This is a genomic window from Achromobacter sp. 1011811831 (assembly GCF_059760905.1).
The window spans coordinates 1-42,385 of the sequence record NZ_JCBANG010000053.1; the positions used below are offsets into that span (position 1 = coordinate 1).

The 42,385-nt window shown below is 69.0% G+C and carries 37 protein-coding genes and 1 pseudogene; 22 read left to right on the plus strand and 16 right to left on the minus strand.

All coding sequences use genetic code 11. From position 1 onward, the window contains the following. Together AC6LJ9_RS19120 and AC6LJ9_RS19125 are read left to right on the plus strand one after the other, a co-directional pair. Positions 1-413, plus strand: a pseudogene (locus AC6LJ9_RS19120) (hypothetical protein); the annotation flags it as partial. Between the two features lie 557 nt (positions 414-970). Next, entirely contained in the window at positions 971-1,669 is a 699-nt protein-coding gene (locus AC6LJ9_RS19125; RefSeq protein WP_498148784.1) for a class I SAM-dependent methyltransferase, read from the plus strand. Between the two features lie 110 nt (positions 1,670-1,779). Here AC6LJ9_RS19125 and AC6LJ9_RS19130 read toward each other — a convergent pair whose 3' ends face one another. Then, positions 1,780-2,955, minus strand: coding sequence for a TGL-type protein-glutamine gamma-glutamyltransferase (locus AC6LJ9_RS19130; protein WP_498148785.1), 1,176 nt, complete (start codon positions 2,953-2,955; stop codon positions 1,780-1,782). Positions 2,956-3,385: 430 nt separating this feature from the next. Here AC6LJ9_RS19130 and AC6LJ9_RS19135 point away from each other — a divergent pair, with 430 nt between their 5' ends. The 4 genes from AC6LJ9_RS19135 to hcaB all read left to right on the plus strand — a co-directional run bounded on the left by AC6LJ9_RS19135 (position 3,386) and on the right by hcaB (position 8,504). Continuing rightward, positions 3,386-5,485, plus strand: coding sequence for a TonB-dependent siderophore receptor (locus tag AC6LJ9_RS19135; protein WP_498148786.1), 2,100 nt, complete (start codon positions 3,386-3,388; stop codon positions 5,483-5,485). A 150-nt stretch (positions 5,486-5,635) separates the two neighbouring features. Continuing rightward, entirely contained in the window at positions 5,636-6,448 is an 813-nt protein-coding gene (locus tag AC6LJ9_RS19140; protein ID WP_498148787.1) for a 2-keto-4-pentenoate hydratase, read from the plus strand. 145 nt (positions 6,449-6,593) lie between these two features. After that, positions 6,594-7,508: a LysR family transcriptional regulator gene (locus AC6LJ9_RS19145; RefSeq protein ID WP_498148788.1), complete on the plus strand. Its 915-nt coding sequence runs from the start codon at positions 6,594-6,596 to the stop codon at positions 7,506-7,508. 171 nt (positions 7,509-7,679) lie between these two features. After that, positions 7,680-8,504, plus strand: a complete 825-nt coding sequence (gene hcaB, locus AC6LJ9_RS19150) for a 3-(cis-5,6-dihydroxycyclohexa-1,3-dien-1-yl)propanoate dehydrogenase (protein WP_498148789.1) — start codon at positions 7,680-7,682, stop codon at positions 8,502-8,504. A 57-nt stretch (positions 8,505-8,561) separates the two neighbouring features. Here the strand turns inward: hcaB and AC6LJ9_RS19155 are convergent, their stop codons facing one another. The 3 genes from AC6LJ9_RS19155 to AC6LJ9_RS19165 are packed head-to-tail and all read right to left on the minus strand — an operon-like array spanning position 8,562 to position 11,455. Then, the gene (locus AC6LJ9_RS19155; RefSeq protein WP_498148790.1) at positions 8,562-9,557 is read right to left on the minus strand and encodes a VOC family protein; all 996 of its coding nucleotides are present in this window, start codon (positions 9,555-9,557) and stop codon (positions 8,562-8,564) included. Positions 9,558-9,571: 14 nt separating this feature from the next. Then, positions 9,572-10,462, minus strand: coding sequence for an alpha/beta fold hydrolase (locus tag AC6LJ9_RS19160; protein ID WP_498148791.1), 891 nt, complete (start codon positions 10,460-10,462; stop codon positions 9,572-9,574). Between the two features lie 39 nt (positions 10,463-10,501). Further along, positions 10,502-11,455: a PDR/VanB family oxidoreductase gene (locus AC6LJ9_RS19165; RefSeq protein WP_498148792.1), complete on the minus strand. Its 954-nt coding sequence runs from the start codon at positions 11,453-11,455 to the stop codon at positions 10,502-10,504. A 324-nt stretch (positions 11,456-11,779) separates the two neighbouring features. On the opposite strand from AC6LJ9_RS19165, the gene AC6LJ9_RS19170 reads away from it, so the two are divergent. From AC6LJ9_RS19170 to AC6LJ9_RS19205, 8 genes are all read left to right on the plus strand, one after another. Beyond that, the gene (locus AC6LJ9_RS19170) at positions 11,780-13,123 is read left to right on the plus strand and encodes an aromatic ring-hydroxylating oxygenase subunit alpha (protein ID WP_498148793.1); all 1,344 of its coding nucleotides are present in this window, start codon (positions 11,780-11,782) and stop codon (positions 13,121-13,123) included. After that, the gene (locus AC6LJ9_RS19175) at positions 13,108-13,671 is read left to right on the plus strand and encodes an aromatic-ring-hydroxylating dioxygenase subunit beta (RefSeq protein ID WP_498148794.1); all 564 of its coding nucleotides are present in this window, start codon (positions 13,108-13,110) and stop codon (positions 13,669-13,671) included. Before AC6LJ9_RS19170 ends, AC6LJ9_RS19175 begins: the two co-directional genes overlap by 16 nt. A gap of 93 nt (positions 13,672-13,764) precedes the next feature. Continuing rightward, positions 13,765-15,093 carry an MFS transporter gene (locus AC6LJ9_RS19180; RefSeq protein WP_498148795.1) on the plus strand — a complete coding sequence of 443 codons (1,329 nt, stop codon included), beginning with the start codon at positions 13,765-13,767 and terminating at the stop codon, positions 15,091-15,093. Between the two features lie 114 nt (positions 15,094-15,207). Then, positions 15,208-16,203, plus strand: coding sequence for a substrate-binding domain-containing protein (locus tag AC6LJ9_RS19185; protein ID WP_498148796.1), 996 nt, complete (start codon positions 15,208-15,210; stop codon positions 16,201-16,203). A 6-nt stretch (positions 16,204-16,209) separates the two neighbouring features. Beyond that, positions 16,210-17,091, plus strand: a complete 882-nt coding sequence (locus AC6LJ9_RS19190) for an FAD binding domain-containing protein (RefSeq protein WP_498148797.1) — start codon at positions 16,210-16,212, stop codon at positions 17,089-17,091. Further along, entirely contained in the window at positions 17,088-17,591 is a 504-nt protein-coding gene (locus tag AC6LJ9_RS19195) for a (2Fe-2S)-binding protein (RefSeq protein ID WP_392409289.1), read from the plus strand. The genes AC6LJ9_RS19190 and AC6LJ9_RS19195 overlap by 4 nt, the downstream gene beginning before the upstream one ends. Then, positions 17,588-19,957, plus strand: coding sequence for a xanthine dehydrogenase family protein molybdopterin-binding subunit (locus tag AC6LJ9_RS19200; RefSeq protein WP_498148798.1), 2,370 nt, complete (start codon positions 17,588-17,590; stop codon positions 19,955-19,957). The genes AC6LJ9_RS19195 and AC6LJ9_RS19200 overlap by 4 nt, the downstream gene beginning before the upstream one ends. After that, entirely contained in the window at positions 19,957-20,745 is a 789-nt protein-coding gene (locus AC6LJ9_RS19205; protein WP_498148799.1) for an SRPBCC family protein, read from the plus strand. The genes AC6LJ9_RS19200 and AC6LJ9_RS19205 overlap by 1 nt, the downstream gene beginning before the upstream one ends. 37 nt (positions 20,746-20,782) lie before the next feature. Here the strand turns inward: AC6LJ9_RS19205 and AC6LJ9_RS19210 are convergent, their stop codons facing one another. Both AC6LJ9_RS19210 and AC6LJ9_RS19215 read right to left on the minus strand, forming a co-directional pair. Continuing rightward, entirely contained in the window at positions 20,783-21,196 is a 414-nt protein-coding gene (locus AC6LJ9_RS19210) for a hypothetical protein (RefSeq protein ID WP_498148800.1), read from the minus strand. A 52-nt stretch (positions 21,197-21,248) separates the two neighbouring features. After that, entirely contained in the window at positions 21,249-22,238 is a 990-nt protein-coding gene (locus AC6LJ9_RS19215; protein ID WP_498148801.1) for a zinc-dependent alcohol dehydrogenase family protein, read from the minus strand. Positions 22,239-22,342: 104 nt separating this feature from the next. Here AC6LJ9_RS19215 and AC6LJ9_RS19220 point away from each other — a divergent pair, with 104 nt between their 5' ends. The 3 genes from AC6LJ9_RS19220 to AC6LJ9_RS19230 are packed head-to-tail and all read left to right on the plus strand — an operon-like array spanning position 22,343 to position 25,088. Beyond that, positions 22,343-23,266, plus strand: coding sequence for a LysR family transcriptional regulator (locus AC6LJ9_RS19220; RefSeq protein ID WP_498148802.1), 924 nt, complete (start codon positions 22,343-22,345; stop codon positions 23,264-23,266). Between the two features lie 40 nt (positions 23,267-23,306). Next, the gene (locus AC6LJ9_RS19225; protein WP_498148803.1) at positions 23,307-24,164 is read left to right on the plus strand and encodes a PA3715 family protein; all 858 of its coding nucleotides are present in this window, start codon (positions 23,307-23,309) and stop codon (positions 24,162-24,164) included. A gap of 60 nt (positions 24,165-24,224) precedes the next feature. Then, entirely contained in the window at positions 24,225-25,088 is an 864-nt protein-coding gene (locus AC6LJ9_RS19230; protein WP_498148804.1) for a PA3715 family protein, read from the plus strand. A 49-nt stretch (positions 25,089-25,137) separates the two neighbouring features. On the opposite strand, the gene AC6LJ9_RS19235 is transcribed toward AC6LJ9_RS19230, so the two are convergent. Then, positions 25,138-27,372, minus strand: a complete 2,235-nt coding sequence (locus tag AC6LJ9_RS19235) for a phosphocholine-specific phospholipase C (protein ID WP_498148805.1) — start codon at positions 27,370-27,372, stop codon at positions 25,138-25,140. Positions 27,373-27,709: 337 nt separating this feature from the next. After that, a complete protein-coding gene (locus AC6LJ9_RS19240; RefSeq protein ID WP_498148806.1) occupies positions 27,710-28,636 on the minus strand; it encodes a LysR family transcriptional regulator in 927 nt (308 codons plus the stop codon). A 139-nt stretch (positions 28,637-28,775) separates the two neighbouring features. On the opposite strand from AC6LJ9_RS19240, the gene pcp reads away from it, so the two are divergent. Both pcp and AC6LJ9_RS19250 read left to right on the plus strand, forming a co-directional pair. Continuing rightward, positions 28,776-29,423 carry a pyroglutamyl-peptidase I gene (gene pcp, locus AC6LJ9_RS19245; RefSeq protein ID WP_498148807.1) on the plus strand — a complete coding sequence of 216 codons (648 nt, stop codon included), beginning with the start codon at positions 28,776-28,778 and terminating at the stop codon, positions 29,421-29,423. Positions 29,424-29,433: 10 nt separating this feature from the next. After that, positions 29,434-30,327 carry an alpha/beta fold hydrolase gene (locus AC6LJ9_RS19250; RefSeq protein WP_498148808.1) on the plus strand — a complete coding sequence of 298 codons (894 nt, stop codon included), beginning with the start codon at positions 29,434-29,436 and terminating at the stop codon, positions 30,325-30,327. A gap of 102 nt (positions 30,328-30,429) precedes the next feature. Here AC6LJ9_RS19250 and AC6LJ9_RS19255 read toward each other — a convergent pair whose 3' ends face one another. The 3 genes from AC6LJ9_RS19255 to AC6LJ9_RS19265 form a co-directional block, all read right to left on the minus strand. Beyond that, on the minus strand, positions 30,430-32,526 hold the full coding sequence (locus tag AC6LJ9_RS19255; protein WP_498148809.1) for a PhoX family protein: 2,097 nt from the start codon (positions 32,524-32,526) through the stop codon (positions 30,430-30,432). A 119-nt stretch (positions 32,527-32,645) separates the two neighbouring features. Beyond that, positions 32,646-33,617, minus strand: coding sequence for a bifunctional helix-turn-helix transcriptional regulator/GNAT family N-acetyltransferase (locus tag AC6LJ9_RS19260; protein ID WP_498148810.1), 972 nt, complete (start codon positions 33,615-33,617; stop codon positions 32,646-32,648). Positions 33,618-33,728: 111 nt separating this feature from the next. Beyond that, a complete protein-coding gene (locus AC6LJ9_RS19265; RefSeq protein ID WP_498148811.1) occupies positions 33,729-34,616 on the minus strand; it encodes a LysR family transcriptional regulator in 888 nt (295 codons plus the stop codon). Between the two features lie 146 nt (positions 34,617-34,762). Here AC6LJ9_RS19265 and AC6LJ9_RS19270 point away from each other — a divergent pair, with 146 nt between their 5' ends. From AC6LJ9_RS19270 to AC6LJ9_RS19280, 3 genes are all read left to right on the plus strand, one after another. Next, the gene (locus AC6LJ9_RS19270) at positions 34,763-35,953 is read left to right on the plus strand and encodes an MFS transporter (RefSeq protein WP_498148812.1); all 1,191 of its coding nucleotides are present in this window, start codon (positions 34,763-34,765) and stop codon (positions 35,951-35,953) included. A 96-nt stretch (positions 35,954-36,049) separates the two neighbouring features. Then, entirely contained in the window at positions 36,050-36,976 is a 927-nt protein-coding gene (locus AC6LJ9_RS19275; RefSeq protein WP_498148813.1) for a sulfurtransferase, read from the plus strand. Then, complete coding sequence (locus AC6LJ9_RS19280) at positions 36,976-38,148, plus strand: YeeE/YedE family protein (protein ID WP_498148814.1); 1,173 nt, start codon at positions 36,976-36,978, stop codon at positions 38,146-38,148. The genes AC6LJ9_RS19275 and AC6LJ9_RS19280 overlap by 1 nt, the downstream gene beginning before the upstream one ends. Here AC6LJ9_RS19280 and AC6LJ9_RS19285 read toward each other — a convergent pair. From AC6LJ9_RS19285 to AC6LJ9_RS19305, 5 genes are all read right to left on the minus strand, one after another. Continuing rightward, positions 38,141-38,632 carry a GlcG/HbpS family heme-binding protein gene (locus AC6LJ9_RS19285; RefSeq protein WP_498148815.1) on the minus strand — a complete coding sequence of 164 codons (492 nt, stop codon included), beginning with the start codon at positions 38,630-38,632 and terminating at the stop codon, positions 38,141-38,143. The genes AC6LJ9_RS19280 and AC6LJ9_RS19285 overlap by 8 nt on opposite strands. 170 nt (positions 38,633-38,802) lie before the next feature. Beyond that, positions 38,803-39,549, minus strand: coding sequence for a class I SAM-dependent methyltransferase (locus tag AC6LJ9_RS19290; RefSeq protein ID WP_498148816.1), 747 nt, complete (start codon positions 39,547-39,549; stop codon positions 38,803-38,805). Between the two features lie 16 nt (positions 39,550-39,565). Next, entirely contained in the window at positions 39,566-40,603 is a 1,038-nt protein-coding gene (locus AC6LJ9_RS19295; RefSeq protein ID WP_498148817.1) for a cytochrome P450, read from the minus strand. A 582-nt stretch (positions 40,604-41,185) separates the two neighbouring features. Further along, on the minus strand, positions 41,186-41,827 hold the full coding sequence (locus AC6LJ9_RS19300; protein WP_498148818.1) for a response regulator transcription factor: 642 nt from the start codon (positions 41,825-41,827) through the stop codon (positions 41,186-41,188). Then, positions 41,824-42,385: sensor histidine kinase (locus tag AC6LJ9_RS19305; protein ID WP_498148819.1), on the minus strand; the 562-nt coding region annotated here is incomplete at its 5' end. The genes AC6LJ9_RS19300 and AC6LJ9_RS19305, both read right to left, overlap by 4 nt.

The following is a 42,385-nucleotide window of genomic DNA, read 5'->3' on the forward strand; positions in this document are numbered from 1 at the left end:
TGGTCAACGCGGCCAACATCCAGGCCCAGGGCAACAGCAGCGGGGTGCCGGTGACGGCGGCGGTCAACACCTCGGCGCTCAGCTCGGCCAGCGCGGCCTCGGGCGCGGCGGCGGCCTCGGCCGAGAGCGAGGCGAACCGCTCGCGCAATGCCGCGCGCCAGTCGCAGCCGTCGATCATCTCGGTGCAGATCCTGGGCTTTGGCAATGAGGGCGTCGAGGGCGCGACGCAGGCGCCCGCCGGCGGATCGGCTGGCGCGGCCACGCCGGGCGCCGCGCGCGCCGACGCGGCGCGTTATGCGCCGGACGCGCCGGTGCAGGTGCTGGGGCAGGTGGACCTGGGACAGGCAGAGCTGGGCCGGCTGACGGAAACCGAGCAGCGCAACCTGGCCAGGTTGACGGCCGAAGGGGGCTGAACCGGCCCGGCTTGAATGGCAGACAGGGCGGCCCTTGCGGGCCGCCCTGTTTGTCTTGGCTTCGGCATTGAACAGCGCCTCTGTCGCGTTGATGGCACGCAGGCCGTGGCCATCGGCTTCGCAGGCACTCGGGCAGGGCGCTTGCCTTGCGTGTTTTCCGAAACCGATGCCTTGGAAATTACGACAAGATTGCAGCCAGATTAATTTCCGTATCGCCGGCATACGCATCCTTCCTGACCCGAGATCAAGGGTTGTCAGCGGCTTGAGGGCGATTGAAGGGGTTTAGATGGATATTCGCCTCAGAAGCCCAAAATCGCTGCTTGAACGCGTTGCGATACCGTCAGAAATGTAATTTGCCGCGCGCGACCGCGTTCCCGAGAATCCGGCTTGTTCGCGCACTGACCGATTGAATGGGTCTTGCGACGACGATGTGGGAGTGGCGTGGCGGAGGGCTCTGCGATGGTTTTTCCGAGCGAGTCATGATCGTGCCGGCGGATCGCGCCGGCTTGCGTGCGCCGCGCTTGCCACTCCGGGTTCGTGAAATGTGGAGAAGGGCCATGCGCAGCAGACTCAGGCATAAATTGAACAAGGTTATCTTCAGGCTGTCGCCCGCGCTGGCCGAGCGATGCAATATCGATTTCAAACTGGAGACGCCGAGCCGGGCGTTCATGGAAAACGAGATTTTCAGTTATGTGAACCGCCTTGCCGGCGCGACAAGCCAGAGAAACCGGCTGCTTTTCCTGGGGATGGACCGGTACAACTGGCACTATCCCAGATTGCTGCATGCCGTGGAATTCCATTCGATTGATATCAGGCCAGACCGCGCCAAATATGGTCCTCCGGGGCGGCACGTCGTTGGCGATGTGATGGACATGGCCGGACACTACGGCGAGGAGGCGTTCGATATCGTCATCGCCAACGGCCTGCTGGGCTTTGGCGTGAATACGCGACATGCCATGACAATGCTGCTGGCGCAGTGCCACGGCGTGCTCAAGCCGGGTGGATTGCTCGTGTTGGGCTTCAATGCGCGCGCGGATATCGTGCCGTTTCCGGTGACGCTGGATGAGGAGATGTTCGACGAGTTCACGCCGCCGATCGAAGGCGTCCGCGAGTCGCGGCACATGGTGGACGACGCCTACAAGCACCTGTATGTCTTCGCCGGAAAGACGGTTCGCGACAGGCAGGCGGACGGGAGCCGGCCGGCGGTGGCGGGGTGGGATGCTCCCCTGAAGCTCGCGCCGCTCGCGACGCCGTGAATGGAGAACAGCGGCTATTCGATGAGCCGGGTTCTTCGTTGCGCTGGCGCCGTCGCGCGCGTTGAGCATGCCGCCGGCGCGGACCGTCGCGCAGCCGGCGGCGTGCCGCCTCAGGCCGAGCGGGCCCGCGCCGAAGCGGGAAAGTCCGGCAGCGAGATATCGCTATGTCCGGGCGTGACCCAGCGCACGCGTTCGCGGGTGGCGTCGATGCAGCCGCCTTCCTCGTACACGCCTTGCGGATCGCGGATGCGCATCATGCGCGCCAGCACGGCGGCGGTGGCGTCGGGGTCGGCCAGCGTCTGGCGCACCAGCGTCTTGACGCGCTCTTCGTCGATATAGCCCTTGCCCTGGGCGTCGACGCGCAAGCCATGCTGCCAGTGATGGATCTCCACGCACTTGGAGGTCAGCGTGAAGGGCTGGTCGCGTTCCCAGAAATTATTGAACAGGCCGCCGCCCAGGTAGAACACCCAGGAGCCTTCATAGCCTTCCACATCGGACGACGCGGGATCCGGATTGCGGAACCAGAGTCGGTCGCCCGGCACGTAGAAGCGCTGGGGCAGCGGCTCGGCCAGCGAGCCGTACTCGTGCAGGAAGGTGTCGTGAAAGCGCCCGGACATCACCGCGCGCGTTTCCCACTGGCGCTGCAGGTCGCGCGCCAGCGCGGGATTGGCCTGCTCAAGCTCCTGGGCGATGCCCAGCACCGTGACGTACTCGGTCGCGCGGTAGCAGGAGAAGGCGTAGAGCTGGCCCGAGGCCTCGGGCTGTGTGGCGCGGCGCAGGCCCTCGATGAGCGAGCGGCCGGGCAGGATGGTGAAGCCGCGTTCCTCGTCATAGGTCCAATAGCCCTCGGGGCGCTCGGCGTGCTCGGTGTCGAAGGCCAGGGCGGTCTTGTGCGCGGCCTGGACGATGCGCCGGCGAATGCGGACGGCGGACTCCAGCTCGGGCACGGACGGGAAGGGGAAGGGGACCGGGCTGCCCAGCATGGCCAGCAGGATCTCGCGTTCCAGGGCGGCCTCGTCGGCGCCGCTGTCCAGGCCCAGCGATCGCGCCAGGCCGGTGGTGTCGTGATCGGGAAGGTGTTGCGCCGCGAAGGCGGGCGCCAGGCTGGCCCGGCAGCCGGGCGCGGCGCCGTCCAGGTCCGCGCAGATCGTGATGTCCCGCAGGCGGGAGCGCGCCAGGAAGGCCTCGAGTTGCTGGCGGGCGGCGCCGGCCTGGGCGGCGTCCGTGGGAACGAGATGGATGCCGCCCAGGTCCGGGCGGCTGGGGGAGTGCTGAACGTGAGACATGTAAGGCTCTGGAATGCAGCGTTGAACCCGGGAATCGTCGACGGCGGCCAGGGGCGCGGCGGTCGGCGGGACAGTTGATGATTGCAGATCCGGGGCTGGCGCGGTAGTAGCGGGTAATACAGGGTAAATACCCCCTCGCGCGGCCGGGCCCCAGCGACAGCGGGGCGGATTGTAGTCATGGCGCCTGACGCGCGCGTGTCATTCGAGGGGCCGAAGGGGCCGGTTTGTATCGTTGCCGCAACGGGGGGAAGTCCGGATTGGATTTCGTGCTTGCGCAGACTGAAAGCTTTATTACACAATTCACTCGCAAATGCGAATACATTGCATTTGTATTCATGTGTTAAAGATCAGGAAAGGAAGAACGATGGCGACTGGCACCAGGCCCAGCCCTTGCCCCAGGCGCGCCCAATCCGTGGGCGCGGCGATGTTGATGATGGGAGCGGGGGCGGTCAGTCCGGCGCTGGCCCAGCAGCCGCAGCAACAGGTGGAATTGCCCGCCGTCACCGTGACGGCGACCGAGGTGAATGAATCCCCGACCGGCCCGGTGCAGGGCTTCGTGGCCAAGCGCGCCGTCACCGCCACCAAGACCGACACGCCGCTGATGGAAACGCCGCAGTCGATCACGGTGATCACTCGCGACCGCATGGAACTGCAGGGCGCGCAATCGGTGCAGCAGGCGGTGGGGTATACCGCCGGCGTCACCGCCGCCGCCTTCGGCGTGGACAATCGCGGCGATTCGGTCAAGATCCGCGGCGCCGATTCCACCCAGTACCTGGACGGCCTGCTTAATTCCGTCGGCTTCTACAACAACACCCGTCCCGATCCCTATGCGCTGGAGCGCATCGAGGTGTTGAAGGGACCGTCCGGCATGCTGTACGGCCAGGGCGCGGTGGGCGGCATCCTGAACCAGGTCAGCAAGCGTCCGCAGGCCGAGGCCGCGCGCGAGATCGGCATCAGCTACGGCAATTACCAGCGCAAGCAGATCCAGGCCGACCTGACCGGCCCGATCGATGAAGAAGGCAAATGGCTGTACCGCGTGGTGGCGCTGGGGCGCGACAGCAACGCCTCGATCAAGCACGTCAAGGACGACCGCTATTTCATCGCGCCGTCGCTGACGTACCGGCCCAGCGCCAGCACCTCGCTGACGCTGCTGGCGAATTTCCAGAAGGACGACAGCGGCACCATGCTGGGCTTCCTGCCCTGGCGCGGCACGCTCTACGGCAAGCCGGGCGGGCGCATTCCGCAGGACTTCTTCGTCGGCGAGCCGGACTTCGACAAGTACACCGCCGAGCAGCGCTCGCTGGGCTACCAGTTCGAGCACGCCTTCAACGATACCGTCACGGTGCGCCAGAACCTGCGCTACACGCGTAGCAAGGTGGATTACCGCAGCGTCTACACCGCCGGCTTCAACGGCGCCGGCCATGGCTGGGTGCCGGGAAGCGATACGCTGCTGCGCCGCACGATCTACCTGAACCAGCCCACGCTCGACCAGTTCGTGCTCGACACGCAGGGCCAGTTCAAGTTCGCCACCGGCGCGGTGCGGCATACGCTGCTGGCGGGCATCGACTACCAGCGCTCCAAGCTCGCCGCGCGCCGTGGCGTGGGCGGCTCGGCCGCGCCCATCGACGTGTACAACCCCGTCTACGGCAACTACACGCCGCCGACGTCCACCATGCGCGTGCCCGATTCGCGCGCCAACCAGACCGGCCTGTACCTGCAGGACCAGCTGGAGTGGAACCAGTGGTTGCTGATGCTGGGCCTGCGCCACGACAGCTCCAAGTCGTCCGTGGACGGCACGCCGTCCGGCAGCCGCGACGACAGCGAACTGAGCAAGCGCTTCGGCCTGATGTACCGCTCGGCCATGGGCCTGAATCCGTACATCAGCTATGCCGAGTCGTTCCAGGGCGTGGCCGGCTTCAACAAGGCCAACGAAGCCTACAAGCCGCTGCGCGGCAAGCAGTGGGAGGCGGGCGTCAAGTACCAGCCGCCGGGCGAGAACCTGACGGTCACGGCCAGCGTCTTCGACATGATCGAGAAGAACCGCCAGGTCGCCGGCGTGGTCAACGGCCAGGCAGACACCGTGCAGGTCGGCGAGGCGCGCACGCGCGGCCTGGAACTGGAGGCCATGGCCTCGCTGGGCCGGATGGACCTGGTGGCCACCTACACCTACCTGAATCCCAAGATCACCAAGGGCACGGCCACCGACCAGGGCCAGCGGCTGGCCAGCATTCCGTCGAACATGGCGTCGCTGTGGGCCAACTACCGCTTCAGCGCCTTCGGCGTGCCGGGCTTCCTGGCGGGCGCGGGCGTGCGCTACAACGGCCACAGCTTCGACGGCGTGGGCAACAACCGCGTCGAGGGCGTGACGCTGTACGACGCGGTGCTGGCCTATGACCGAGGCCCGTTCCGCGTGGCGCTGAACGTGACCAACCTGTTCGACAAGGAATACGTGGGCACCTGCATCGCGCGCGGCGACTGCTTCTACGGCACGCGGCGCACGGTGGTGGGCAGCGTGACCTATCGCTTCTGACAGGTTCGGCCCGAGCCATACAGATTCGCTATTTCACCAGTCCATATAAGCACGCACAGCGCGCCCGGATCGGGTTTACCTTGGCGGGATGGACGTCGGAAGCATCGGTAGTCGGCTTCCTCATGTCAGCCATCGAAAAGGGGAACCCGAGTGACAGAACATGCCATCAATCCGGCATCCGCCGTCGAAGCGGCCGCGCACAGGCTGCGCGACGCGGAGATGACCGGCGCGCAGTGCGAACCGGTTTCCACGCTGCTGCCCGAGCAGGATATCGAGGCCGCGTATGCCGTGCAGCAATTGAACGTGGAGCGCCGCATCGCGCGGGGGCGGCGGCTCATCGGCCGCAAGATCGGCCTGACCTCCGTGGCGGTGCAGCGCCAGCTGGGCGTGTCCCAGCCGGACTATGGCGCCTTGCTGTCGGACATGATCGTGGGCGACGGCGCGACCCTGCCGCCCGAGGGCTTGCTGCAACCGAAGGCAGAGGCCGAGGTCGCGCTGGTGCTGGGCAGCGACCTGGACGTGGACGAACCCCATGTCGCGGATGTATTGCGCGCCGTCGCCTTCGTGCTGCCGGCCATCGAAATCGTCGACAGCCGGATCCGGGACTGGAAGATCTCCCTGGTCGACACCATCGCGGACAACGCGTCCAGCGCCCGCTTCGTGCTGGGCACGCCGGCGATCCGGGCGGACGGCTTCGATTTCGCCGGGTGCGCCATGGAAATGACGATCAACGACGCGCCGGCTTCCAGGGGAGACGGGCGTGCGTGCATGGGCAGCCCGCTGAATGCCGCCGTCTGGCTGGCGCGGCGCATGCGGCAATTGGGCACGCCGTTGCGGGCCGGCGATATCGTGATGACCGGCGCGCTCGGACCGATGTGCGCGCTGCGGCCGGGCGACCGGGTCATGGCGCGGATTGCCGGGCTGGGTACCGTGGGCTTCGAACTGGGCGGGGCCGGATCCTGAGGGCGGCGCCGGGCGCCGGGACGGGGCAGGGGCCTTGGTGATACCCCTGTCTTGCTGACGGGCGGGATACGGCCTAGGCTGTTGAAAAAAGGTCTGCGAAGCCGTCGCGTCGACAGCCGCGTTGTTGGGGGAGGCAAGGCCGGAAATGGACCTGAGACGATTACAGGCGTTCGTCGCCATCGCCGAGCTGAAGAATTTCACCAAGGCGGCCGAGCTGCTGCACATCGCCCAGCCGGCGCTGGGCCTGAAGATCCGCAAGCTGGAAGAGGATCTTGAACAGCAGCTGTTCGTGCGGCATTCGCGCGGCGTCATGATGACCGAGGCCGGAAAATTCCTGCTGCCGCAGGCGCGGGCCATGCTCGCGCAGGCCTCGGCCCTGAAACAGGTCATGCGCGATTTCAGCTGTCCGCCGCATGGCCGCGTGGTCATGGGCGTGCCGCCGAACGTCATGGAAGGGATCACGGGCATCATCGCCCGCCGCGCGATCCAGGAGCTTCCGGACGTCAACCTGAACATGGTCGAAGGCCTGTCCCATACGCTGGAGGAATGGCTGGACGATGGCCGGCTGAACCTGGCCTGCGTGTTCGACGGCAGCGACGAGACGACCGGCAGGCCCGGACGGGTGCTGTACGAAGAACCCTTCGTCTTCGTTGGCAATGCCGATGCGCTGCGGCCCGAGGACGGCCCGATCACGCTGGCCGAGGCGCTGCGCCAGCCGCTGGTGGCGCCGGCGGCGCCGCACCGGCTGCGCGCGCTGCTGGAGGACAAGGCGCGTGAGCTCGGCGAGCAGGTCCATGTGCGCTTCGAAGTGGAGTCCGGTTCGATCATGAGCGACCTGATCGCGCAGAAGCTGGGGTATTCCATCCTGCCGGTCAGCGTGGTCAGCAGCCGGGTCCAGCGCGGGGAACTGGCCATCCGCCCGATCTTCCAGCCGGACTGGACCTGTACGCTGCGGCTGGTCTGGCCGCAGAGCGGCGACCTGTCCAGCGCGACGCAGGCCGTCATCAAGCTGGTGAGCGAGGTCGGAGAGGAGGCGCGCAAGTCCCGCGCCGGCGTCTAGCGGCCCGCGCGCCAGAGCATTTCGGCATGGCAGGCGAGCCCAGAGACTTCTGGACCGGCGCGGCTTGCGCGCATTAAGGTGTCCTTGCATTGCCGCCATGGGCCGCGCGGCGCGGCGCCGGCGGCATGCCCGGCGGGCCCCGGGGGCGATCCGCCTGGCGCGAAACAGGACATGACGCAGATGGATATTCGAGGTGAAGTCGTCTTGATCACAGGCGGGGGATCGGGCCTGGGACGCGCGATCGTGGAACGCTTTCATGAGGAAGGCGCGCGGATCGCGGTATTGGAAAAATCCCCGTCCAAGGCCAGCGCGTTGCGTGAATCGCATCCCGACATCGTGGTGGTCGAAGGCGACTGTTCCCGCCTGGATCCCAACCAGCGGGCCGTGGACGAGACGCTGGCGCGGTTCGGCAGGCTGGACGTATTCATTGGCAACGCGGGCGTCTGGGACAACCGTACCGGCCTGCTGCAGCTGGAGCCCGCGCGGATCGGCCAGGCGTTTGATGAGGTCTTTTCGGTGAACGTCCGTTCGCTGGTCCTGGGCGCGCGCGCGGCGGCGCCGGCCTTGCTGGAAAGCCGGGGCAGCATGATCTTCACCCTGTCCAACGCCAGCTTCCACACGGGCGGCGGCGGCCCCCTCTACACGGCGTCCAAGCACGCGGCTGTCGGCCTGCTGCGCCAGCTTGCCTACGAGCTGGCGCCGGCGATACGCGTCAACGGCGTGGCCCCGACGGCAATGGCTTCCGATCTGCGCAGCCCGGATTCCCTGTCGCGGCAGCCGGCGCGGGATCGTCCTGTCGATCCCGCGGGCCGGGAGGCCGAGATCGCGGCGATGCTGCCGCTGAACTTCTATCCTGTCGCCGAGGACTATGTGGGGGCTTACCTGTACCTGGCGTCCCGGACCGCCGCCCGCGTCTGCACGGGCAGCATCATCGCGTGCGACGGCGGCATCGACATCCGCGGCATCCGTCCCGCCTCGGGCGTGGCGCCGGTCTAGCGCCGCACTGGCGCCGGGCGGATATTCCCGCCTGGCCATCCGGCGCGGCCAGGCGGCTCAGCGGCGCAGCGCATCCCACCAGGGACAGACGCCTGCCATGACGTGGTGATTGCCGGGCAGGACCTGGACCGGGCCGCGCACGCCCCGCGCCGCGGCGTCCAGGCGCATGGCCAGCGCCTGCGCGCGCCCCTCCGGCGGCAGCCAGGCGCGCTCATGCCCCCAGAGGCTGGGGCCGTCGCGCAGTTCGACCGGCTGCCAGGCGTCGGGGGCGATGTCGCGGCCGCCCCAACCGTACTCCACCATGAAGCCTGACGGGGTCCGCGCATAGAACGAGGTCATCAGGTCGTTGCTATGGCGTCCCAGGCTGACGCTGACGCAGTCGTCGGCGTCGGCCAGGTCCAGGCCCTGGCCGACATCGTCCAGGCTGTAGGTTTCCACCATCAGGTGATGCAGCCTGCGGCTGATGCCGGTCTCGGCCAGGGCCAGGCTGTGGTGCCGCGCGTTGGTGTGGAAAAAATACGCCTTGAAGGGATGCAGCATGTAATCGCTCAGGCGGAATCCGAGCAGGTCGACATAGAAGGGGAGCAGGTCTTCGATGCGTTGCGCCATGAGCACGACATGGCCCATGCCGAGCGGACCGGTGCGAAAGCCCGACATGGCGCGGCCGGGCCGGAATGCGCGATCCGCCAGCGCGGGATCGCAGAAGGCTTCATGGCGGTTGCCCGCCGGATCGAGGAAGCACAGGCCGCGCCCCACCTGGCGCCGGTCGGCCACAGTTCGCGACATGGCGTCCACCCTGACGCCGGCCCGGTCCAGCCTGGCGGCGAGCCGTTCCAGCGCGTCGCCGTCCGCGACCTCCCAGCCGTAGAAGACGGCGCCGTCGGCGTTGCCCCGGTCCACCAGGATGCGCTGCTTGCGGTCGTCCATGCGGAAGGCCAGCGACGAGGCGGTGGCGTCCGCCACCTCCAGCCCCAGGATGCGCGGGCCGAATGCGCGCCATTCGTCGAGGCGGGTGGTTTCCACCCCGACATAGCCCAGGCTTTGCAATAGCATGATCGGCCTTTCGTTCAAGAAGCCGGCGTGGAATCGGCGCCCACGGCGACCGAGTCCAGGAAGCCGAGCAGGCGCTGGTGGAAGCCGTCGGGATCCTCGTACTGCGGCCAGTGTCCGCAGTTCGGCATGATGTCCAGGCGCGATCCCCGGACATGCCGGCTGGCCGTCTCGGCCGCCTGCCAGGGCGTGGTGGGATTGAATTCGGTCCAGAGGAAATACGTCGGCGTGGCGATGCGCGCGAGCCGTTCGGCGGTGATGTAGAACTGCTCGCCGCGTTCGGGATCCATGATGCCGGCGATCATCGGCTGTATCCGCAGCATGGCCGGGTTGGACCAGAACCGCAGCCGCGTTTCTACCAATTCGTCGCTGACGAAGCGCTCGGGTTCGTGGAACAGCCATTCCAGGCGCGCGCGGATGCTGTCGCGCGTGGGCACCGCCGATGCCTGGCTGGAACGCTTGCGCAGTTCCGCCACGCCGGGCGAGCGCAGGTTGTCGAAGCCGGCCACCTGCAGGCCGGCGCCCACGCAGCAGGTCCACGACAGCACGCGCGACGGCGCGGCCTGGATCATCCAGTACGCGACCCAGGAACCCAGCGATTCGCCGACGATGTGGGCGCGGGCGATGCCCAGCGTGTCCATCAGGGCCAGGATGTGGGCGGCGTAGTCCGGCGGCATGTAGTCGCCGTCCGGCTTGTCCGTCATGCCATGGCCCAGCATGTCCACGGCGATGACGCGATAGTGCTGCGCCAGGGGAACCACGTTCTTGGCGTAAGCCTCGACATGACCGCCTATGCCATGCAGCAGCAGCACGGCCGGGCCTTCGCCGGCCTCCAGGCAGCGGGTGCGCACGCCGTCGACGTCATGAAAACGCACGCTGGCGCCCAGCGCGTTCAGCCATAGGGACATCATTCTCTCCTTGGTGTGTCGGGCCGCATTGGCCCGGGACTACAGATCGAGCACCAGCCGGCCGCTCTTGCAGCCGGAAACGCAGATCAGCATTTTCTTGTTCGCCTCGCGCTCCTCGGCGCTGAGCAAGGTGTCGCGATGGTCCGGGATGCCTTCGATGACCCGGGTCGCGCAGGTGCCGCAGATGCCGTCGGCGCAGGAATGCGGGATATCCAGTCCGGCGTCCAGCAGCGTGTCCAGGATGGTGCTGCCCTCGGCCACGAAATGGCTGCCGCCGGATGCCGCCGCGATCACGGTGAAGCCGCCGGCGGCGACATCGCCGCCGCCCTTGAAGCGTTCCAGATGGACGTGGGACGGCTGCCGGTCCGCCGTCGCGGATTCGAACGCGTCCAGCATTGGCGCCGGACCGCAGCAATACAGCTGCGCGTCCGCCGGCGCGGTTCGCAGGAATCCCGCCAGATCGGCGGCGCCGCCTGCTTCCTCGTCGACGTGCAGGCTGAGCCGGTCTGGATAGCGTTGCAGCAGGACATCCAGGTAGGCGGCGCGGGCGCGCGAGCGCACGGCATAGAGCAGCCGCCAGTCGCGTTGCTCGGCTGCCAGGCGCTGGATCATGGCCCAGATCGGCGTGATGCCGATGCCGCCGGCGATGAGGATGCTGGGGGCCGCGCCGGCCGCCAGCGGAAAGTGGTTGCGCGGACCGCTGGCCTGCAGTGTGTCGCCGGGGCGAAGCCGGGCATGGATGTAGGCGGAGCCGCCCCGGCTGGCGGCATCCAGCGCCACCGCCAGCACATACCGGCCGCTGGCATCGCCGGGATTGGTCAGCGAGTAGCTGCGGGTCAGGCCGCCCGGAAGATGCAGATCCAGATGCGCGCCGGCCTCGATGGGCGCTGGCGATCCGCCTTCGCCCCGCAGATCCAGTTCGATGATGTTCTCGGCGATCCGCCGCAAGGCATGGACGCGCAGCGGCAGGCGCTCGGGAGCGGCGTGGGTCATGGTGCTGATCTCATGGTGCCGTGAAAGGGCCGCGCCGGCGTTCATGGATGCCGGCATGGAGCACAGGCATCTTAGGCAGGGGCTTGCGGGCAGGTCGAATACATTTGCGCGATGCCTGCCAGACCTTGATGTTCTGGAAAGATCCGATCTGTCTTGCTGCGCCGCAGGACGATGCGCGAGCGCGTTGCGGCATGCCTGCGGTCAATATTCTGTCTTGGACAGGAGCCGCGCCCGGCCGGTAGCTTAGATGCCGGGACGTCGCGAGTATCGGCCGGCGGCGTCCAGCTTGCATGAGGCCGCAATCGGACGGGCGTAGACCAGCATATGGATGCCATTGCGAGCAAGGAACAATACCGCCAGTACGTCAAGCCCGAGGAGGGGCTGGTGTCGCGGCGGATCTTCCACGACGAAGATATCTACCGGGCGGAGCTGGACCGCATCTTCAAGCGGGCCTGGCTATACCTGGCGCACGAAAGCGAGGTTCCCGATCCCGGTGATTTCGTTCACGTCTACATGGGCGAGGAGCCCGTGATCCTGTGCCGCGACCGTGACGGCAAGCTTTACGGGCTCGTGAATTCCTGCAGGCACCGGGGCAACCGCGTCTGTCGGGTGGACCGGGGCAATGCCCGGAGTTTCGTCTGTTCGTATCACGGCTGGGCGTACAACACCAAGGGCAACCTGATCGGCGTTCCGGGCAAGGCGGAGCTGTACAAGGATGAGATCGACCAGCCGTCGCTGGGCCTGGTGCGCGTGGCGCGGATCGACAGCTACAAGGGCCTGGTGTTCGGCACTTTCGACCCGGAAGCGCCGTCGCTGGAGGAGTTCCTGGGCGACATGCGCTGGGGGCTGGACCTGCTGCTCGACCAGGGCGATCTGGTCGCGGCGCCCGGCGTGGTGCGCTGGAACATCGAGGGCAACTGGAAGTTCGCCGCCGACAACGCGATCGGCGACATGTACCACGCCGCCTGGACCCATCGTTCGGCCATGCTGGCGGGGCATCTGGGCGGCAACGGCGCACAGTCGCTGGCGCAGTATGCGCCGACGCGCGAGCAGAAGGGCATCACCTTGCTGGCGGCGTATGGACACGGGCTCAATGCCGACTTCGCCGAGGCCAATGAGGTGGACCTGGGGTCGCCGCTGGCGGCCTGGCGGCTCGATCCCGCCATCCAGGCGCGGCTCGGTCCGGTGCGGTCCCGGGTGCAGCGCTCGAACATGAACGTGTTCCCGAATCTCTTCGTCAACAGCGGGTCGCGCGATCTGATGGTCCGGCATCCCAGGGGCCCCGGAAGGATGGAGGTTCGCAAGACGGTCCTGGTGGATCGCAATGCGTCGGAAGAGACGCGGCGCATGCAGATCCGTTCCTCCAACCGGCATTTCGGCCCCGCCGGGATGTTCGAGCAGGATGACGGGGAAAACTGGGACCAGAGCACCCACGGCGCGCGCAGCCTGGCCGCGCAGGACCGGGACCTGCACTACGCGATGAAACTCGGACGGGCCCGCCTGACCCGCCTGGGGGACAGTCCTCCCCTGATCGAGGACCTGGTCAACGAGCACGCGCAGCTGTGGCTGTATCAGTGCTGGGCCGAATTCATGGACGCGGCGTCCTGGCCCGAGCTGCGCGCCGCCCACACCCAACCCACGGACTACTTCCGATGCGCGACGACCTGAACGCGGCCTGCGCCGCGCAGCCCGGGCTGATGGCGGGAATACAGGCCCTGTTGCTGCAACACGAGGTCGAGCAGTTCTACCACCGCGAGGCGGCCCTTCTGGACGAGCGGCGCTTCGAGGACTGGCTCGAACTGCTGGCCGACGACCTGAGCTACTGGATGCCGGTGCGCGAGACGCGGGCGCCCGGACAGGAGGCCGGAGAGTTCAGCCGTCCGGGGGAAGGCGCCCTGTTCGACGAAACCAAGGAGCTGATGATCGTTCGCGTGCGCAAGCTGCGCACCGGCTTTGCCTGGGCGGAGGAGCCGCATTCCCGGACCCGGCACGTCGTCAGCAATGTGCGCGTCGTCGGGCGGCTGGGCGATGGCGGATTGCGCGTCGAAAGCAATTTCGCGCTGCACCGTTCACGGCTCGAGAGCATGCAGGATCTCTGGTTCGGCTGCCGCAAGGATGTCCTGCGGCAGACCTCGGATGGGTTCCAGGTGGCGCGTCGGGAAATCTACCTGGACCACACCGTGATCGGCAGTCCGAACCTGAGCGTCTTTTTCTGACAGGGCGGTCCGCCGGCCCGAGCGTTGCGGGCCGGCGCCGCCGCGGGCATCGATAAGCATTCAAGCGTTGTTTCAGCGCAAGGGGAAAGGGACATGGACAATACCGCGACTCCGGTGGGAGTGGACCAGGCGGTGCAAGGGCCGGGCGACGGCGAGCGCCGGGCATCAACGGTCAATCATTCCGTGATGGTGGGCGCGGTGGGGAACTTCGTCGAGTGCTTCGACTGGTTCGCCTACGCGCTGTTCGCGAGCTATATCTCGCGCCAGGTGTTCCCGGCGGGCGATCCGCTGGCGGGCCTGTTGTCGACCTTCGCGATCTTCGCCGTCGGCTTCTTCGTCCGTCCGGTGGGGAGCTTCATCTTCGGCATCTATACCGATCGCCACGGACGCAAGAACGCGCTGGCCGCGACGATTTTCCTGATGGCGGCCGGCAGCCTGATGATCGCCGTCGTGCCCACGTTCGCGCAGGCGGGCTGGCTGTCTCCGGCGATGCTGATCGCCGCGCGCCTGCTGCAGGGGCTGGCCATGGGCGGCGAGACCTCGGCGGGCGGCAGCTACATCGTCGAAGCCTCGCCCGCGCGGCATCGCGGCTTCAGCGGCAGCTTCTTCTACATCAGCGTCGGCCTGGGAACGCTGTCGGCCTCGCTGGCGGGTTCCTTGCTGACCCAGCTGCTGACGCCTGCGCAAATGGAGAGCTACGGCTGGCGGCTGGTGTTCGTGCTGGGCTCGGCGCTGGGCCTGTTCGGACTGTACATGCGGCGTTCGGCGGCGGAATCCGAGCTGTTCCTGAAGGTCGCCAAGACGACGCGGAAGAAGGATCGCGGCAGCCTGCGCGTGGTCGCGGCCGAGTACTGGCCCAGCATGCTCAGGCTGTTCCTGGTGGCCATCGGTCCGACCATGGCGCTCTATATCTGGGTCGGCTACGTGCCGAACATCCTGCGCGCCAAGGGCGTCGTGTCCGCGGCCACCACCTTCTCGGCCAGCACGCTGGGCCTGATCGTCTACACGCTGTGCATGCCCGTCAGCGGCGCGCTGTCCGACCTGATCGGCCGCCGCCTGGTGCTGGGCGTGTCGTGGCTGGCCTTCGCGGCGCTGCTCACGCCGATGATGCGCTACGTGATGGCCGACGCCGGGTCGCTGCCCTGGGTGACCTGTGCCGCCATGGCCCTGATCGGCCTGGGCAGCGGCGCGGTCGCGGCCGGCTTCGCCGAGCAGTTCCCGACCCGGGTCAGGGCGATAGGCTGGGGCGCGCCGTACAACATCTCCATCGCGGTGTTCGGGGGCACGGCGCCTTACCTGGGCTCATGGTTCGCCAGCAAGGGCTGGCCGGATCTGTTCAACGGCTACATCGCCGTGCTTTGCGCGCTGAGCGGGCTGGCGGCGTTCGGCCTGCGCGACCTGCGAGGCAAGCCACTGGACTGAGCCGGCAAGAGGCCGGCGACATCATGGAACAGGACATCCGGGTCGGCGACGGCCCGGGGCATTCGATCTGACAGACAGGAACGGAGCGGCCGGAAGGCCCAGCGGAGCATTCACATGAACACCTTGCGTATCAGTCTCGCCTGCGGCAACTATGACCGTACCCGCGCCCTGTTCGATGGACGGGCCCCCATCGAGGGCTGCGAGGTTGCCGCCGTCGCCCTCGAACCGGAAGAGGCGTTCCACCGGGCATTCCGCTATCGCGAGTTCGACGTGACCGAGATCTCGATGAGCAGCCACATGATGACGACGGCGCGGGGCGACAACGACTATGTCGCCATACCGGCGTTCATCTCGCGCGTGTTCCGCCAGTCGGGCATCTATGTGCGCACCGACCGGGGCATCGTCACGCCCCAGGACCTGCGCGGCCGGATCATCGGCGTGCCGGAGTACCAGATCACGGCCAACGTCTGGATCCGAGGGATCCTGCAGGACGAGCATGGCGTCCGGCCCGAGGAGATCGGCTGGCGCCGGGGCGGCGTCGAGGAGCCCGGGCGCGGCGAGCGCGCGCCCATCGATCTGGGGCCCGGAATCGACCTGCGGCAGATTCCCGACGACAAGACGCTGTCGGGCATGCTGGAGCACGGGGAGATCGACGGCTATATCGGCGCGCGCGCGCCATCCTGCTTCCTGCGGGGCGCGCCCAACGTGGGCAGGTTGTACGGCGACGACTACATCGAGGCCGAGAAGGCCTATTTCCGCCGCACCGGGATCTTTCCGATCATGCACATGGTGGGAATCCGGAAGTCGCTCGTGGCCGCGCATCCCTGGCTGCCGGTCAGCGTCTACAAGGCCTTCATCAAGGCGAAGGAGCTGGCCGTGCGCGATCTCGGCGAGATCTGCCATCTTGCCGCGACGCTGCCCTGGATGGTGCATCACCTGGACGAGGCGAGGGCGCTGATGGGACAGGACTTCTGGCCCTATGGCCTGGAGGCCAACCGCCACGCCATCGACACGTTCTCGCGCTACCACTTCGAGCAGGGCCTGTCCAAGCGGTGCGTGGCGCCCGAGGAACTGTTCGCGCCGTCGGCGCTGGACCTGTCGAAGATCTGAGCGGCCATGAAAGCGCCCGCCTTCCGCTACCTGGCGCCCGATACGCTGGCCGAAGCGCTGCGGCTGCTGGCCCGGGAGCAGAGCGCCCGCGTCCTGGCGGGCGGGCAGTCGCTCGTGGCCATGCTGAACATGCGCTTCGCCTTTCCCGATTGCCTCATCGACATCAACCGGGTGGCGGAACTGGCCTATCTGCGCGAATCGGACGGCGGCATCGAGATCGGCGCCATGACACGGCAACGCGATGTGGAATTCTCGCCGCTGGCGGCCCGGCGCCTGCCGCTATGGCGCGAAGCCATCCTGCAGGTCGGGCATCGCCAGACCCGCAACCGGGGCACCGTCGGCGGCAGCCTGTGCCAGCTGGATCCGTCCGCCGAGCTGCCGACCGTGGCGCTGGCGATGGACGCCGAACTGACGGCGGCCAGCGTGCGCGGCCAGCGGCGGCTGCGTATGGCGGATTTCTTCGCGGGCTACATGACGCCGGCGCTGGAAGCCGATGAGATGCTGACGTGCATCCGCGTCCAGCCCTGGCCCGCCGGACATGGCCATGCCTTCCTCGAATTCGCCCGCCGTTGCGGGGACTTCGCCATCGTCTCGGTCGCGGCGCTGGTCGCGCTCGATGCGTCCGGGCGGCTGGCGCGCGTCTCGCTGACGCTGGGCGGCGTGGCCGCCGCGCCGCTGCGCATGCCCGAGGTGGAAGCGGCGCTGACGGGCGGCCATGGCGCGCAGGACGATCTGGACCAGGCGGCGCGCCTGTGCGGCGAGGTCGTCGCGACGGGCGACAGCCAGGTGCCTGCCTGGTATCGCCAGCGCCTGGCCGGGGTGCTGGCGCGGCGCGCATTGGCGCAGGCCATCGCGCGCGCCCGCGCCCACGATGAGAGGGAGCCATGAGCAGGCACGACGAGGCACAGGCGCTGCCCATCCGGCTGCGCGTCAATGGCGCATCCCGGCAGGGACGCGCCGAGCCGAGGATGAATCTGGCGGATTTCCTGCGTGGCGAGCTGGGCATGACCGGCACCCATGTGGGCTGCGAACATGGCGTGTGCGGCGCGTGCACCGTGCTGGTGGATGGCTGTTCGGCGCGCGGCTGCCTGATGCTGGCGGTGCAGGCCGAGGGGCGCGAGATCGGCACGGTGGAAGGGCTGGCGCGGCCCGACGGTTCCTTGCATCCGATCCAGCAGGCCTTCCACGAATTGCACGGCCTGCAGTGCGGCTTCTGCACGCCGGGAATCCTGATGTCGGTGGCGGAGCTGCTGGCCCATGAACCGGATCCAGACGAGGCGCAGATCCGTGACGTGTTGTCCGGCCACTTGTGCCGTTGCACCGGCTACCAGAACATCGTGGATGCGGTACTGCTGGCCGCGCGGCTGATGCGCGGGGGTGGCGCATGAGCGGCGACGCTCCGGTCGAATCCGCCGCGGCCACCGGGATGGGGGCGGGCACGCCCCGGATCGAGGATGCGGCCCTGCTGCGGGGCGAGGCGCGCTTCCTGGACGACATTCCGGTGGCGATGCCATTGCACGCCTGTTTCGTGCGCAGCCCCCATGCGCACGCCCGCATCGTGTCGATCGACCTGTCCGCCGCGCGGGCCATGCCGGGCGTGGCGGCCGCCTATGCGGCGGCGGATCTCTATGGCGAGCTGACGGAATGGCGCATGCCGCTGGGATTCGCGCTGGCCGATCTGCCGGCCAACACGACGCCGTTCGTGCTGGCCTCGTCGGAAGTGGCGTTCGCCGGCGAGGCCGTGGCGGTGGTGTTGGCCGACAGCCGGCGTCAGGCCGAGGACGCGGCGGCGGCGGCCCGGGTGGATTATGAGGCGCTGGCGGCCGTGGCCGATTGCCGCGCCGCGCTCGACGAAGGATCGCCGCGCGTGCGCAGCGAGCTGGAATCGAACCTGCTGCAGCGCTACACGCTGGAGCACGGGGATTGCGAGGCCGCGTTCGCCGGAGCGGCCTGGGTGTTCGCCGAGCGCTTCTGGACGCATCGCGGCGCGGCGCATCCGATGGAAGGGCGCGGCGTGCTGGCGGCGCCGGACGCGGCCGGCGACGCGCTGACCGTCTGGTCCTCGACGCAGATGGCGCATGAGCTGCACTACGCCATCGCGCTGATGCTGGGCCAGCCCGAGGACCAGCTGCGCGTGATCGCGCCCGAGGTGGGCGGCGGGTTCGGCGCGAAGTTCATGATCTATCCGGAGGAGATCGTCGTGCCCGCCGTCGCGCGCAAGCTGGGCAGGGCGGTCAAATGGGTGGAGGACCGGCGCGAGCATTTCCTCAGCGCGATCCAGGAGCGCGACCAGTACTGGACGGTGGAGTTCGCCGTGGACGCGCGCGGCCAGATACTGGGCGTGCGCGGCGAGATGGTGCATGACCACGGCGCCTACACGCCACAGGGGACCAACGTGCCGTACAACTCGGCTTCGTCCCTGTCAGGCCCCTACCTGGTTCCGGCCTGCCGGCTGCAGGTGAGCGTGGCCCATACCAACAAGGTGCCCGTGGCCACCGTGCGCGGCGCGGGCTATCCGCAGGCGGCATTCGTGATGGAGCGCATGCTGGACCGGATCGCGGAGGGCGTGGGCATCGACCGCGCGGAATGCCGCCGGCGCAACCTGATTCCCGCGGACCGGATTCCCTACGTCAAGCCGCTGAAGTCCAGGGCCGGGGTGCCGCTGACGATCGACAGCGGCGATTTTCCGGCCCTGCAGGCGCGCGCGCTGGCCGAGATCGGCTATGCGGAATTCGACGCGCGCCGGCGCGAGGCGGCCGCGCGCGGCCTGTGCCGTGGCATCGGCCTGGCCAATGGCGTCAAGCCGACGGGGCGGGGGCCGTTCGAGTCCGCGCGGGTCCGTATCGCGCCGTCCGGACAGATCTCGGTCTATACCGGCGCGCTGGCCATGGGGCAGGGCATCGCGACGACCCTGGCGCAGCTGTGCGCGGCGCATTTCGGCGTGGCGGCGCAGGCCGTCCAGGTGCGGGCTGGGGATACCGCGTTCGTCAGCCATGGCATGGGCGGATTCGCCAGCCGCCAGGCCATGATGGCGGGATCGGCTGTGACGCTGGCGGCGAGCCGGGTGCGCGCCAAGGCCTTGCGCAGCGCCGCCGCGCTGCTGGGCGTCGGGGAGGACGGCCTGCTGCTGGCCGATGGCGAGATCACGACGCCGGACGGTCGCGCGGTTTCTCTGGCGCGGCTGGCCACTTTGTGGAAGGGCGTGCCGGGATACGCGCTGCCGGGCCAGGGCGATCCGGGCCTGGACGACACCGCGCATTTCCATTGCGACGCGCAATCCTACGCCGGCGCCTCGCATGCCTGCGAGGTCGAGGTCGACCCCGGCACCGGGGCGGTGCATCTGCTGCGCTATGTGGCGGTGCACGACAGCGGCCGCATCATCAATCCCGTGCTGGCCGGCGGCCAGGTCCACGGCGGCGTGGCGCACGGCATCGGCAATGCCCTGTTCGAGTGGATGGGCTATGACGCGGGGGCGCAGCCCATCACCACGACCTTCGCCGAGTACCTGCTGCCGACGGCGCCGGAGCTGCCTCGCATCGAAGTGCTGTTCCAGCCTTCGCCCACCACGCTCAATCCCCTGGGCGTCAAGGGCATAGGCGAATGCGCCACGGTGCCGGTGGCCGCCGCCGTGATCGGCGCGGTCGAGGATGCCTTGCGCGCCCATGGCGTGCGGATCGCGGAGTTTCCGCTGACGCCGATGCGTCTTCTGGCCTTGATCGACCAGGGGCGCGGTTCAATCCCTGGAGATTGCTGATGGAGTTCACGAATCGGTTTCATGTGCCCTTGCCGCTGGAGGACGCATGGGCGCTCATGCTGGACGTGCCGCGCATCCTGCCCTGCCTGCCGGGCGCGCGGCTGACCGGGGCCTCGGGCGACGGCAAGTACAGCGGTTCCGTGACGGTGCGGCTGGGACCGATCAAGCTGGCCTTCGACGGCCAGGCCGAGCTGCTGCGCCAGGACGACGCGGCGCACATCGCCTGGCTGCGCGGCTCGGGGAGCGATCCCAGGGGGCGCGGCGCGGTGAGCTCGGAATTCAGCTTCGCGCTCGAGCCGGCGGCGGGCGGTACCGATGTCGCGGTGACGACCCGGTTGGAACTGTCCGGCTCGGTGGCGCAGTACGGCCGGGGCAGCGGCATGATCACCGAGGTCGCCGCGCGGATCCTGGCGGAGTTCGAGCGCAATCTGACCGCCATGCTGACGCAGGGGGCTGGTGATGCGGCTGCCGTCGCATTGGCGGGCGATGAGCGGGCGGGCGGCGAGGCGGCGGATGCAGCTGGGGCGTTGCCGCGTGCCGAGGCCACGGCGCCAGGGTTTGACGCCGGCCACGGATCGCCGCAAGCGCAGGCGCTCTTGTTCCAGGCGCAGGCGGTGCTGGCCCAGGCCCAGGCGGTGCTGGCGCAGGTCCAGTCCAGGGGGATCGCCAGCCGGCCGGGACGCGAGCCGAGGCCGTCCGCCGAACTGAACATGCTCAGCATCGGCCTGCGCGCCATGTGGGCGCGGATCGGATATGGAATTTCCCGGCTGTTCGGCAGAGGGCGCTGAGCCGGCGCTTGATGGACGCGACCGCGATGAGCCGGGATCAGACGAGACGTGTCCGCCGCGACGGCCGGGGCGACGGCGCCACGCCGATGCGCGGGTCGCGCGCCAGCGTCAGCGAGACCAGCTGTTGCGCGATGGCTTCGAACGCTTCGTCCTGCTGCGGGATGTACAGCCATTTCCCGAGCACGGCATGGGGTTGCAGGCGGGGAATGTCGCTGATCAGCGACGCATGATGCGCCTGGGACGTTCCGACCAGCAGCCCGTCCCAGGGCGCGTCGCGATCGGCCGCCACCAGGCAGAGCTGGCCGTCGAGGTAGGCGGCGTCACAGCCGAACATCTTCTTGAGCAGATAGCCGGGATCGCGCTCCAGCGGGTCGAAGACCCACAGCAGCGAGTTGGGACGCGGGGCGCGCTGTTTCCTGGGCGGGGCGAAGAGCGTGGGACGGCTGGGCATGGCGGGCGCGGCGGGGAACAATGGATGGGGCCAGTGTAAATCCCGCAGCCGGTCACACCGTCACGACGATCTTGCCGAACTGCTCATTCGACTCGAGATAGCGGTGCGCCGCCACGATGTCGTCGAACGCGAAGGTCCGGGCGATCACCGGCTTGAACGCGCCGGATGCCAGCCCATCCAGGATGAAGGCCTTGGCCGCCGCCAGGCGTCGCGGATCGCCGGTGATCTCGTGCACGAGATAGCCGCGCAGCGTCAGCCCCTTGCCCAGCACGGCGTGCAGTGGAAACGGCGTGGGCGCCGGGCTCAGGCCGCCGTACTCGATGAGGATGCCGCCGCGCGCCATCGCCGCCGTCAACGGTTCGAAGATCGGCCCGCCGATGGGATCCAGCACCACGCGCACGCCGGTCGCGCCCGAGATGTCCCGCAGCCGCGCCGCCAGGTCCTCCCCGGCGGTCGCCACGACATGGGCGGCGCCCGCCGCGAGCAGCGCCGCTGCCTTGGCGCGGGTCCGCGTGACGGCGATCGGGATCGCGCCGACGCGGTTGGCGATCTGGATCGCCGCCAGCCCGACGCTGCTGGACGCGGCCGTCACGACGACGAAGTCGCCCTGGCGCAGCCCGGCGACATCGACCAGCGCGCCGTAGGCGGTGAGGTAGGACATCCAGACGGCGGCGGCTTCCTTCCAGTCCAGCGACGGCGGATGCTTGACGACCAGCTCGGCCGGAAAAGTCGCCAGTTCGCCATAGGCCGGCCAGCGCACCATGGACCGCGGCGGCACGATGCTGACGGCATCGCCGGGCGCGAAGTCCGTGACGTTGGCGCCGACGGCCTCGACGATGCCGGCCGCCTCCAGCCCAAGTCCCGACGGAAAGACGGCTTGCTCGATGTAGGTCCCGGCCCGCAGCAGGGCCTCGGCCCGGTTCAGTCCCAGCGCCTTGACGCGGATCTGCACCTCGCCGCCGGCGGGGGGAACCGCCTCGGCTTGCTCGATGCGCAGGACCTCGGGTCCCCCATGCCGGTGAAAGCGGATAACGCGTGCCATATGCCCTCCATAAGGAACCAATTGATATGAATGAACTATAGGGGGACAATTTCCGCCGATAAATGGTCGATTCGGATCGATTCTGGAAACCAGGAGTTTTTAATATGGATCGCTTGACCAGCATGGCCGTGTTCGTGAAGGCCGTGGACCTGGGATCGTTCGCGGCGGTGGCAGACGAGCTGGGCCTGTCCGGACCGATGGTCGGCAAGCACATCCACGGGCTGGAGCAACGCCTGGGTGTGCGCCTGCTCAACCGCACGACGCGCCGCCAGAGCCTGACGGATTTCGGGCGCGCCTATTACGAGCGCTGCAAGATCGTGATCGCCGAGGCGGAAGCGGCCGACGCGCTGGCCGAGGACCAGCTGGCGCAGCCGCGCGGCAAGCTGCGCGTCGCCTTGCCTGTGCATTTCGGCAGGCACTGCGTGGCCCCGGTGCTGCTGGGGCTGGCGCGGGACTACCCGGCGCTGGAGCTGGATCTGTCGTTCAGCGACCGGTTTGTCGACCTGGCGGAAGGCGACTACGACATCGCCATCCGCACCGGCGCGCTGGAGGACAAGGCGGGCGTGGCGGCGCGCCGCATCGCGCGCCAGCCGATGATCGTCTGCGCGTCGCCGGCCTATCTCAAGACCCACGGGCGGCCGGCGGATATCGATGCGCTGGCCTCGCACCAGGCTGTCCTGTACCGACGGTCGGGCCGCGCCCGGCCATGGCTGTTCCCGCGCGACGGCCAGGCGCCGCGGGAGTTCATGCCGCGAAGCCGGATCCGGATGGACGACCTCGACGCCATTGCCGATGCCGCGACGCTCGGCATGGGCATCGCATGGCTGCCGCACTGGCTGGTCGGCGAGCGCCTCCGGACCGGGGAGCTGGAGTGGCTGCTGCCGGCGCAGGCGCCGTTTCTCTACGATGCCCATGCGCTGTGGCTGCAGGCGGCGCATCTGCCGCGCAAGGTCCGCATCGCGGTCGATGCCTTGGCGCAGGCGCTGCCGGGATTGATGGCCCTGCCCGAGATCGAAGCGGGCAGCTGAAGCGATACACTCGGGGTCCCACATTCACGGATTTCCGACCATGGCCTTGATACCCCGCTGCCTGTCCGCCATTGCCCTGTCCGCCCTGTCGGCGGCGGGCACCGCGCATGCCGCGCCCGCGGCTTGCCCCGAGGCAGCCGGCATCGTGGCCGCGGCCTACCAGGACGCCTCGGCGCCGGACAAGCTGGGCCGCGTCCGCCTGAGCGGCAGCGGCGACGTCATCGCCTTGCAGAGCGGGAATCGCAGCAATCCTTTCGCGGTCACCTGCAAGGCCTGGCCGGCCAAGCCCGAGCTGCTGCTGGCCGCCGTGCCGGTGATGCGCGACCTCTCCGGCGCGAAGGCGGCCGATGGCCACGACGGCGACCTGGACGTGCTGGTGCTTGAGCGCGCCACCTTGCAGCCCTTGCGCAAGCGCCGGCTGCCCGGCCTGATGAAGGATGACGCCGTGCGCCTGACCGGCGTCGTGTTCGACACGGCGCACTACGATCTGGCGCAGGACGAGCGGGCGTTCGGCATCCGCGTCACGCGCAGCGCCTCGTCCACCGGCAGCATGCAGGGCGAGACCAGCCTGCGGCTGTTCGTGATGAGCGAGCATGAGCTGCATGTGGTGATGGACGGCCTGGTCGTCAGCCGACTGCAAGGCACGTGGGAGAACGAGTGCGACAGCCGCGAGCAAAAGCGCGACGTGACGCTGTCCGTCGACGCCGCCAAGAGCGCGGGCTACCGGAATCTTGTCGCCACGGACACGCGCGTATCGCGCGTCTACGCGCAGCAGGGCGCCAAGTGCGTGGATCGGGTGACGGACAAGAATGCGACGCGCCACACGCTGGCCTTCGACGGCAAGACCTATTCGATTCCCGAGGCGCTGCGCGCGTCGGACCGGCGTCTGGGTAACTGAACCGTGTTCCACGCAGGCCGTCTCTTCCCACGTCGTGCCGCCGCCTGTTCCGGATCGGCCATGCGCCTTGTGCGTCCCCTGGCCGCCGCGCTTTGCCTTGGCGCGCTCTCGACCTTGTTTGCCGGGGCCGCGCAAGCCGCGCCCGATGCCTGCCCGGACGACGCCGACATCGTCCGCGCCCTCTATCCCGGCGTTCAGGCGGCCGATGCGCGCGGCCGCGCGCATGTGCCCGGCGCGAACGCCGTCATCCTGGTCGGCAACGTGGCGGCGGGCGATCCCTTCGGGCTGACCTGCAAGGCCTGGCCGGCCAATCCGGACCTGCTGCTGGTGGCGGTGCCGCTGATGCGCGACCAGTCGGAGGCCGAGGCCGCCGACGGCCACGAGGGCGACCTGGACGTGCTGGTGCTGGAACGCGCCACGCTCAAACCGCTGCGCCAGCGCCGGCTGAAGGGGCTGATGATGGACGACGCGGTGGCCCTGACCAGCCTGACGTTCGATACCGCCCGCTATGACCTGATGCCGGACCGGCGCGCCTTCGGCATCCGGATCTCGCGCGCCGCCGGCTCGCGCGTCAGCCTGTATGGGGAATCCAGCCTGCGGTTGTTCGTGATGGGCGAGCGGGAACTGGAGATGGTGCTGGACGGGATGGTGGTCAGCGGGACCAGCGGCGACTGGGACACCCGCTGCGCCGGCGATGTCGAGGAGCGCAAGGTGACGGTGGGCCTGGGCAGCGGCAGCAGCCAGGGCTATCGCGACCTGTCGCTGACCGAGTCGCGCGAGCGGCGCCTGTTCGAAACCCAGGGCGACGATTGCGGCGAGCGGACCGTCGGCAAGGACAAGATCCGGCACACGCTCAGGTTCGAGGGCAAGGGCTATGTGATACCCGAGGCGCTGCGGTCCATGGACCGCGCCTTCGTGGAGTAGCGGCGGCCGCGGGCCCGGACATGGTCCGGCGGCCCGCGCCGGGCGCGCCTTACCGGGCCAGCCCCATTGCCGGATCACTCACCGTGTGGGCGCCTGTTTCCAGGCGGCCCGCGAAACGCCGCTGGAAGGCCGGATCGCTGGTGCATGTCACGCTGAAGTCATACCAGAAGCCATGGTTCTTCAGCGGCCAATGCCGCGTTTCCGTGGCCTTGCCCGCTACCGGGACCTGCCAGGGGCCGTCCTGCTGATAGGCCTTGGGCGTCACGGTGAAGACGCAGGCGGCGTCGCCTGCATTCATCAGTTCGGCATACACCTCCCCATTGGCGAGGTCGTAGCACACGCGTATCTCCGGCAGCGAGCCGCTGGCGGCGATGCGCTGGGTGTCGCCCGTGAAGTGACGGTGGTACCCGTTGGGCCCCAACACCCACAGGTCGTACTTGCCCTGGTTGTCCAGCATGGCGTTCCAGGTATCGCCCAGGGTCTTGCCGGCTTCCACGACGTAGCGCCGGGGCAGGCGATCCAGCTGGTGGCGATCGTAGACATGGAACACCGCGCCTTGCGCGCCGGTGTTGGCGAAGATCAGTTCGACGGTGCCGCCGGCGGTGCAGCGCGCGCTGGCGTGCAGCTCGTAGGGCAGGGCGCGGGAGGGGCGCGTGCCGCTGGTTTGCAGGGGCATTGCGAGGTCCACCGGCATGGGCACGGCCGGCAGGGCCTCCTGGGCCTTGCGCAATTGGTCGGCTCCGTCGCGCGTGATGCGTCCGCCCAGCGTGGGTAGCGTTTCGTTGTTGGGCGTCTTGAAATTGAAGGCGCTGGTCAGGTCGCCGCAGACGGCGCGTCGCATCGGGCTGATGTTGGGTTCCGCCACGCCGAAGCGGGCTTCCAGGAAGCGCAGCACCGAGGTGTGATCGAAAACCTGGGAATTGACCCAGCCGCCTCGGCTCCATGGCGAGATGACGTACATGGGCACGCGCGGCCCGGGCCCGAAGACGCGACCGTCCGGAGAGGGCTGCTTGACGCTGCCGGCCGGCGCGCCCTGCGTGAAGTACTCATGCCGCATGTCGGCATCGCTCAGCGTGGATTTTCCGGCGTAGCCGCCGCCATCGGGCGAGGGCGCGGATGGCGACGGCACATGATCGAAGTAGCCGTCGTTCTCGTCGAAATTCACCAGCAGGACGGTCTTGCTCCACACCTCGGGCACGGCGGTCAGCGCGTCCAGCACCTCCTGGATGAACCAGGCGCCCTGCACGGGGCTGGACGGGTCGGGATGCTCGCAATAGATGGACGGTGCGTTGATCCAGCTGACCTGGGGCAGCTTGCCTTCGCGAATATCGCGCTTGAATGCGTCCAGGTAGTTCTCCGGGGCCGTGCCGGGCAGCGTGTTGGCGATGCCCTTGTACAGCGGATTGCCGGGGTTGTGGATCGCGGCGTCATAGGCGCGGTAGGGCAGGGCCTGGCCGGTATTCGCATACGGCACGCCGGGCTCGCCGCCGCTGGATACGGGGAAGCCGGAGGCGATGTTGGCGCGTCGGAATTGCTGGAATGCGCCCAGCATGTTGTCGCCCCATTCATCGGGCATGTTCTGGTATGAGATCCAGTTGACGCGCGCCGCTTCCAGCCGCTCTGCGTAGGTGGTCCAGGTATAGCCGATGCCGGCGGAGGCAGGCCGGCCGTCGATCCAGTCCCATTCGTTGTTGACGAAGGCGACGCCGGCCGCGGTCGGGCCGTTGGTGCCGGTCAGGTGGAAGGAACGGTTGGCGTCGGTGCCGGTATGCATGGCGCAGTGATACGCATCGCACAGCGTGAAGGCCTGGGCGAGCGCGAACTGGTAGGGGATCTCGGCTTCCTTGAAATAGCCCATCGAGGTATCGGTCTTGTGCCGCGCCCATTGGCTCATGCGCCCGTGGTCCCAGGCGCGCTGGCTGTCGTCCCACTGATGGGGCGTGCCATGGGCGCGCTGCGCGTTGTTGCCGCGGCCGTCCAGGTGGTAAGGCGTCAGCAGGGTGCCGTCGGCGCGGGCCTGTTGCCAGACCTTGCGGCCGTTGGGCAGCGGAATGGTGAAGCGGTCGCCGAAGCCGCGCACGCCTTGCAGCGTGCCGAAGTAATGGTCGAAGGAACGATTCTCCTGCATCAGGATGACGACGTGCTCGACATCCTTGATGGTGCCGGTGGCATTGTTGGCGGGGATGGCCAGCGCCCGGCGGATGCTGGGCGGGAACGCGGCCAGCGCGGCGGCGGCGAAGCCGGCGCCCGTGGCGGTCTGCAGAAAGTGACGGCGTGAGTTCATTGTTCGCTTGGCGTGTCGTGGGCGGAAAGGCGCGCTCAAGGGGCGCAACGCAATTGGGGAGCGGGAGGTTGCGGCGGTTCGACGGGGGGCTTGTCATCGGGCGCATCGTCGCCGCCGCAGGCGGCAAGCGTCGCGGCCAGGAACAATGCGGCGGCAAGGGTTCTGGCCGGGCGGGTCAAGGGCATGGGGCGGTCCTGCTGAGGGTCTAGGGAGACGCGCTTGCCGTGGCTGGCCGGCAAGGCTCAAGCAGTCTAGGAACGCGAGGTGACAGCGCGGTGAATCGCGATGGCAGGGGTCGTCATAATGGCATCGAGATGTGTCGGAGCCGCGGGCCGCGTCAGCCGTCGATGTCGCGGGCAGCCTGGAGGACCAGCGCTTGCAGCCAGGCCAGGGCGGCGTCCGAGGGCGCGCGGCGGCTGCTGATCATGTCGATGCTGAACGGGCCGGGGTCGATCTCGGCGGGCAGGTCGCGCAGGCTCAGGCCCTTGCCCGACCATTGCAGCGCCACGCGCCGCGCCAGCGTGGCAATCAGGTCCGTGCCTTGCACCGCATGCGGCAGGGCGACGATATGGGCGAAGGTGCAGGCCACTCGCCGGCGTTGTCCCAGCCGCGCCAGCGCCGCATCCACCACGCCCCGCGCGGAACCGTCGTCGCTGGGCGTGAACAGGGCGTGGGGCAGCGCGGCATAGCGCGTCAGATCGAGCTTGCGACCGCGCAGCTCGGGATGGTTCCGGTCTGCGATGCAGATAAAGCGTTCTTCATAGAGCGGGGTCACGCGCATGCGCTTGGGCGGCGACAGATGGCCGCCGATGGCAAGATCCACGCTGCCCTTGTCCAGCTGTTCGTGGATGGCGGCGCGGTCCAGCCGCGCGACGCGCAGGTCGATGGACGGGGCTTCGCGCCGCAGCCTGGCCACGATGCGCGGCACGATCACGACATCGGCATAGTCGCTGGCCGCGATGGTATAGCGGCGGCCTTGCGCCCTGGCCGGATCAAAGGGCGCGCCCTGCGCCAGCGCCTGCCGGATCTGGTCCAGCGCCGCGCTGACGGCGGGCATCAGCGCGTCGGCCTTGGGCGTGGGCTGCATGCCCTCGGCCGTGCGCAGGAACAGCTCGTCCTGGAACAGCCGCCGCAGCCGCCCCAGCGCGCTGCTCACGGAAGGCTGGGCGCGATGGATGCGCTGGCCGGCCAGCGTGACGTTGCGGGTGTCGTACAGGGCCTCGAAGGCGACCAGCAGGTTCAGGTCTATGGCGGCGAGATTCATGCCATCAATATTACGAATACTGAATATCGATTTCAACAATTCGGTAGGACGGGCATAGGATGACATGGCTGCGCGCCGGACCGCTGGCTGGACCGGCGCGGCACTGTCTACCTACTCATTCCGCTTTCAGGACCACGCCATGCCCACCGTGCTGCTCACCGGTATCGAACCCTTCGACGGGGAAACCATCAACCCTTCCTGGGAGGCGGCTCGCCGGCTCGACGGCGCCGTCATCGGCGGCGCCACGGTGGCGGCGCGCCAGCTGCCCTGCGTGTTGAGCGAGGTGCTGGACAGGCTGCACAGCGCGCTGGAAGAGACGCGGCCGGACCTGGTGGTGTGCCTGGGGCAGGCCAGCGGCCGGCCCGACGTATCGGTCGAGCGGGTGGCCATCAACCTGGTGGACGCGCGCATTCCCGACAATGCCGGCCGCCAGCCCATCGACGAGCCGGTGATCGCAGGCGGTCCGGGCGCGTACTTCTCGACGCTGCCGGTCAAGGCCATCGTGCACGCGCTGCGCCAGGCCGGCGTGCCGGCCTCGGCCTCGCTGACGGCGGGCACCTACAACTGCAACGCCATCTTCTACGGCCTGTCGCACTACATCGCCACCCGGCGGCCCGAGCTGCGCGGCGGCTTCGTGCACGTGCCGTACCTGCCGGAAATGGCGGCGGCCCATCCCGGCCAGCCCAGCATGGCGCTGGACACGCTGGTGGCTGGCGTGCGGCTGCTGATCGCCACCGCGCTGGAGGTGCGCACCGACATCCGCGTCGTCGGCGGCGCGGTCAACTGAAGGGGGCGCGATGAGCAAGGGATACGCGGACGCGGCTGCGTTCGAGCTGGACGGCGCGCCATTCCGTCACGCGCGGGTCGAGGTCGACGGGCTGGGCTATCACGTGGTGGAGGGCGGCGAGGGTCCGGCGCTGATCCTGCTGGCCGGTTTTCCGCAGAGCTGGTATGCGTGGCGCCGGGTGATGCCGCTGCTGGCGCCGCACTTGCGCGTATACGCGGTGGACCTGCCGGGCCAGGGCGATTCCGACAAGCCGCTGGACGGCTATGACACGCGCACCGCCGGCGAGCGGCTGCGCGCCCTGTTCCACACGCTGGGGCTCACGCGCTATGCGTTGGCCGGCCACGATATCGGCGCCTGGATCGCCTATCCGTATGCCGCGCGCCATGCCGACGAGGTGGAAAGGGTGGTGCTGCTGGACGCCAACATTCCCGGCGTGACGCTCAAGCCCGCCATCGAGCTGGGGCCGGACAACTGGAAGAGCTGGCACTTCCTGTTCAACTCGGTGCCGGACCTGCCCGAGGCGCTGCTGCAGGGGCGCGAGCGCATCCTGATCGAGTGGTTCTTCAGCCGCAAGACGGCCAACAAGCCCGGCGTGTTCAGCGCCGCCGACATCGACGAGTACGAACGCGTCTACCAGACGCTGGGCGGCCTGCGCGGCATGCTGGGCTACTACCGGGCGGCGCACCAGGACGCCTTGCAGAACCGCGAGCTGCGCGACGCGCCATTGACGGTGCCGGTGCTGGCGCTGGGCGGCGACCGGGGCAGCGCGCCCAATCTGTACGAGGCGCTGAAACCGCTGGCGCGCGACCTGCAGGGCGGGGTGCTGAGCGACTGCGGCCATTACATACCGGAAGAACAGCCGCGCGAGCTGGCGCGCAGGATGCTGGCGTTCCTGCGGGGATAGCGCAGCGCCCGGGGCGTCGCGATCGGCGCCAGGCGGAATGCGCGAACAAAAACGCCGGAGCTTGCGCTCCGGCGTTCTCGTTGGATCAACCGCGATCCAGGCTCAGCTGCCCACCGCCGTGCCGTCCTGCTTCCAGATCACCACCGTGGCCGGGCGCGGGCGGGTGGCGCTGGCGCCGTCCGGCCACTTCGAGGCCATGATGGGATTGTTCTGCGCATCCGTCACGCTCGGGCCTTCGCCGGGGTGCTGGATATTGATGAACAGGTACTTCAGGTCGGGCGTCCAGGTCAGGCCCGTCACTTCGCAGCCGACCGGGCCGGTCATGAAGCGGCGGATTTCCTTGCTGCTCGTGTTGGCGACCAGCATCTGGTTGTTGCCCTGGCCGGCGTAGGCGCCGGTGTTGGAGTAGTTGCCGTCGGTCTCGATCCACAGCAGGCCGCGCTTGTCGAAGGCCAGGCCGTCGGGGCTGTTGAAGGTGTTCTCGGCGGTGACGTTGGCCGAGCCGCTGCGCAGGTCGCTGCGTGGGTACAGCGTGGGGTTGCCGGCCAGCACGAAGATGTCCCATTCGAAGCTCAGGGACGCCGGGTCGCCGCTCTTCTCGCGCCAGCGCACGATCTGGCCGTAGACGTTGTTGTCGCGCGGGTTGGCGTCGTTCTTGCCGGGATGCTTGGTGCCGGGGTAACGGTCGTTGCCGCTGCCGCGCGAGCTGTTGTTGGTCAGCGTGACGTAGGCCTCGCGCGTCACCGGGTGGGTGGTGATCCACTCGGGGCGGTCCATCGGCGTCGCGCCCACGGCGTCGGCCGCCTGGCGGGTCTTGACCAGCAGTTCGCCCATGTCCTGGTTGAACAGCGCGCCCAGCGTGCCGCCGGCCAGCGCCGGGGTGTCGAGCTTGAGCGGGATCCACTCGCCCACGCCCATGGCGTCGCCCTGCGCGGCGCCGTCCAGGAAGCGCGCGACGTACAGCGTGCCCTTGTCCAGCAGCAGGCGGTTCAGCGCCGGGCGGGCCGGGTCGTACTTGCCGTCGGAGACGAACTTGTAGATGTACTCGCTGGCCTGGTCGTCGCCCATGTACACCACGACGCGCTTGTCGTCGGCCAGCGTCATCGCAGCGTTCTCATGCTTGAAGCGGCCCAGCGCGGTCAGCTTCTTGGGCGTGGAGTTCGGATCGAACGGGTCGATCTCCACGATCCAGCCGCAGCGGTTGTATTCGTTGGGCTCGATCGACCAGTTGAAGCGATCGTCGAAGTAGTCCCAGCGGTACGAGCTGCTGGAGGTCTTGCCCGTGCCCTTGTAGCGCTCCATGTGGCGCTGATACTCGGTGTCGGGGTAGTTCACCGAGGCGGGCGCGGCGGTGCTGATGCCGAAGTAGTCGGTGAAGTTCTCTTCACAGGTGAGGTAGGTGTTCCACAGCGTGTAGCCGTTGCCGCAGTTGCCGAAGGTGCCGAAGCAGCGCGTGCCGGACGGGTCCGCGTTGGTCTTGACCAGGCGGCTGCCGGCGGCGGGGCCGACCAGCTGCATGGCGACGTTGGCGTTGACGCTGCGGTTGAACGGCGAATCCAGCACCGGTTCCCACTTGCCGTTGTTCAGGCGGATGTGCAGCACCGACACGCCGTGCGCGTGCTGCGACTTGCGCACCCAGTCCAGGTTCCACTGGGCGTTGCCCGGGACCACGCCCACGGGGTAGAAGTACTCCGGCGTGGTGTATTCGTGGTTGGTGACCATCAGGCCTTCGACGCTGCTGCCCGTGGCGCTGTCGGTGCCGTCGATGGGGAAGAAGTGCATGCCGTCGTGGTTGTAGCCGATCTGGCGGGCCTGGTCGGCGCCGCCGTTGCTGGCGTCGGCCTTGAAGGCGGGCGCGCCGGCGAACAGCGGATCGCCCCAGCGGTTGAGCACGGCGTACTGATAGCCCTCGGGCACCACGACGGTGTCGGCCGTGCTCATGGGCACGGCCTTGAAATTCAGGTCGACCGGCTTGGGCTGCTCAGGCGTGGGCTTGCCCGGCGTGGTGGGCTTGGCGGGGGAGTCATCGTCGTCATCGCTGCCACAGGCGGTCAGGCCCGCGCCCATGAAGCCGACCGCGCCGGCGCCCAGGCCCGCTTTCAGGAAGCCGCGGCGCGACAGCACGCGGCTCACCACGTCGTTGAAATGGGGTGCGGTGGAAGTGTTGGACGGGATGTCGTCCAAATCCGGAGTGCTCATCAGTGTTCCCGTGATGTGTCATTCGTGCGACAGGCGCCCCCTCGGCGCCGCCTGCGAGCATCATCGTTTCGGAACATTGCCCCGGCATGACAGCGGGCTGAAAGCGCCGCGACAGCACACTAGGCGCCGGGCAGCGGCGCCGGGCGGATGAACTGCTGTTCCGTGACCGTCGAACCCCATTGCTCGCCGGCTTCCTCGCGCACCAGCTGGAAGCCGACGGATTCATACAGCTTGCGGGCCGCGTCCAGCCCCTTGAAGGTCCAGAGCCGGGTGGCGGCGAAGCCGAGGCGGTCGCAGTAGGCCACGGCCTCGGCCAGCAGCTGGCGGCCCACGCCGCTGCCGCGACAGCCGTCGTCCAGGATGAACCAGCGCAGGTGCGCGTGGTTGTTGCCCAGGTCCTGCCCGTCGATGGCGACCGAGCCGACGATGCGGTCGTTCAGCATCGCCAGCCAGACATGGTTGCCGGTCTGGTTGAGCCGTCCGGCGAACTCCGCCACGCCGGTCGCGACCTGGCTTTCGAAGAACTGGCCGAAGCCGGCGTGGCGCGCGTAGAACGCGGCGTGCATCTCGGTGACGCGGCCGATCATGCCGGGCTGGTAGCCGGCGCGGATCGTGACCGGATTGGACGCGCCGGGCCGGAAGGCCTCGTCGTTTTCGCGGCAGGCCTGCAAGGCCTGGGCATAGGCGCCCAGGCCCAGGGCCACGGCCTGGCGCTGCGAGGGGTTGAGCCGCGCCATCGCCGTGTTGACCTGCATCCGGCCATAGGCATGGATCTGGTCCACCTTGCGCTTGCCATCCCGGGTCAGCGACAGCTGCTTGACGCGGGCGTCGTCGCCGGCCACGGCTTCCTCCAGTTCGCCCGCCTCGATCAGCTTGGCCAGCATGCGGCTGATGCTGGACTTGTCCAGGCCCAGGAAAGGCGCGAGCTGCGCCGCCGTCATGGCGCCGCGCGCGTCGATCTCCAGCAGCGTGTGCACCGCCGAGGCGGAATGGCCGCTGGCCGCCAGCGTGGACTGCATGAAGCCGAGTTCGCGGACCATGCTGCGGGACGCGGCGCGGATGTCTTCGACGAGGGATGGGTCGGTGCTCATGGCAGCTCCATGGTGGGGCGGTGCAGGATTGGTTGTATCATACAACTAATATTCCAGCCGCGTCCAGCGTCGTGCAATGGCAAGGGGCCGCCCGAAGCCGGCGGCCGGTCTTCAGGCGGAATCGAACTGGCGCAGGATGGCGTCGCGCGCGTGGACAGTGCGCGGATTGCGCATCGCGCCCTTGTTCCAGGCCAGGTACAGATCATTGCGCTGCGCGGCCGCGCGGCGCGGGGCCAGGGCGGCCAGGCGGCCGGCCTTGAGGGCTGGCGCGCACAGATAGTCGGGTAGGACGGACCAGCCGTGGCCCGTGATCACCAGGTCCTGGATGATGCGCAGGTCCGGGATGGTCATGGCCGCCTGCAAGGCGGGGGGCAGGCGGAACATCGCGTTCCAGACAGGCCGCACCAGGGGCAGGTCCTCGTCGTAGGCGATGAGGGGCAGCGATGCCAGTCCGGCGGCCAGGTCGCGCTTGTCCAGGCTGGCCGCCAGCGCGGGCGCGAGCACGAGCTGGAACCGCTCGGTGAGCAGTCTGGCGTAGCCATGCGCGCGCTCGTCAGGCAGGGACGCGGTGACGGCCAGGTCGGCGCTGGCGTCGCCGAGCAGGCCGTAGATGCGTTCGCGGTTGCCGGTGTGCACGCGGATCCGCAGGCCCTGCGCCATGAGCGGCGCCAGTCCGTCGGCCAGCCGCGCGGCGATGAAGTCGGCGGGGCCGGCGATGTGCAGCGTGCCGGACAGGTCGCCGCCCAGCTTGTAGCTGGCCAGGCGGGCCTGCAAGCCGTCGAGCATGGGGCCGACGGCGCGCGCCAGTTCATGGGCGGCGTCGGTGGGTGTGACGCCGCGCGCGCGCCGCAGGAACAGCGGCTTGCCGACGAAGGCTTCCAGCGCCTGGATGTGCAGGGACGCTGCCGGCTGGGTCATGCCCAGGCGTTCGGCGGCCCGCGAGAAGGACGAAAGCCGATAGGCCTCGATGAAGGTATGCAGATGATCCAGGTGGCTCATGGCGTCCTGCCGCCGGGCGGCGCGTGGTGGCCCCAGCCATAAGAAAAATTAGCCTGAGGGCATGAAATCATCATTTTATCTATCGATGGCGCTTGCCTAGAGTGTGTGCTTGCCTTGATTCACGCTTCACACATAGAGAGTCCGTCATGCCGTTCGTGGTTTATCTTTTCGCGCTCAGCGCATTCGCGCTGGGCCTGGCCGAGTTCGTGCCGATCGGGTTGGCGCATGCCATTGCCCAGGGGCTGGATGCCGGCGTCGGGCAGGCGGGCAGCGCCGTGACGTTGTATGCGCTGGGCGCGACCTTCGCGGCGCCGGTGTTGAGCGCCGTGACGGCCGCCTGGCCGCGCGGGCGGGTGGTGCTGGCCGCGATGCTGGCCTTTGCGGCGGGCAGCCTGGCGGCCGCGCTGGCCCCCGACCTGGCGTCCATGCAGGCGGCGCGTTTCGTCGCCGGCATGGGACATGGCCTGTTTCTCGCCGTCGCGTCCGCCGCCGCCGCGCAACTGGCGGGAGAGGCCAGGGCCGGCCGTGCCGTGGCCGTCGTGTTCGCGGGCTTCACGGCCGCGATGGCGATCGGCGTGCCGGTCGGCGCCTATATCGGCGAGACGATCTCCTGGCGGCTCGTGCTGGCGGCGATTGCCGCTTGCGGCGGCGTGGGATGCGCTGGGCTGTTGTGGGGCATGAAGGCGCTGCCCATCGGGGGGGCGGCGCGCGGCGCGGCGTCGGCGGGGCAGGCATTGAAGACGCTGCTGCATCCGGCCTTGCTGGCCGCCTCGGCTGTGACGGTGCTGGCCTATGCGGGATCGTTCTCGGCTTATACGTACATCGCGCCGCTCCTGCTGGACACGACGGGCGTCGATGTCCGCGCCGTGGGGATGTACATGCTGGCCTACGGGCTGTTCGCCGCGATCGGCAACGCGCTGGGCGGCAGGTTGACCGACAGCCTCGGCGTGCAGCGCGCCAGCGTGGCGATCGTGACGGGCATCGGCGCGGCGGCCCTGGGCATGTGGGCGGGCGCGCGCTCGCCGGTGGCGATGGGCGTGGCGGTCGCCGCGCTGGGCTTGTTCACCTATGCGGCGGTACCCGCGCTGCAGGCCCGGCTGATGGGCATCGCCAGGCTGCGCGCGCCGCAGGCGCAGGGTGTGGCCGCCGGGCTGAACATCGCGGGCTTCAATTCCGGCATTGCGCTGGGCGCCTGGGCGGGCGGCCTCGCGCTGGGCGCGGTGGGCGTGGCGCAGGTGGGGTTGGCTGGCGGACTGCTCGCGCTGCTGGGGCTGGCGCTGCTGCTGTGGCAGGCCCGCTCGCCCGCTGTCGTTGCTGACAACCTGCTGAACAGGTAATCAGGATATGAAAACTCTGTCGTTCGCGCGCGCCCGCGCCGCCGATATCGTCGCGGTTCGAGAGGGAAGCCTTCCCGACATGACAAGGAGAACCCGATGTCCCTACGCAATCTGCTGGCCGGCGCGTTCGCGGCGCTGACCCTGGCGGCCGCCGCGCCCGCGACGGCGCAACACGCCAAGTTCCTGGTCAGCACCGACTGGCTGGAACAGAACCTGAAGAACCCCAAGGTGCGCGTGGTCGAGGTCAGCGTGAACCCCGGCCTGTACGAGCGCGGCCATATCCCGGGCGCGGCCAACGTCAGCTGGCATACCGACCTGGTCGACACCGTCAGCCGCGACATCGCGCCGCCCGCGCAGTTCCAGGGGCTGCTGGCGCGCGCCGGCATCGACACCGACACCACCACCATCCTGTACGGCGACAACAACAACTGGTTCGCGGCCTGGGGCGCCTGGGTGTTCGACATCTACGGCATCCAGAACGTGAAGCTGCTGGACGGCGGTCGCAAGAAATGGGAGGCCGAGGGCCGGCCGCTGGCCAACAGCGCCACCGTGCACGCGCCCGGCAACGCCCGCGTCAAGGACGCCAACCCGGCGCTGCGCGCGCGGCTGCAGGACGTGCTGGCCGTGGCGCGCAAGGAAAAGCCCGGCGTGCTGGTCGATATCCGCTCGGCCGACGAATACAACGGCAAGATCTTCGCGCCCAACGGCGTGCCCGAGCTGGCGGTGCGCGCCGGCCATGTGCCGGGCGCGGTCAACGTGACCTGGAGCAAGCTGGTGGCCGAGGACGGCACCTTCAAGTCCGCCGAGGAACTGAAGGCCATCTACCAGGCCGCCGGCGTGGACGGCAGCAAGCCGGTCATCACCTACTGCCGCATCGGCGAGCGCTCCAGCCATTCCTGGTTCGCGCTGAGCAAGCTGCTGGGCTACGAGACGCGCAACTATGACGGCTCGTGGACCGAGTACGGCAACAGCGTGGGCTCGCCCATCAGCAACCCGGCTGGCACGGTCTGGGGCAAGACCTGATGCGCGCAGGCCTGGCGGCGGCCGCCGGCGTGCTGGCGGCCGTCTTGTTGTGGGCATCCTGGCTGTCGGGCCTGCCCGAGGTCGGGCGGGCGCTGTCGCTGTCGGCGCTGCTGGGCGCGGCCTTCGGCGTGGTGTTGCAGCGCTCGCGTTTCTGCTTCTATTGCATCGCGCGCGATTTCATCCAGCGGCGCGAGGCCTCGGGGCTGTACGCGGTGCTGATCGCGCTGGCCGCCGGCACGCTGGGCTATCACGCGGTGTTCGGCGCCTTCCTGCCGGCGCCGGGCGCCGATCGGCTGCCGCCGGGTGCGCATATCGGGCCGGTGAGCGTGGCGCTGGCGGTCGGGGCGTTTGTGTTCGGACTGGGCATGCGGATCTCGGGATCCTGCATCAGCGCGCATTTCTACCGCATCGGCGAGGGCGCGCTGGGCTCGCCCTTCGCGCTGCTGGGGGCGGCGGTCGGCTTCGCGCTGGGCTTTGCCTCGTGGAACACGCTGTACCTGTCGCTGATCCAGGCGGCGCCGGTGGTCTGGCTGCCGCGTCATCTGGGCTATGGCGGCTCGGCGCTGCTGCAATGCGCGGCGCTGGCGGGGCTGGCGTGGGGGATCGCGCGCCTGTCGCGGCCGGGCGTCGCCGCGCGCGATCCTGGCGACGCCACGGGCCATGTCTGGCAGGCCGCGCTGCGGCTGCGCTGGCCCGCCGCCGCCGGGGGACTGGCCGTGGCCTTCATCGCCGTGATCGCCTATCTGCGCGTCGCGCCGCTGGGCGTGACCGCCGAACTGGGCAGCCTGGCGCGCACGGCGGCCTTCGATGCCGGCTGGCTGCCGGCGCGGCTGGAAGGGCTGGACGGCTTCGCCGGCTGCGCTACGGCGGTCAAGCAGGCGCTGCTGTCGAACAATGGCGTGTTCGTGCTGTCGCTGGTGGCGGGCGCCTGGGCCGCCGCGCTGGCGGCGGGCGCGTTCAAGCCCAGGCTGCCGTCGGCGGCACAGATCGGCCGCAACTTCGCCGGCGGCGTGCTGATGGGCTGGGGCGGCATGACCGCGCTGGGTTGCACCGTGGGCACGTTGTTGTCGGGCGTGATGGCGGGGGCCTTGTCGGGGTGGGTCTTCGCGGCCTGCTGCTACGCGGGGATCTGGGTGGGATTGAAGCTGACCCCCGCGCGCGGTCTTACTTGAACAGCGCCGCGTTCTCGGCCAGCGCCGCGTCGGCGCAGTCCGCGTCCAGATGGCCGCCGGGCGCGCCTGCCACGCCGATGGCGCCGATCACGGCGGAGCCGGCCTTGACCGGCACGCCGCCGCCCAGCAGCAGGAAGCCGGGGATGTCCGTCAGGTTGGCGGCGCCGGGGTTCTTCTGCGCGTTTTCCATCATGGCCAGCGTGGGCGACTTGGCCGAGACCGAGGTGAACGCCTTGGCGCGGCTGGCCTCGACGGTGTGCGGGCCGGCGTTGTCGGCGCGCACGAAGGCCTTGAGCACGCCGGCGCGGTCGACGACCGCCGCGCTGACGTTGTAGCCCTTGGCCTGGCAGGCGGCGACGCTGGCCGTGGCCAGCTTCTGCGCGTCGGCGGTGGAGATATTGCTTTCGGTGAGCACGGCGGCCTGGGCCATGCCGGCGGCCAGGGTGGAGGCGAGGGCCAGCGCGGCGAGCGGGAATCGGGTCATGTCTGCGTCCTTTCTACGTTGTGTGATCAGGTGCGGACAGTGTGGCCAAAAGCGCCGCGCGCCGGTATACGCCCGACTACGCCCGGGCCTCCGTAGCGCTACGGAGGCAGGCCTGGCGCGGCAGGCGGATGGCCTGCCGTCGCCAGCGCGTCGAGGAGCGCGGGGCGTTCCTATCCGGCGCGGCATTCGTAGGTGCGGACGGCGTGCGTGGGGCCGGGCCGGGCTTGCGGCTCGACTTCCTGGCCCGACTCGTCGAACGCGCGCGCGATGCTGAAGCCGGCGCGCGCCAGCGCCTGCTGGAGCGCGGCGGAATCGAGGATACGCATGGACAGCATGCGCTCGGCCACCTTGGCGCCGTCCTTGTGGATCTCGAACACGCGATGGTTGACCCTGGTGGCGGGGTCGAACGTCGAGGCGCCGTAGATCTCGAAGGTCACGCCGGAAGCATCGGTCGCGCTGCCGACTTTTTGCCGCGCGTGATTCAACGCATCTATTGTCTCGGGCTCTCGCAGTCCGGTCTGGAACAGCGCGCGCGAGCGGGGGCCCATGTGCGCCTTGATGGAATCCAGCGCCGCGTACAGCGCCTCGTCCGTGCAGGCGTGCTGCAGCGCGTTGTCGACGGCCATGACCAGGTCGAACGGGCGCTCCAGCCGCAGCGTGCGCATATCGCCCTGGACAAAGCACAGGCCCGGCCTGTCGCCGTGCGCCTGCGTGGCCAGCGCCACCATCTCCGGCGAGGCGTCGACGCCCGTGACGTCGGCTCGTTGCGCCAGGCGAGCCGCCAGGTTGCCGCAGCCGCTGGCCAGCTCCAGGATGCTGGTTGCGTCGCCGGCGAGCCGGCACATGAAGGCGTGTTCGGCGTCATCCTGCGGCGTGAGCAGCTTGTACACGGAGGCGTCGGTGTAGATCGATTGCACAGTGGATTCTCCTGGTTCAGACGGCGACGACGTTCACGCGCGCCGGGCACAGCAGCGATTTCAAGGGGACTTGGACCGACGTCTGCCGGCTGTCAGTCCAGTGGTCCTGCATGGCGATCTGCCTGATGGTGTGCTCGGCCAGCATCAGGACCAGCTCGCGCGCCCAGCAGCGGTCGTGCGAATGGCCGAACGGCAGGTAGTGGTCGGAGGCTTCGGGATTGCTCACGCCCAGCCAGCGGTCCGGTTCATAGGCGTCGGCGTCGGGCCAGTGGCGGGGATCGCGCTGCGTGATCAGCGGAATGACCAGCACGTCGTCGGTCTCGCGGATGCGCGCGTCGACAGCGGTGAATTCCTGGCAGGCGTTGCGGTGGTACATCCAGGCGGGCGGCATCAACCGCAGCGTTTCGGTGATGCAGTCGCGCGCCCGTTCGCGCGCGTCGCGGGCGGATGCCAGCCATAGCGCGTTCGTCACCAGGCAGGCCACCGTGATGCACATGGAGCGGGCGGTGCGCCGGTACAGCGTCACGGCCCGGCGCCGTTCATGGGCGTCGGGCGCCTCGCTGACCAGCTGCGCCAGCGCCGAGGAATGGATGGGCGCGTAGCGATGCAGCAGCCGCGTCATCAACCGCGACGACAGGCCGTCCATCAGCGGCTTGAGCAAGCCGGTCCGGTTGGCGACGCGATGGGTGAGGGCGAAGATGGGCCAGGGGTCCGACGCGTACAGGCGCTTTTGCAGATAGATGTAGCCGGCGTCGGGCCAGCGCCCGGCCAGCCTGGGGCCCGGCTCGGGCGGGCTTTCGGCGACGCGCCGCGCGTCCTGCCCGACCGCGCGCATCACGGCCGAGAAGGTCGCCTTGGCGATCGGCTGGCCCAGGATGGGCTTGAAGACGATGCGCTCGAAATCGTACATGGGCCGCGCGGCCAGGATGGCTTTCGACAGAGGGCCGTCCGTCACGCCCACGGTCTGCTCGTCGATGCGGAATACGCCGCGCTGGCTGGGGTCGTCGAACAGCCGGCGTATTTCCTTGTGATAGTGGATCGTTCTATTGTCCATTTCGTACATCCGCGTGTAGACCGTCCCGGCTCGCGAGCGAGCGGGAATACAGTGCTGTCATGGCGGTCCGGATGGGCGCGGCATGACAGGAACGAGGCGCGACGAACCACGGCCAACGCCGCTCGGAGAGCGGTTGGCGGTCAGGAAGAGAGGGCTGGCGGAAAGGCGCTATCCCGCTGCCGGGCGTGGACGTGCGGCCAAAAAAGAACGCCGGGGCTTGAACCCCGGCGTTCTTTCTTCACGCTAGATAAGGTAAGGCCGCCAGGCGGCGGCCTTGAGCTTCGACGAACGGCTGAAACGCGAGAGCTGCTTCTTTATCGATTTGATCATAGCCTTCTCCGTTAAGTGTAGTAGTCGAGTCGTAGGGTGGGAGATGAAACGACAGCGGATGTACTGCACCGGTCACCGCCATTCATCGCCCGCGCAAAAGCTAGCATCAGGAATATTTTTGGGTCAAGCGGCATCGTGTTCAGAGCTGCGTAAGACAAAGCTTTGGGTGGGCGCGCGCTACGCGCGCCGCGCAGCATTGGCGCGGGCGGGCCGATGAACATTTTCTTTTCGCGGTTTTCGCGGTTCTCGTGGCTACAGGCCCTGATCCAGCAGCGATGCGTACTGGCGGATCAGCTGCGCCAGCGAGTCGGCTTCGAGCTTGGCGTAGACGTTGGCGCGATAGGTTTCCACCGTGCGCGGCGACAGCTCGAACTCGCGCGCGATTTCCTTGTTGCTCAGGCCCTGGACGATGCGCGCGGCCACGTCGCGCTCGCGTCCGGACAGGCGCGCCAGGCGGTCGCTGGCGGCTTGCGTCAGCGACAGTCGTTCGCGGCTGGATACGTGCGTGCGCACGGCGGCCTGCACCGCGTCCAGGAAGACATCGTCGTCCACCGGCTTTTGCAGGAACTCGATGGCGCCGCCCTTGAAGGCGCGGCGGCACAGGTCGACGTTGGCGTGGCCCGTCAGCATGATCACGGGCAGATCCGATTGCTCCGCCAGCCGTGACAGCACGTCCAGGCCGCCGATGCCCGGCATGCGGATGTCCAGCACCACGCAGCCGATGGCCTGGGGCGGCAATGCATCCAGGAAAGCAACGGGATCGCCGTGGCCGACGCTGCGCAGGCCGACGCTACGCAGCAGCAGGGCCAGCGCGTCGCGCACGGCGTCGTCGTCGTCGACCAGGTAGACCAGCGGGGATTGGGCGTGCGCGTGGGCGGGCGGGGAGGGGGTCATTGGCGGACTCCGGCGCGCGGCAGGCGCACCGTGAAACAGGCGCCGGCGGGGTGAAGGTTGCGCGCCTCGATGCGCGCGTCCATGGCGCCGGCCAGGGTCTCGCACAGCGCCAGGCCCAGGCCCATGCCTTGCGCGCGGGTGGTGTAGAACGGCTGGTACAGGCGCGGCAGCGCCTCGGGCGCGATGCCGGGGCCGTTGTCGCGCACGCTGAGCAGGTAGTGGTCGCCATCCACCGCGCCGCTCAGTTCGATCAGCCCCAGGCCGGCGGCGCCGGCGCGCATGCCGGCCAGCGCGTCGACGGCGTTCTGCACCAGGTTGTGCAGGATCTGTTCCAGCGCAACGCGGTCGCCCAGCGGGCGTTCGCCGGGGGCGTCGTTGCGCCACGCCAGGCGCACGCCCTGGCGCGCGAGCTCCTGCTCGCGCAGGAAGCGCAGCGAGTGCGCCAGCGCGTCGGGATCCAGCGCCTCGCGCGCGGCGGGCGCGCGGGGGGGGCCCCGCGCCCGCCCGCGGGGGGCGGGCGGCCTCTTGTATACACCTTCCCCCGCCCGCGCTAGTGAA

Coding starts and splice junctions, on each gene's coding strand:
- AC6LJ9_RS19125 (WP_498148784.1), top strand. CDS start 971: ATGCGCAGCAGACTCAGGCATAAATTGAACAAGGTTATCTTCAGGCTG.
- AC6LJ9_RS19130 (WP_498148785.1), bottom strand. CDS start 2,955: ATGTCTCACGTTCAGCACTCCCCCAGCCGCCCGGACCTGGGCGGCATC.
- AC6LJ9_RS19135 (WP_498148786.1), top strand. CDS start 3,386: ATGATGGGAGCGGGGGCGGTCAGTCCGGCGCTGGCCCAGCAGCCGCAG.
- AC6LJ9_RS19145 (WP_498148788.1), top strand. CDS start 6,594: ATGGACCTGAGACGATTACAGGCGTTCGTCGCCATCGCCGAGCTGAAG.
- hcaB (WP_498148789.1), top strand. CDS start 7,680: ATGACGCAGATGGATATTCGAGGTGAAGTCGTCTTGATCACAGGCGGG.
- AC6LJ9_RS19155 (WP_498148790.1), bottom strand. CDS start 9,557: ATGCTATTGCAAAGCCTGGGCTATGTCGGGGTGGAAACCACCCGCCTC.
- AC6LJ9_RS19160 (WP_498148791.1), bottom strand. CDS start 10,462: ATGTCCCTATGGCTGAACGCGCTGGGCGCCAGCGTGCGTTTTCATGAC.
- AC6LJ9_RS19165 (WP_498148792.1), bottom strand. CDS start 11,455: ATGACCCACGCCGCTCCCGAGCGCCTGCCGCTGCGCGTCCATGCCTTG.
- AC6LJ9_RS19170 (WP_498148793.1), top strand. CDS start 11,780: ATGGATGCCATTGCGAGCAAGGAACAATACCGCCAGTACGTCAAGCCC.
- AC6LJ9_RS19175 (WP_498148794.1), top strand. CDS start 13,108: ATGCGCGACGACCTGAACGCGGCCTGCGCCGCGCAGCCCGGGCTGATG.
- AC6LJ9_RS19180 (WP_498148795.1), top strand. CDS start 13,765: ATGGACAATACCGCGACTCCGGTGGGAGTGGACCAGGCGGTGCAAGGG.
- AC6LJ9_RS19185 (WP_498148796.1), top strand. CDS start 15,208: ATGAACACCTTGCGTATCAGTCTCGCCTGCGGCAACTATGACCGTACC.
- AC6LJ9_RS19190 (WP_498148797.1), top strand. CDS start 16,210: ATGAAAGCGCCCGCCTTCCGCTACCTGGCGCCCGATACGCTGGCCGAA.
- AC6LJ9_RS19195 (WP_392409289.1), top strand. CDS start 17,088: ATGAGCAGGCACGACGAGGCACAGGCGCTGCCCATCCGGCTGCGCGTC.
- AC6LJ9_RS19200 (WP_498148798.1), top strand. CDS start 17,588: ATGAGCGGCGACGCTCCGGTCGAATCCGCCGCGGCCACCGGGATGGGG.
- AC6LJ9_RS19205 (WP_498148799.1), top strand. CDS start 19,957: ATGGAGTTCACGAATCGGTTTCATGTGCCCTTGCCGCTGGAGGACGCA.
- AC6LJ9_RS19210 (WP_498148800.1), bottom strand. CDS start 21,196: ATGCCCAGCCGTCCCACGCTCTTCGCCCCGCCCAGGAAACAGCGCGCC.
- AC6LJ9_RS19215 (WP_498148801.1), bottom strand. CDS start 22,238: ATGGCACGCGTTATCCGCTTTCACCGGCATGGGGGACCCGAGGTCCTG.
- AC6LJ9_RS19220 (WP_498148802.1), top strand. CDS start 22,343: ATGGATCGCTTGACCAGCATGGCCGTGTTCGTGAAGGCCGTGGACCTG.
- AC6LJ9_RS19225 (WP_498148803.1), top strand. CDS start 23,307: ATGGCCTTGATACCCCGCTGCCTGTCCGCCATTGCCCTGTCCGCCCTG.
- AC6LJ9_RS19230 (WP_498148804.1), top strand. CDS start 24,225: ATGCGCCTTGTGCGTCCCCTGGCCGCCGCGCTTTGCCTTGGCGCGCTC.
- AC6LJ9_RS19235 (WP_498148805.1), bottom strand. CDS start 27,372: ATGAACTCACGCCGTCACTTTCTGCAGACCGCCACGGGCGCCGGCTTC.
- AC6LJ9_RS19240 (WP_498148806.1), bottom strand. CDS start 28,636: ATGAATCTCGCCGCCATAGACCTGAACCTGCTGGTCGCCTTCGAGGCC.
- pcp (WP_498148807.1), top strand. CDS start 28,776: ATGCCCACCGTGCTGCTCACCGGTATCGAACCCTTCGACGGGGAAACC.
- AC6LJ9_RS19250 (WP_498148808.1), top strand. CDS start 29,434: ATGAGCAAGGGATACGCGGACGCGGCTGCGTTCGAGCTGGACGGCGCG.
- AC6LJ9_RS19255 (WP_498148809.1), bottom strand. CDS start 32,526: ATGAGCACTCCGGATTTGGACGACATCCCGTCCAACACTTCCACCGCA.
- AC6LJ9_RS19260 (WP_498148810.1), bottom strand. CDS start 33,617: ATGAGCACCGACCCATCCCTCGTCGAAGACATCCGCGCCGCGTCCCGC.
- AC6LJ9_RS19265 (WP_498148811.1), bottom strand. CDS start 34,616: ATGAGCCACCTGGATCATCTGCATACCTTCATCGAGGCCTATCGGCTT.
- AC6LJ9_RS19270 (WP_498148812.1), top strand. CDS start 34,763: ATGCCGTTCGTGGTTTATCTTTTCGCGCTCAGCGCATTCGCGCTGGGC.
- AC6LJ9_RS19275 (WP_498148813.1), top strand. CDS start 36,050: ATGTCCCTACGCAATCTGCTGGCCGGCGCGTTCGCGGCGCTGACCCTG.
- AC6LJ9_RS19280 (WP_498148814.1), top strand. CDS start 36,976: ATGCGCGCAGGCCTGGCGGCGGCCGCCGGCGTGCTGGCGGCCGTCTTG.
- AC6LJ9_RS19285 (WP_498148815.1), bottom strand. CDS start 38,632: ATGACCCGATTCCCGCTCGCCGCGCTGGCCCTCGCCTCCACCCTGGCC.
- AC6LJ9_RS19295 (WP_498148817.1), bottom strand. CDS start 40,603: ATGGACAATAGAACGATCCACTATCACAAGGAAATACGCCGGCTGTTC.
- AC6LJ9_RS19300 (WP_498148818.1), bottom strand. CDS start 41,827: ATGACCCCCTCCCCGCCCGCCCACGCGCACGCCCAATCCCCGCTGGTC.